The following is a 51,954-nucleotide window of genomic DNA, read 5'->3' as shown; positions in this document are numbered from 1 at the left end:
TGACTGACGCCCCAGACGATCACAATGCCGAGGCCCAGGGTGACGACGAGGGCGGTCGCGACCGCTAGTGCACGCATGGTCATAAGTCGCGGAGCGGGCGTGGACCGTTTCATTCGCAAGTCAACGGGCGGCGGCGCCAGCTCCGGCCGTTGCGCAAGGTGGAGCTGGGCTCGCCGTCGAGGAGAACGGCTTCACTGGTCCTGCTGACGTTCACGGCGGGCACGAAGCTGCGCCGCAGACGGCGGCAGGAACAGTGCCGAGTTCCAGTACGACGGCGCCAGGGGAGGGCCGGATTTGCCGAGGCGCATGCGCGGCCGTGGCGGAACCCAGCCGAACAGGTTCTCCTCGACCTCGACCAGGACCGCGTCATCGTCCTCGGCCTCGGTCACTAGTAGGCGCCAGCGGCCGTCTGGGCCATGGCTGGTGTGCCAGGCGCGCAGGAGCTGTCCTGCGTCGATCCTGTCCGGCGGACCGCCGAACGATTCGGACCGCGTACTCCACTTGCCGTCGAGCAGGGCCGAGATGTTCCACCGGAACGGCGGGCCGTCGCCTTGCGGCGGGCACCACCCCGGAGACGTCATCGAGACCATGACGTCAGTCGAACACATGAGCGATGTTCGCGCAAGGTTGACACTGTACGAGCCTGGGGTGGCCCGCCGACTGCGACGAAGCCCCCGCGACCTGGGAGTCAGGCGCTTCGAAGTGGTTTTCGCGGCCGCGACGATCAAGCGGCGTGGTACAGCTCCTGGTACGCCTCGCGCCCGTGCATCGTCGTCACCATGCACTAGGTCACCGACGCTAGGTTGCGACGCCACCAAGCTGCTCCAGCAAAGCGCGTGCCTCGCGCAGAACAAGGAGTAGCGTCAAAGCGCTGAGAGGGATCATGGAATGTGCGTCAACTATGTGAGCGAATCCGTCGTCTAAATCTCTCGTGAAATCCGCAAGGATACCCCAGGTCCACAGTCGTCCATGAGGTCCGCTCGAATTTATCCTCCACTGAAGTTCGAGCGGATATTCTAGAGGATAAACGGCCCGGCGAGCCATAAACTCCTCTACTGCACCGACGATCGCCGTCATGTTCGTACGCTGAGAATTGTCCGCCGCCGCGGAATTCATCTGATCCCGAGCCTGTCGAACGGCCTCTTCTTGGGGCGTGCCGTGCATTTTCCTTTCGAGTAGACCAAGGATGGCTCGGTAGTTCTTTGTCTCTTCGGCCAACTCGGCGCGTGCCCGCGCGCTTCGAACATCACGGTCCTCGCCGGATAGAATCCAAACTGCGCGACAGGCGCACTCCTGAATTGATCGCAGTATGCCAGCGCAGGTGTAGGGAGAAAGTGTCTTCCAGTCGAGGATCATTCGCCGGAGCGAGTAGAGGTTATCTCCAGCGACCAGAAACCAATGCAGGACAAAAACGGCGACCAGGTCGCCTAGCTCGGAGTCGTCCGCCAGAGGCTTCAAAGACTCCATCCAGCTCTCGTATTCATCGATCGATTCCACGACTAGCGACAGGTAACTCTCCGCGTCGAAGTCCTGTGTGTCCACCGGTAGATGATACCTCGGGGCGCTACCGGTTTAGCTTGTTGCTGGAAGCCTCCATCGGGGCCGTCGGCGGGTCACTGTGCGACTGCTTCCTACCCCGTGCGAGTGAGCTCCGCGTGACGCGCTGCGGCCGGCAGCAAGGAGCCTTTCGGGTGATAAGGCGCCAAGCACAGTGTTGAGCTACTCGTCCACGTGCTTCCGTAGTTCCTCGGCGAGAGACTCTTTTGCCTGCAAAGCCTTGCGTCTTGACGCCTTGATCTTCGCGAGGGCGTCGCTCACGTCGCCCTTGTAGGTACTTGTCACTGCGCCCCAGCCGTCCCAGAGAACCCCCCACAGGTCTGCGACTTCGCGAATATTCGCCTCTGCCTGTTCGTAGATACCCTTTGGTGAAACGAGTTCTAGAACCGCGACCTTCTCTGTAAGGTCTTGGTAGGCAAGGTCAACTTCGTGCTCACTGCTGGTAATTTTCTCTAGGTTATCTGCGCCACGAGCCCGATTGGTGATTGCTGTATGCATCCGCGTGACCGCATGTTCTAGTCGGCTCATGGCGGCCAGGAAATCTGAGTATGCGCGCAACCTTCGATCTCGTAGATCTTTCTTCCGTTCGCGTTCCCAACGCAGGTCCTCGCGGTGTTGCTCGCGTTCCCATCTCCGATCGTCGCGGCGCGCCGCGATCCACTGGCCACCCCATGCCCCGGCGAGAGCGGCTACGGCACTGATCGCACTAACCCAGACATTCACGGTGGCCAGGATATCGGGAAGCGCGGGTAAGGGGGGCGAAATCACCAGGACGACACGGCACCCAGACCGCGCCGGTGGTGTCGCGCGTGAAAACCCGCATTTCGCCAACTCGGTGCTGACAGCCCAGGAGGAGCGCGCTGTGCTCGACGACCGAACGCTCCGCTCCCGCCGGTTCCACCTCCAGCGAGATGATGACGTGAGCCGCGTCTCCGGGACCGGCCGCGTTGCCGAGGGCTGCCTGTGGCCCGACGGCAGCGCGAACGTGCACTGGTCCGGCGAGCACCGGTCCAACGTCTTCTGGCCGTCCATCGAGTCCGCCGAAGCGATCCACGGCCACGGCGGCGCGACACGAATCGTCTGGGACGACTGACTTTTCAGCTCTGCAAGCCATTCCGTCAACTCTGCGAGAACGGGAGGCGCTTGTGTACGAGCTGCGGGTCCCCGCGAACTACTCGTTCGGCCAGCTGACTAACCCGGCGGCCATTTCGGACACCACGATGGTGTCGACGGACTTCGCGGCTCTCCAATCGGGACTGAGCGCCAGCCTCTACATCCCGATCACGCTTCAGGACCCGGCGAACAAGAACTTCGAGATCGTGTGGGCTACTGCGCACACCGGTGCGTCGAACACCATCACGGTTGTGCGCGGGCGCGAAGGATCGACCGCGCGCGCGTGGCCCGCGTCGACGCTATGGGCCTGCGCGCCGACGCTGCGGGATTCGGTGCTGCCGGTCGCGAACGCGGCCGCACTACCAGCCGATCCGCACGTCGGCCTGCGGGCGCTTCAGCTGGACTCGCAGGTCGCCGTCCAGTGGGCGTACCCCGGCGGATGGGAACTGGAGGCCCGTCGGGGCATCCTTGGCCTGGTCAAACGCAACGCTGCGGACTCCGTGACGAACGGCGTTGATTCTCTCTTCGAGACGCTGACCATCGCGGGCATGAAGGCCACGCGGTACTACAAGGCCGTGTGGACGTTCAACACAAACGCCAGCGGAGCCGTCAACCCGCCCAACGGTTCGGCGAACATCCGGCTGAGCGCCGTCGGTGCAGCCGTGACGGCGTCCGACACGTCCATCCGGTCCGTCGGCATCATCAACCAGAGCACGACAAGCCCCGGTGTCGTTGTCGAAGCGATCTTCTCCGTCCCGACCGACGGCACGTACCAGCTGGGCGGCTCTGCCAATTCCGGTGGCACGTCAACCACGCTGAACATCCTCGCCTCCGGCGCGGCTGGCGAAGCCAACGCGGCGAACAAGCGCGCGTTCTGGGTCGAGGACATGGGCCTGAAATAGAAGAAGCCCCCACAAGTATGTGAGGGCTTTTGGGACGAGCAGGGCTACTGCTCGACCGGGGCGTGTTCCGCCTGGCCGAACACCATGTCGTCCAGGTCGTCGAGGCTGTCGGCGGTGTTGCGCAGCTCATCGGCAAACTCGGCGATGCCCCGGAGATCACCGGTCCGCTGCGCGTACTGGAGGCGCTGAAGAGTCTTGCCTACCTCGTAGATCAAGGTAGCGAGCAAGACGTCCTGCATCAGCCTGTCCGCGGATTTCACGTCAGCACCGTATCCCTTCGTCAGAGTTCAAGCAGGTCAAGACCAGGTGCAGCGGTTGCCTGGCGCTTGCACGCGGCAACGATGGTGCGCAGCGCAGGTAGCTCGTCGTCGCGGTAGCGCGGTGAGCGCGCGAACTCGCTGGCCACCTCCTCCAACAGGAGCCGAGTGACCGGCACGGCCGCGTTGCCGCCGTCCGGCAGGGTGAGGGCGGTCCGGGCGCGCACGCGGGCGCATAGCGCGATCTCGTCGGCTAGCGCCCGCTTGCCCTCGCCGGGGCGACCGCTCACCGCACGACCGCACGCGCGAACGCCTGCGCTGCCAGTCGCTGGGCCGCCGCCACGGTGTCGGCCTTCCCGGTTTCGATGATGCGGTCCTCCGGGAAGCACTCGCTGACCCTCCACGTGCACGGGCCGTCGCCGATGACCTCGGCGTAGTAGAGCTCGGCGGTTCCGTCGTAGTCGGCCGAGAACGTCCACACCGGACGGCCGTCTTCCTCGGGGACGTCCTCGACCCACTCGCCGGGCACCTCGTCGGCAGTCTGCATCGCGTCGTTGACCTCCTGCGCCTCAACCTGCATAGCGGCAAGCGCCGTCTTACGGCACTTCTTGCAGAATCCCTTGACCTGACCGGACTCGGCGAGCGCGGTGGCCTTCTTCACGGCCTCGGCGAGGTCGGTGGTCGTCAGCGCGTACACCCAGAACGTCTGGTTCTTCGACAGCGCCGGGCACGCGGTCAACGCGTAGTCGAGGCTGTCGAGCCCTCCCCGGACCTGCTCGTCGAGGCCCTGGATGTGCACGGCGCCACGGGCGTAAACAACGTTGTAGGTACGAGTGCTGGTTTCAGTGATCATCGGTTTGCCTTCCGTTGTGACCTGTCCGGGTCTGTTTCGTTGGTGATCTCAGGATCAGCTCTGCGGGCGCGGTCAGACCAGTGATCTTCGGTTCCGATCGTGTTCCGTGGACCACAACGCTGAACGCGGAAATCGCTGGCACACAAAGTGAAGACCCCACGCTTGCGCGCGGGGTCTTCACAAACGATTTCTCACTCGCCGACCACGAGGTCGGCCAGCTCGGTCAGGCCGCCGAGGGCTTCCCGCAGATCGTCTGCGGCCTCGGGAATGCCGTCCAGGTTGCCAGTGCGACGCGCTTCGGCCAGCTGACGGGCAACTTTGCCGACCTCGTGGATCGAGGAGTCGAGCATGGTGGCATGCCGGGCGCCTTCTTCGGCGCCAAGGGCGGGACCGGCGCCGAAATTGCGGCGCCACTGCGCGATCGACCCGTTCAGCTCGGAGTTCGTGTTCGACATGGCAATTTCCTCCCGTGGTGGGTTGCGGCGGGGGCCGGGGCGGCTCAGTCGTGGTTGCGTGAGCGCACGCCCCGGCCCGGCCCCTGGTGGCCCGAAGGCCACCAGGTCACTTGTCGGCCTTGGCCTTGCCGCCGGTGGGCTCGGCCTTCACCTTGCCCTTGAAGTAGATGACGACCATGCCGTCCGCCTGCACCTCGTGGCTGAGGTTCACGCCCAGGCCGTTGCGTGCGGCTGCCCGCCGAACGGCGGCCTTGACGGCGTCGATGGTCTTCGGGTCGTTGGCGATCGGGTCGAGCGCGAATGCCTTCTGCTCGGTGAAGCTGCGCTGAACGAGTTGCGTGAGCGCGTTCTGCTTGCCACCCCGGGGCGTCGCGGGCATGACGTCGACCTCCTTCGCGCCCGCCGCGAGCTTGTCGAACAGGTCACCGTTGCCGCGCTTGGGCTTCTTGCCCTCAGCCGGAGTAGCGGTAGCCGTGGTCTCGGGGGTCTTCACGTCGGTCGCCTTCGGCTCGGCCGGGGGCGTCGCCTTCGCGCCCGTCGGCTTCGTGGCGGCCGGGGTCTTGCGCGCGGTGGTGGCGTTGGTGGCCATGGTGTTTCTCCCTGTGGTGAGTGGTGGTGGGCCGGTGTGCCCGCCGTTGACACAACCTTCGACTCGACCGCGCGAGCAAGACAAGCGAAGTCGCCCCCCGGATCACTGAGCCATTCGAGCGTTCACAGACAGGAGTCCGATGATCCCGATCCCGTGCCCGAACGCCGGCGGATGCCGATGAGTGACCGCTACGTCGAGTACATGCCCATCGAGGACATCCAAGCCGCGACCCGCAATCCGAAGGAACACGACACCGCCGGCATCTCCCGATCCATCGGCCACTTTGGACTCGCCGAGCTGCCGCTGGTCGACGAGCGCACCGGTCGCCTGGTTGCCGGACACGGCCGCTACCTTCAGCTGCGCGCGTGGGCCGAGGAAGGCCGCGCCGCACCCGAAGGCGTGCAGGTCGACGACGACGGCCGATGGCTCATGCCCGTCATCCGAGGATGGGCGTCGCGGTCGGACGACGACGCCGAGGCGTACCTGATCGCCTCGAACCAGCTCACCGTCAAAGGCGGCTGGGACGACCGGATGCTCGCCGAAGTCCTGCACGACCTCGGCGAAGCCCAGATGCTCGACCTGACCGGCTACGAAGCCGACGACCTCGCCGCGCTGGAAGACGCGCTCACCGCCGAAGACGACGACGGCGAGCCCGGCGAAGGGGACCCGCCGGACAAGGGTGAAGCCCTGCGGCTGGCCGGGCTGACCGTCGGCGAACCGGCCTTCGACACCGCCACCGGGCAGGTCTGGACGCTCGGGCGGCACAGCCTGGTTGTGGCCGACGTCCACACTGGCTGGCCACTATGGACGCCACTGCTGGGCGAGGGGGACCTGCTGTGGCCGTACCCGACGATGCTCGCGCCGTTCGCGCAGAAGGCCGAGGAGCACCGCGTGGTCATGGTGCAGCCGCTGCCGTATCTGGCCGGGTGGCTGCTGACGAAGTGGAAGCGGATCACCGGACAAGACCCGGTGCTGTCCACTCCGGTCGACGCGGGGAGGGCGGCATGACGACGATCTGGAAGTACGCGCTGGAGATCGCCGACCGGCAGACCCTGCGGATGCCTGCGGGCGCGCGGCTGCTGACCGCGCAGCTCCAGCACGGGCACCTGACCCTATGGGCCGAGGTCGACCCGGCCGCCGATCCGGAAGACCGGACCGTCGCGATCGTCGGCACCGGCAACCCGATGCCCACCGGCGAGGCCGACTACGTGGCCACCGCACAGGCGTGGATCGGGCACCTGGTCTGGCACGTGTTCGAGGTGCGACCGTGACCGCCGGCTCCGGCATCATCGCGACCGGCGGCGGCGCGTTCGACCGCAGCGACACCCCGATCTACTTCGCAGCCGGGGAATCCTCGGCCTACCCGCGTCACCTGCTGCTCGCGGTCAACGACTTGTACCATCGCAGCCAGGAACTGCGGATGGTGCGCCTGCTCGACGAAGGCCACATGATCCTGCTGGACTCCGGCATCTTTAACCTGACCAACGAGCACAAGCGCGCCACCGGCTGCTCGATGGATGAGGCCCTGGCCCTGCCGCCGGACGAGATCACCGGGTTCGACCGGCTCTTCGACCGGTACGTCGAACTGGCCACAAAGTACGAAGACCGCCTCTGGGGCTACATCGAACTCGACCAGGGCGGCCGGGAGAACAAGATCCGCACCCGCGCCCGGCTGCACGACCTCGGCCTGAACCCGATCCCGGTCTACCACCCGTTCAACGACGGCTGGGACTACTTCGACGACCTCGCCGCCGGGTACGACCGGCTGTGCTTCGGCAACGTCGTGCAGGCCAACCACCCCACCCGGGTCCGGTTGCTGCACACGATGTGGGAACGCCGCCGGCAGTACCCGCACCTGTGGGTCCACGTCCTCGGCCTGTCCGCCTGCGAGTGGTGCCTGCCCTGCCCGCCGGACTCCTGCGACTCCAGCTCGTGGCTGAACAGCCTGCGCTACCCGGCCGTGCGGACCGAGTCCGCCGCGCTGCGGCGCCTCGGCGAGCTGGGGCACCGGTTCCTCTACAGCGAGACCGCCAACCGCGATGTCGCCTGCCAGATGCACGCCGACGCCATGACCCACACCCTCGCGGTCTGGCGCGCACTCCAGGACCGGCACGCCGACTTCGGCGAGATCCCGCACCCGCCCCGCGACGACCGTGAAGGCGAGCTGATGCCCTCGTGACCACCACCGTGTGGACCACCGTCACCCTGCCCGGCTTCCACCACTGGCCCGCTGCGACCGGGCGCCGGTCCTATCTGGCCGACCGGCACCGCCACCTCTTCCGCATCACCGCACACGTCGCCGTCGCCCACGACGACCGGTATGTGGAGTTCCATGACCTCCAGGACATCGTCCGCGCCTGGTGGGGCACGGGGCCGCGCGAGTGCGGCTCGGCCAGCTGCGAAGACCTCGCCCGCGACCTGTGGATCGTCCTGGAGGAGGGCTACCAGCTGGAGCCCACCCAGGTCGACGTGTCCGAGGACGGCGAGTCCGGCGCGACCGTGACGGGGGTGTCCTGAATGGCCAGCACTGTCACGATCAGCCACAACTTCGAGACCGCGCACCGGCTGCCGCACCTGCCCGGCAAGTGCACGTCCCTGCACGGGCATTCCTGGTGGGCCGGAATCACTGTCACCGCGCCCAACATCGACGAGACCGGCGTGGTCGTGGAGTTCGGCCCGCTGAAGAAGGCCCTGCGAGGCTGGATCGACGAGCATTTCGACCATGGCGTTCTGCTCGGCCCGGAGGATCCGCTCGTCCCGCTGCTGCGTGAGCACGGTTGCAAGGTGACCGAGGTCGCTGGGTGGCCGACCGTGGAGAACGTGGCCGCCCACCTTGCCGACGTGGCGGCCGGTCTGCTGGCCGAGCTCGAGCACGTACCCGGAGCCCAGGTCACCGCGGTCGAGGTGCGCGAGACCCACGTCAACCGGGCCGGGTGGTCCGCGTGACCGCGACCGCGACCGCCCCCGCCACATCGGACACCCTGGTGGCCTCCGAAGTCTTCGGGCCGACCGCGCAGGGTGAAGGCCCATCCGCCGGCCACCGGGCAAGCTTCATCCGGCTCGGCGGCTGCAACCTCGCTTGCGGCTGGTGCGACACCGCCTACACCTGGGACAGCACGCGGTTCGACCTGCGCGCCGAGCTGTCGCGCAAGCCGGTCGGCGAGATCGTCGACCGCGCACTCGCCGGTGATCCCGCGCTCGTCGTGATCTCCGGCGGCGAACCGCTGCTGCACCAGCACCAGCCCGGATGGACACGGCTGCTGCGGGACCTCCGGCGAGCCGGAGTGGACATCGAGATCGAGACCAACGGCACCGTCACACCTACGGCCGCGACCCTGGAACCGGACCTCGCAGTCCGGTTCAACGTCTCGCCGAAGCTCGCGCACTCCGGCGACCCGTACGAACGCCGCATTCAGCCCGACGCCCTGGCCGCGCTGGACCGCTGCGGCCGCACGATCTTCAAGTTCGTGTGCGCGACCCCGGCCGATGTGGACGAAGCCGCCGAGCTGGTCACCCGTCACGAGCTGGTCCGGCCCGTGTGGATCTCCCCGGAGGGAACCAGCGTCGAGACCATCGCCCAACACACCAAGCTCATCGCCGACCGCGTGATCGAGCACGGCTTCAACCTCGGCACCCGCGTACACGTGCTGGCCTGGGGAAACGAGAGGGGCCGATGAGCACCGACCTGACCGCCGGCATCCGCGCGTGGCTGACCGAACGCGGCCTGGACCCGGACGAGCCGAACCTGCGTGACACCCCCGCACGGGTGGCCCGCACCTGGGCCGAGCTAACCGTCGGCTACGACCAGGACCCGGCTGACGTCCTGGAGCGCACGTTCCCGGTCGACCGGTCCGACGGCGTGATCGCCGTGACCGGCGTGCCGTTCACCTCGATGTGCGCCCACCACCTCATGCCCTTCACTGGCACCGCGACGATCGCGTACCTGCCGGTCGCCGGGGCGCCGGTGGCCGGGTTGTCGAAGCTTCCCCGGCTGCTCGACGTCTTCGCCCACCGGCTCCAGGCCCAGGAACAGCTGACCCACCAGGTCACCGAAGCCCTCGACGCCCACCTCAAGACCGAGGGCTCGGCGTGCATCGTGCGGGCCGAGCACGGCTGCATGACCCAGCGCGGCATCCGCAAGCCCGGCGCGGCGATGGTCACCACCGCCGTGACCGGCCGTTTCGCCACCGATCCCGAGCTGCGGGCGCAGCTGTGGGACCTGCACCGGGGAGGCTGATCCACATGGGCCGACGCGGCGTCCCGCCCAAACCCACCGCCCTGCGGATCATCGAAGGCGACCGCCACACCGAGCGCTACAACCACCACGAGCCCATCCCGCGCGCCGGGCGTCCGGAGTGTCCGGACGATGTGGCCGACGCGGTGCGGGAGGTCTGGGACTACACCGTCGGCGAGCTGGCCGCGATGGGCATCGCGCACGCCTGCGACCGCGACACCCTGCTCTGCTACTGCGAAGCCGTCGTCGCCCACCGCCGTGCCTCGGCGCTCGTGGCGAAGACCGGCGTCCTGCAGAAGGGCCTTCACGGCGGCTTCGTGCGGAACCCCGCCTTGGTCATCCAGCGCGACTCCGCCCACGTGATCAGGGCATTCGCGCAGGAGTTCGGATTGACCCCGTCGGCGCGGACCCGGATCGAGCAGAGGGACGGGGCCGGCCGTGGCGACGAAGGCAACCCGTTCGCAGGCACCGGCTAAGCGTCCGCCGAGCCGGGCGACGCTCGCCCGGCTGCACATCTCACCCGAGGTCGGCTGGTACCTGCACTCCCGGGGTATCCCGCTGCCGGACTGCCCGCCCGCGATCAAGACCCCCGAAGGCGGCGCGCGGCGCGGCGCGCGGTTCGACCCGGGCCGGGTGGACCGCGTGCTCGACGTCTTCGCCCGGCTCCGGCACACGCAAGGCAAGTGGGCTGGACAGCCGCTGCGCCCGGACCCCTGGCAGGTGGCCTACATCCTGGCACCGGTCTTCGGGTGGGTGTACCGCAACGAGGACGGCGACTGGGTCCGCGTCTCGCGCCGCGTGTACGTCGACGTACCTCGCAAGAACGGCAAGACGACGTTGTCCGGCGGGTTCGCCACCTACCTCACGTGCGCCGACCACGAGCAGGGCGCGCAGGTCTACGCCGTCGCGTCCGGGCGGGATCAGGCGCGGTACTGCTTCGATCCGGTCCGGCAGCTCGCGCAGAAGAGCCCAGCGCTCGCCCCGTACGTGAAGGCGCTCGCGCAGCGGATCATCCACCAGCCCAGCGGCTCCTACTTCGCCGTCGTGTCCAAGCTGGCCGACGTGCTACACGGCGCCAACGTCTACGGCGCCATCATCGACGAACTGCACGTCCACAAGACCCCCGACCTAGTCGAGGCCGTGGAGACCGGCACCGGCTCGCGGTCTCAGCCGCTGGTGTTCACCATCACCACCGCAGACGACGGCCGGTCCGAGACGATCTACGCCCGCCGCCGCCACTACGTCGAGCAGATCGCCCGAGGCGCGCTCCGGGACACCTCGATGTACGGGGTGATCTGGGCAGCCGACTCCGAGGACGACCCGTTCATCGAAGCCACGTGGAAGAAGGCGAACCCGGGTTTTGGCGTGTCGCCGTCGCGGGCGTACCTCGAGAACGCCGCCAACGAGGCACGCAACTCGCCGGCCGACCTGGCGAAGTTCCTGCGCCTGCACTTGGGCATCCGGACCCGGCAGCAGACCCGCTACCTGGAACTGGACGCCTGGGACCGCAACGCGTCCATCGTGGACGAACGCGCACTGGCCGGGCGCATCGCCTACGGCGGGCTCGACCTCGCTTCCACCAGCGACTTGTGTGCGCTGTGCTGGTGCTTTCCCGACGGTGAGGGCGGGCACGACCTGCTGTGGCGGCTGTGGTGCCCGGAAGGCGCGCTCGAAGCCATCGACCGGCGCACCGCCGGGCAGGCCCGGGTGTGGGCCGACCGCGGCCTGCTGGTCGCCACGCCCGGCGACGTCGCCGACTACGACTACATCCGCACACAGATCAACCTCGACCGCGAGCGCTTCGCCGTCCGAGAGATCGCCTACGACCCGTGGAACTCCAGCCAGCTCGTGTCTGACCTGCTCGGCGACGGCGCGCCGCTGGTGAAGATGCGCCAGGGCTTCGGGTCGATGTCCGCGCCGACCAAGGAGTTTCAACGGCTCGCCCTGGAGGGCACTGCCGAGGTTCCCCGGCTGCGCCACGGCGGCAACCCGGCGATCCGCTGGCAGGTCGACAACCTCGCCGTCGAGATGGACGCCGCCGGAAACGTCAAGCCCAGCAAGCGAAACTCCGGCGACAAGATTGACGGCGTCGTCGCCATGATCATGGCTCTCGACCGCGCCGTGCACTACACCCCGCCCCGCCGCTCGGTCTACGACGACGGCGACCTCGAAATCGTGTGAACGGGGGCGAGGTCATTGGAACTGGCCATCTTCACCCTCGCGGTCATCCTGCTGACGGTGTCGCTGCTGTGGCACGCGTTCGAGGAAATCCGGGGCCGGAGGCTGGCCACCCGGCGGCGCGTCGTGGTGTCGCTCGTGGACGACCAGGCCGTCACCGGCATCCTGTGGCGCCGCCATCGCCGCCTGCTGGTCCTCCGGTCCGCCTCGCTGGTCCAGCCCGGCCGCGAGGCGGTCGCCATGGACGGCGACGTCGTGATCGAGCGCGACCGGATCAACTGGGTCCAGATCGTGGGGTCCGGCTGATGCCCTTCGTGATCTCCCAAGGCGTCCTGGAAGCGGTGCACCAGTACCAGACCGCCACCATCGCCACCGGCGGAGCGGTTGTCCTCGGCGATGGGCTCGCGCAGGACTACGCGACGATCTGGCGGACTCAGCCGCAGGTGCGGACCGTTGTCTCTTTCCTGGCGCGCAATATCGCCCAGCTCGGCATCCACGTGTACCGACGGCTGTCCGATGTGGACCGGGAGCGGCTGGCCGACCACCCCCTGATGACGCTGCTGTCCCGGCCGAACCCGTTCACCACCCGCTACCGACTCATCGAGGCACTGGTGTCGGACCTGGCGATCTACGACAACGCGATCCTCGCCAAGACCGGCACGGCGGTCCCGGCGCTGGTCCGGCTCGATCCGCGCTACGTCACGCCGATCTCCTCGAACCAGTTCACGGTGGAGACCTACCGGTACCGGGGCACCACCGGCTACCGCGACATCCCGGCCGCGCAGGTCGTGCACTTCCGGGGCTACAACCCCGAGGACAACCGGTGGGGCTGCTCGCCGATGGAGACGCTGCGGCGCATCCTGGCCGAGGAGTACCAGGCCAGCCAGTACCGCGAACAGCTCTGGCGCAACGGCGCCCGGCTCATGGGCTACCTCAAACGCCCCGTGGACGCCCCGGAGTGGGGCAGCAGTGCCCGCGAACGGTTCCGCCGCTCGTGGCAGGAGCAGTACACCGGCACCGGCGGGCGGGCCGGCGGGACCCCGATCCTCGAAGACGGCATGGACTTCATCCCGGCATCAGTGACGCCGGAGGCTGCGCAGTACATCGAGGCACGCAAGCTCACCCGCGAAGAAGTCGCCTCCGCGTTCCACATTCCGCTGCCCATGGTGGGAATCCTGGATCACGCGACCTACAGCAACATTACCGAGCAGCACAAAAACCTGTACCAGGACACCCTCGGCCCCTGGCTGACCATGATCACCGAGGAGCTGCACCTGCAGCTCGTCCCGGACTTCCCGGACGCGACGGACGTCTACCTCGAATTCAACCTCGCCGAGAAGCTGCGCGGGTCCTTCGAGGAACAGGCCGCCCAGCTCCAGACCGCGACCGGTGCGCCGTGGATGACCCGCAACGAGGCCCGCGCCCGCGTGAACCTGCCCCAGATCGAGGGCGGCGACGAGCTGGTCACCCCGCTGAATGTCCTGACCGGCGGCCAAGCCTCGCCGACCGACACCACTCCCGAGCCGAAGACCGTGCTCGCCACCGCCACGAGACTCCTGGAGGGCGTCACGCGATGAGGAAGAAGACGTGCCCGGTCTGGATCAAGGCCGCGGGCGAACAGGACGGCACCGAAGACGGGGTGTTCGAGGCCATCGTGGCCGCGTACAACGTGGACTCGGTCGGCGACAAGATCGTCCCCGGCGCGTTCGCTGACACCCTCGCCGAGTGGAAAGCCTCCGGCGACCCGATTCCCGTGCTGTGGTCGCACATGTCGCACGACCCCGAGTACCACATCGGTTACGTCGAAGACGCCGAGGAACGCGACGAGGGCCTGTGGGTCCGTGCCCGCATCGACCTCGACGAGCCGAAGGCCAGCAAGGTCTACAAGCTCCTCAAGGGCCGACGGGTCCGGCAGTTCTCCTTCGCCTACGACATTCAAGAGGGCGGCTGGATCGAGAAGACCGACGACGAGGACGGCAGCGACGGCTACTACGAGCTGCGCAAGCTCAAGATCTACGAGGTCGGCCCGACGCTGATCGGCGCCAACCAGGACACCGAGCTGCTGACCGTGAAGAACCCGCCCGCCGACACACCGCCCCGCCCGGCGCCCAAAACCGGGACTGCGGCCGGGACCTCGGTGAAGGCGGGCCGCACCCTCTCGGCGAAGAACGAGACGGCGCTGCGCGATGCCCTGGCGAAGATCGCCGAGGGCACCGACGCCATCGAGACCGTGCTGTCCAGCCTGGACAGTGGCGACGAGGACAAGTCCGCCGGCCCCGCGAGCACGCCGCCCGCGCCGCTGTCCGAAGCCAAGTCCACGGCCGCCAGCACCGCCCTGCTGCGGGCGTCGCTGGCCCTGCTGGACGCCGAGTCGCAACCGCTCACCGCCTGACCTATCCGATCTGCCTGACGTACCACGGCCACGCCCCGGCCCCGCCACGCGTTCGCCTCCCCGGCGAGTGCGCGCGCCCGGCAAGGGAACCGCCCCTCTTCGTCTGCGCACGCGCACGAACTGAGGAACCCCCTTGAGCGACAAGATCGCCCAGCTCGCTGACGAGCTGCGCAAGCACCTGAACGACGCGAAGAACATCGCGGCCAAGGCCGACGACGAGAACCGCGACTTCACCGACGACGAACGCGCCGCCGTCACCGCCGCCATGGCCAAGGCCCAGGACGCGAAGAAGGCACTCGACGCTGCCAAGGCCGACGGTGCCGTCCGCGACGCGATCAAGGATCTCGGCGACGCTGTCGGCCTCGTCGACGCCGAGGCCGAGAAGAAGAACCGCCAGGAACAGGCTGGCCGCGACGGCTACAAGGCCGGCACTCGCGCCAGCATCGGCGAAACCTTCATCACCTCCGAGCAGTACAAGGACCTGCTCGCCTCCGCCCCGAACGGCATGTTCGCCAAGGACATGCGGGTCCAGTCCCGCCCCGTCGGGTACAAGGACCTGGTCACCGGGCTCTCACCCACCTCGGGCGGCGCGTTCCGCACCGAGGACTACCGCGGCCTGCTGGTCGGGCCGGACCGCTTCTTCCGCCCGCTGACCTTGCGCCAGCTCGTCACCGGCGGCACCACCACCTCCGACCAGATCGAGTACGCCCGCGTCACCGGCTGGAACAACGCCGCCAAGCCAGTCCCGGAGGCCGTCACGGCCGCCGCCGTGGGCTCCGGCGACCCGGCCGTCACCCTCGCCCAGGCCGGAGTGAAGCCGGAGTCCGGGTTCTCCACGGTCCGGGTCACCACCCCGGTCCGGACCATCGCGCACTGGATCCCGGTCACCAAGCGAGCCTTGAGCGACGCCGCGCAGGTCCGCACGCTGATCGACAACTTCCTCGAGGTCGGCCTGGAAGAGGAGCTTGAGGACCAGATGATCGCCGGTACCGGCACCGGCGAGGACTTCGAGGGCCTGGCCAATGTGTCCGGTACCCAGACTCAGGCCGCCGTTCCGGACCCGGCTGGGAAGCCCGCGGGGTTCGGCCGGCTGCTGGCGGTCCGCCGCGCCAAGACGAAGGTCCGCGTGGTCGGGCGGTCTGTGGCCAACGGCGTTGTCATCCACCCGAACGACCTGGAAGCCCTGGACGAGATCAGCGACAACCAGGGCCGATTCTACTTCGGCGGCCCTTCCGGCGCGAACGGCACCGCACCCCTGTGGGGCCTGCCGGTCATCGAGTCTGAGGCGGCCACCCCGGGAACCGCGTGGGTCGGCGACTTCCGCAAGGCCATCCTGTGGGACCGCGAGCAGTCCTCCTTGACGGTCACCGACTCGCACGCGGATTTCTTCGTGCGAAACCTGGTGGCGATCCTCGCGGAGATGCGCGCCGCGTTCGGTGTCATCCAGCCGTCCGCGTTCTGCAAGGTCACCCTCGTCTGATGCGTGGCGACGTCGGCTGTCCCGTCTGCGGAAGCTCCGACTTCTCCTGCGGGATGGCCACGTCCACCACCGGCGTCGACGAACGAATCGAGGAGGCCCCCGCCATGGCGGAAGTGCGCGAGTACCGCGTGACCGTGAACGGTCACCAGACGATCATGAACCTGTCCGCAGCGGACGCCGAGCGCCTCGGCGGTGTGCCTGTCGAGCCCGAGCAGAAGCGCGTGGATGCACACACGAAGGTCCGCACCGCTCGGAACAAGAGTGGCGCGCAATCAGAGTCGGGGCCTCAGGCGAAGTAGATCGCGCGGTCCTCGAACGGTAGAAGGTCGCCCTCGTTCATGGCTCCCACCTCGATTCTCAGTTCCCACATGAGGTGATTCGCAATTAACACGGCCTCGTCTGTTCGAAAATCATGGTGCTTGATGCCGTCAAGCTCCGCCACGAGGGCTTCGAGCAGGGCGCGGACCGCGTTACCGCTGAGAACCTGTGATTTGAGGGATAAGTGTTGCAGTGATCCCGCCAGTGTGTCGATGCCCGGCGACAAGCGATCCGACGGAGGCAATTTCGGATTAGACGGACGTGCTTGTCGGCAATTCGTGACCGAAATAGCGGTCATGGCTGCGTCGAGTGCCGGTACCAAATCAAGGTAGAAATCAACTCGCCGGTTATATAGTTCCTTCTCTTGTTCCAGGGTTTTCGAATGTGTCAACTCGACCCGCAGACGCTTCGAGGTCAACAGCCCGGCCAGCCACGAAGCGGCCATCGAAAAAACACCGGCGACGAGCGCGGTCACCAGTACGAACCACCACGGCGCAGAAGTCATGCACGATCCTAGCGAGTCGAGGGGGAGCGCGATGCCCCTTCCGCCGTTGGCTGACCCGGCCGCGCTCGCCCGGTGGGCAGGCCGCGACGCGACCGACCCGGCCGTGACCGACGCGCTCGCGTCAGCCTCGGCCCGGTTCCGCGGCGCGGTTCGGCACCCCGTGTCGCTTGTGGCCGATGACGAAATCTGGCTCGACGGGCACGGCGGCACCGTGCTGTTCCTCCCGGCCGCGCCAGTGCTCGCCGTGACCACGGTCGAGATCCACGGGCAGTCCGTCACCGACTTCACCTGGTCCCGCCTGGGCGTCCTGCGCCGCCGGACCTGCTGGCCAGACGAACTGGACGCCGTCCGCGTCGTCTACACCCATGGGCACGATCCGATTCCCGACGACGTCGCCGACGCCGTCCTTACAGAGGCTCGCTACCTGCTGACCGTCCAGCCGGGCGTGTCCGCGATGACCGTCGGCGGCGAGTCGGTCACCTACGCCACCCCGGACGCCGAGATGCCGCTGTCCTGGACGACGGCGGTCGAGGCGCACCGGCTCAACCACGGAGACCAGACGTGATCTTCGGCGACACGGTCACCCTCGTCCGGCCCCAGGTCACCCAGGACCGCTACGGCTCCGACACCCTGGACTACGCCGCCGGAACCCGCACCGTCGTGGCCGGGGTGTGCGTGCAGCCGCGCTCGTCCACGGAGGCCACCGGCGACGCCCGGGACATGGTCACCACCGGGTGGCGGATCTACACCCCGGCCGGAATGGACCTCGACCTGGAGCCCACCGACCGCGTGGAGTGGGCCGGCAGGACCTGCGAAGTCATCGGGGAAGTCGCCCGCTGGCCGCACCCGATCCGATCCGGCGCTGTCCACCACTGCGAAGTCGACATCCAGAAAGTGAGCGGCTGATGCCCCGCCTCCAGCTCTCCGACCGCGACTGGCGCCGCATCGTGCAGCTCCCGTCGGTCCGCAGGCGCCTGCGGCTGGTCGCCGACCAGATCGCCGCGCGCACCCGCGCCAACCTCACCGCCGCCGAATCCGACGCCACCGTCACCGTCGAAGAAGGTGTCCGGCCGAAGGGCCGCGCCTACGCCCGTGTCGTCCACACGGACCCCTACGGCGAGTACGGCACCGAGAACGTTCCCCGGCACCGCGCCCTTGGCCGCGCCGCCGGCAGCAGCAAGTAGAGGAGCACACTGTGGCCAAAGTGATCGTCGCGTTCAGCCGCGACCACACGAAGATCGGCAAGACCATCGACGTCGACGACGACGCGGCGGCCGTCATGGTCAACGAGGGCCGCGCCCGCTACGCCGAGGACGAACCCGGCGACAAGGCCACGGCCCGCAAGAGCCCCACCAAGACCACCACGTCGACGTGATCGACGCCGAGGCGCTCGTGGTGGCCTGGCTCACCGCGCGCCTCGGCGGAGTCCGCGTGGTGGCCGAGCTGCCCGCCCGGTTCGAGCAGGCCCTACCCGTCGTCCAGGTCACCTGCCTGCCCGGCCCGAAGCTCGCCCGTCCCTGGAACGACCCGGTTCCGCTGCTCTGGCGCCCGCGCGTCGACCTCGACACCTACGCCGCAACCCGGGCCGCCGCGACCGACCTCGCGTCCATTGTGTCCGCGCACCTGCACGCGCTGATCGGACAGGGCAATGAGTGGGGCCACGTCACCGACGTCGCCGAACCCGCCGGCCCCTCATGGCGCCCGGACTACAACCCCTCGGTCCGCCGCAGCGGACTGACCGCCGAACTCACCATCCGGGCTGCGTAGCCCGACCACGTCCTGATCCGCACCCCCGCTCGCTCACCCGGGGCTCCGCACCTCAAGGGAGAAACACCCCGTGGCACAGAACTCTGCCCTGGCGCGCCTGGGCGTGACCGGGGCGCTCTACGTCGGCCCCCTGGGCACGACCGCCCCGAGCGCGACGGCGATGGAGGCGTGGAACGCCGCCATGCGCGATCTCGGCTACATCTCCGACGACGGGATCGTCGAAGGCCGCGACGAGGACAAGGAGGAGTTCACTCCTTGGCAGTCCGCGACGCCGATCCGGTCGGAGATCACCAAGTCCACCCAGACCTATCAGGCCACGTTGTGGGAGTCGAAGTTCGACACCATCAGCCTGTACTACCGCGTCGGGCTGGAGGGCATGACCCAGACCGGCACCGGCAAGGACGCCGTGGTGTCCTTTGTGGAGGAAGGGAAGCCTGCCCGGGATCTGCGATGCTTCGGCATCGATGTCATCGACGGCATCTACCACCGCCGGATCTTCCTGCCCATGGCCGAAGTGTCCGAACGCGGCGAGGTCACCTACAAGTCTGACACGCTGATCGGGTACGACGTGACGATTACCGCCTACCCGGGCTCGGACGGTTACTCCGCCCTGCGGGTCTACAAGGAAGGCTGGGAACTGCCGGCCGCCAGCGGCTCGTAAGCCGCCCTCGATCGGGGGGCCGATGTGGACAAGTGGTGAGCGGTCCACATCGGCCCCCTTCTTCCTGCGCTCACCCACGCTCACCGAACGGAGAACACCGCCTTGTCCACCATCGACATGGACGCAATCCTCGCCCAGCGCGAGGAAGCCACCGGCAGTGCCGACCACTTCACCTTCACCTTCAAGGCCCAGGAGTGGTCCTGCACCGACCCGATCACCGCCGAAGACGACTGGAAAGACGGTCTGCTCGACATGCAGACCGACGTCGAGGTCGCCGAGTACTACCTCGGCGAAGACCAGTACGTCAAGTTCGTGGAGGCCGGTGGCCGCGCCGGGTACGTCATCCTCGCCATCAACCAGTACATGCAGAAAATGAAGCAGGACAACGACGAAGGCCGCCCTACACGGCGCTCGACCTCCTCGGTGAAGCGCCGGAAGCGATAGAAGCCGCCCTCTGTGCGACCTACGCCCCACGCAACCCGATCGCCGAATTTTGGCGCGGGGACATCAGCCTGCGGCACCTGCGCGTGCTCATCGAGCACCTACCGCCGACCTCGGCGTTTCACCGCACGGTGCACGGGCACGCCTGGACCGACGTCGAATACCTGCTGGCCATTGTGGCCGACCGGCTCGCGGAGAACACGATGGTCACCGGACGCGGCGCCGGGATGAAGGGCCTGCGCCGCCCGCGCCCGCTCTCGCGCCCCGGCGAGCAGGACAAGGACCGCATCGGCGACCGCGGCGACGCCGACGCCGCCGACGTGATCGCCTACCTCGACCAGTACAAGCCCCACCCCGCCGTCGCGTAACTCACCTGCCCGCGCGGCCTCGTTCCACGGGAGCCGGGGTGAGTAGTCGTGGTGAACTCCGGCGAGGTCGTCTGGATCGACACCCTGCCCTCGGCGCGCGGCTGGGGCGCGGAACTGGCCAAGCAGGCCGCCGGAGCCGGAACCCGCGCCGGAGCGCAGATCAGCCGGGAACTGGAGCGTTCGGCCGGAGACGCCGGCCGCCGCGCCGGTACCGCGCTGGGCACCGGGATCGAGGCTGCGAAGGAGAACGTCAAGAAGGTCGCGGGCGAGCTGGAGACCGCCCGCAACCGTGAGGCCGACGCGGCGGGCAAGGTCCGCGTCGCCGAAGCGCGCCTCCAGGAGGTCCGCGCTGCGGGCAATTCCAAGGCCAGCGCGCTGGCCGCCGCCGAAGAACGGCTCGCGACCGCTCAGCGGAGCTTGACCACGGCGCAGGAACGCACCGCCTCGACCTCCGACCGGTTCGAGCAGGCCCAGCGCAACGCCGCCGAGGCCACCGACACGGTCACGGTCTCGGTGGACAAGGCCGAAAGGCGCTCGGCTGGGTTCGGCTCCTCGCTGGCTGACACCGCCCGCCAGGCCGGAAGCTTCGCGTTCGGCCTGACCGCGATCGGCAACGCGGCGTCGATCGCCATGGACACGCTGGAGAACGCGCGGCTGGGTGACAAGCTCGCCGCCCAGCTCGGCGCGCCTGCCGACATGGCCGCCGACCTCGGCCGGGTCGCCGGCACCCTGTACGCGCAGGCATACGGCGACTCCCTCGACCAGATCAACGAAGCCATCCGTGGCGTCATCCAATCCGGACTGGTCATGGAGGACGCCTCCAACGACCAGCTCGCTGGCATTACCGCCAAGGTCCTGAACCTGGCCACCGCGTTCGATGTGGACCTCGGCGGTACCACCGAAGCCATCGGGCAGCTGATGAAGACCGGCCTCGCTCGTGACGCGAACGAGGCGCTCGACGTGCTCACGCGCGGATTTCAGCAGGGCGCCGACCGGTCCCACGACCTGCTCGACACGATGACCGAATATTCGGTGCAGTTCCAGAAGTTCGGCCTGGACGCCTCGATGGCCACCGGGCTCCTGGTGCAGGGAATGCAGGCAGGAGCACGGAATTCCGACCTGGTCGCCGACGCGATCAAGGAGTTCAGCATCCGGGCGGTCGACGGAAGCAAGCTGACCGCACAGGGATTCCAGGCCATCGGCCTCAACGCGGCCGACATGGCCGCCACGATCGCACGTGGCGGACCACAAGCCACACAGGCGCTGGACCTGGTGCTCGACAAGCTGCGCGCGATGCCCGACCCGGTCGCCCGGTCACAGGCCGCGGTCGCCCTGTTCGGCACGCAAGCCGAAGACCTGGGGCAGGCGTTATTCGCGCTGGACCCGAGCAAGGCCGTGGCCGCGCTCGGCGACGTCGGCGGCGCAGCCGACCGCATGGGCGCCACACTCAACGACTCGGCCGGGCAAAGGCTGGTCGCGTTTCAGCGAACCCTCGAAACCGGGCTGGTCAACTTCTTCGGCGGCGTGCTGCTGCCCGCGCTGGGCGACGCCGTGCAGTGGGTACGCGAAAACGCCGACTGGCTCGCGCCAATGGCCGTCACCATCGGCGCATTCGCCACCGGATACGCCGCCGTGTCGGGGGCGATCAAGCTCTACGAGCTGGCCACCAAGGGCGCGGCGGCGGCGCAGTGGCTGCTCAACGCGGCCATGGACGCCAACCCAGTCGGGCTGATCGTCGGCGCGATCGCGGCCGTGGTCGCGGCGTTCGTGTACTTCTGGAACACCAGCGCGGGTTTCCGCGATTTCTGGATCGGCCTGTGGGGCGTGATCCAGAATGCCGCGCAGTGGGCCTGGGTCAACATCCTCCAGCCTGCGTTCGCGGGAATCGTTGCGGCGCTGCGGTTTGTCGGCCAGATCGCTTCATGGCTGTGGTCAAACGTCCTCTCGCCGGTGTTCTCGTTCATCGGCCAGGCGGCGGGAATTCTCGCCGCGATCGTCGCGACTGTCCTTATCGGACCGATGGTGGTCGGGTTCCGCCTGGTCGCGTCGATCGCGTCGTGGCTGTGGACGAACGCGATCCAGCCCGCGTTCTCGGCGATCGGGTCGTTCCTCGGCTGGATCTGGTCCACGCTGCTCAAGCCGTACTTCGACGGCTGGGCGCTGGCCCTTCGCCTCGTCGGCGACGCCGCGATCTGGCTCTACGACCACGGGATCAAGCCGGTCTTCGACGCCATCGGCAGCGCCCTGTCAGCTGCCTACAACAACGTCGTGAAGCCGGTGCTCGGCTGGTTCGGCGATCGACTCGCCGACGTGCGCGACGGGTTCGAAAAGCTGCGCGACGTCACGAAGAACGTGTTCGAGACGATCGCCGACTTCCTGAAGAAGCCGATTCAGCTCGTGATCGACATCATCTGGAACAACGGCCTGCGCAAGGTCTACAACACCGCCGCCAGCCTGATCCCCGGCGTCGACGAGCTGCCCGAACTCAAGCTCGCGCGCGGCGGGGTCCTGCCCGGCTACGCACCCGGGCGTGACAGCGTCCGGGCGCTGCTCTCGCCCGGCGAAGCGGTGCTCGTGCCCGAGCTGGTGCGCGCCATCGGCCCGTCCGCGATCCTGGCGGCCAACTCCGCCGCCATGGCCGGACGTCCCGCCGCCGCTGCCAGCGGCGGACTGGTCGCGCGGTTCGCGACGGGCGGCATCGTCGGCGCGGCGCCGGCCTCGGCCGCCGTGGCGACCACGGCAACGGCGGCCGATCCGGCCGCGTCCACCGGGGCCACCGACGCGCTGAACGCGGCATCGGCGGCCCTGGCCGACACGGTCACCACCGTCCTGCTGCCTGCGCTGGAGCTGCTGGAGCTGCACACCGGCACCCTGCTGCCCGCCGCCGACCTGGCCCTGACCACGAGCCTGCTGAGCGTTCAGGGCGCGGCCGTCGCCGTGTGGCTGTCGGTATCGGCTGCCGTGGCGGCCGGGGTAGCGATGATCGTCGCGCGGCAAGCCCAGCTCCAGTCCACGATGGCCGGTTCCTGGTCGCTGCTGGCGGCCGTGGTCCAGGCGTCGGTGACCGCGCAGAACAGTTCTCTGTCCGGCCTGGTGGCCGGGCTGGCGGCAGTGCGTGCGGCGGTGAGCCTGACTGCCGGGTGGGTGCAGGGCCGGTTCGCCGAGATGCCCGGCTACGCCGGGAATCCGGTGCGCTGGATTCTGCAGTGGCCGCTCAACGGGCTCGTCGCGGCGTGGAACAAGCTGAACGCCGACTTCGGGCTGAACCATCCGATCGGGCCGGTCCCGATCGGGTTCGCCACCGGCGGCCCGGTCTCCGGCCCGGGCACCGCCACGTCGGACTCGATCCTCGCGCGGCTCTCGCGTGGGGAGTTCGTGGTCCGGGCGGCCATCGCGAAGCGGATCGTGCCGTTCCTGGACGCCCTCAACGGCGGCCAGGCCGAGGCGCTGCGCGCGGCCGGGTACGCCCGGGGCGGGCTGGTCGCCGACACCGGCAGCCAGGCCGACGCCGCCCTCGCTCGCGGCCTGACGTTCGCCCGCGCCCAGGCTGGCAAACCGTACGTGTGGGGTGCCTCCGGCCCGGCGGGGTACGACTGCTCCGGGCTGATCTCGGCAGTGACGAACGTGCTGCGCGGGGATTCCCCGTACCGGCGCCTCGGCGTCGCGGCAAGCCAGCCGTGGCCGGGCTTCGCACCGGGACTCGGCTCGGCGTTCGCCACCGGCTACAACTCCCACCACACGGCCGGGACGCTGGCCGGGGTCAACCTGGAGGCCCAGACCTTCAACGTGCCGGTCAAGGTCGGTCCGGGCGCGTCCGGCGCGGACTCCCCGCAGTTCACGTCGCACGCGTTCCTGCCGGTCGTGGGCGGGTCCTTTGTGTCCGGCGGAGCCGGCGGACTGGACCCGGCCGCGCTGGTGAGCCCGTACTTCGCCGAGGCGCTGCGCCAGGCCGAGGACGCCGTCCGGCTCTTCCCGGGCAACGTCGCGGCCCTCGACGGCGCCGGGGTCGCGCGCACCGCGATCGAGGGTGCCCGCGACTACGGCGTGACGCAGCTGGGGCAGCTGTTCGCCAGCACCGCTACCGCCAGCGGTTCGCCCGAAGTCGTGGCGGCCGTGCGCGCGGTCGCCGGACGCTACGGCTGGGGCTCCGGCCCGCAATGGGATGCGCTGTCGTGGCTGATCAGCCACGAGTCCGGCTGGAACCCGGCCGCGGCGAACCCGACCAGCTCGGCGCGCGGGCTGTTCCAGCAGATGGAGAGCATCTACGGTCCGGTTTCGGCTTTCCCGGCAGGGCAGGCGGAATGGGGCCTGTCCTACATCGCCAGCCGCTACCACGACCCGCTCGGCGCGAAGAGCTTCTGGCAGGCCCATCACTGGTACGACCAGGGCGGATGGCTCCAGCCCGGGTTCACCCCGGTCTACAACGGCACCGGTAAGCCCGAGCTCGTCCTGCCGCACGACACCGCGCAAGACGTCCTCGGCTCCCTGCGCGGGAGCGACGAGCCTGTCCGACTCGTCGGCGAGCTGTCCATCAGCGACGACGGGCTGAGGGCCTTTGTGGATGGCCGGATCGAGACCAGCGAGCACGCCACCGGTACCGCCATCGCGCGCGGCGTCCGCATCTAGAAGGCGGTGGTGACATGTCGTGGGCCAGCGAAACCTACGGCCGCACCCCGTACGCCGCCGGAGTCGGCCCGGAGGCCGCGACCCTGCCGGGACAGCAGGAGCTGCCTCCGCCGATCCCCGGCGGCACCACGAAGTGGACGTACGCGGGAAACCCGTCGCTGGCGTACGCGTCACGGCCGTGGGCGGGGAGCATTTTCCCGCTGCCGTACCCCGGCGGCGGGATCTCGCTCCTGCCCGTGCCCGAGGCCGGCGTCATGCGGGTCACCGCCTGGTGGCCCAACGCCGCCGTCGTCCAGCTGATCCGCCAGCACCCGGACGGGACACTGTGGCCGGTGCGCGGCGGCAACCCGCTGTGGGTGCCGAGCCCGACCCGGTACAACTTCGCCACCAACCCCGGCCTCGAGGCCGGGCTCAACGGCTACGTCCCCGGCGACGGCAACCCCGTCCTCGGCCGCGTCACCAGCACGGCGGCCCCGCGCGGCGGGGCATACCTGACGGCCACCATCGCGGCGGCTGGGCCGGTCGGGCTGACCGTGCCCACCACGGTCCCCGGCGCCGCACTGGTCACGATCGGGCTGGACCTGCGGTTCTCCGCGCGGCCCACGTCGGTGACGGTCCAGATCACCTGGACCGACGCCGGAGGCGTTCCCTTGACCACCGCGAGCGCAGCGCTCACCGCCGACCAGGTCAACGCCTCGGTCGCGCAGTTCTCCCGGCAGGTCGTCACACTCGTGCCTCCGCCGGGCGCGGTGACCCCGACAATGAAAGTCATCGCCGCCGGGATGCCGGCGGCCGGGGTGATGGCCCTCGACGGGGTCACCGTCGAGACTCAGCCGACGTCCGGCGGTTACTTCGACGGCAGCGACTACGGCGGGACCTGGGTCGGTACTCCCGGGCTCTCGGAATCCACGCTGGCGCCGCTGCTGATCATTGACGACGGCGAATGCCCGCTCGACGTGCCCGTGCGGTACCAGGTGGTCAACCCGGCCCCGATGGGCGGGGCCATGACCAGCCAGTCCGCGACCCTGCTGAGCCTGGGCCGGACCTGGCTGACCCACCCCGCCTGCGCAACCCGCCCGGTCACCGTCCAGGTGGGCGCGGTCCCGACTCGCACCCGGGAAGCCAACCGCGGCATCTTCTACCCGGTCGGCGCGTCCTACCCGATCATCGTGTCCTCGGCGCAGCGCCGGGCCGCGACCGGCGACCTGTCCATCGGCGCGCTGTCCTTCGCCGAACGAGACGCGCTGCTGGCAATGTTCGCCGACCTGCAGCCGGTCTACCTGCGCACTCCGGCCGAGTTCGGCTATGGCACTGGCCTGTGGCTGGCCCTCGGCGACCTCACCGAAGACCCGGGCAACCGGCGCGCCTACCAGCAGACCCGCATCCTCAGCGCCCCGTTCCACGAGGTGCAGCCACCCAGCGAACTGACCGCGTGATCGGGGGCGCCGATGTGGCCACTGTCCACCGGGGCTCGGATCGCGCTCGCGCAGTCGCACTCGATGCAGGCACGAGCCACTGTGTACAGCCCCACCTACGGCGTGCTGGAACTGCCGATCTCCGGCGGTTCCGTCGATGTCGACGCCACCAGCAAGACCCGCCGCAGCGCGACCCTGGCCGCCGACCCACGCTGGTGGCCCCGCTCGCCGGCCGACCTGCTGGCCCCCTACGGCTCGACCTGCCAAATCGACTACGGCATCGTGCTGACATCGGGCAACACCGAGTGGGTGCCGCTGATGTACGGCAGCCTCGACGAGGCGTCGCGCACCCGGCCGGTCTCCAGCTCCGGCGACCTGACGGTGAAGGTGGTCGACCCGGCCGCCCGGGTCGCCGAAGACCGGCTCGACGTCCCCGCCCAGACCATCGCCAACGCCACCGCCGTCGGAGAAATCGCGCGCCTGGTCCGCGAAACGCTCGGCGTACAGGTCGAGGCAGCCGACCAGACCGGGTCCGGGCTCGTCGCGTCGGTCATCGTCATCGAACGCGAGCGCTGGGACGCGGTCGAAAAGCTGGCCGACTTCCTGGGCGCGGAAGCGTTCTTCGACCAGGCAGGCCGCCTCGTCGTCCGGCCACAGCCGACGCTGAACCAGGCGCCAGTGTGGACGGTACGCACCGGCAACGGCGGGAACCTGCTGACCGCGAAAGACAAGCTGTCCCGCGAGCTGGTCTACAACCGCGTCGTCGCCAGCGGACAGCGCACCGACGGCGTCCCGGCCGTGTACGCCACAGCCACCGACACCACCAGCTTCGCCTTCTACGGCGGACCGTTCGGCAAGAAGCCCCGCTTCTACACCAGCGAGCTGCTGACCACCGTCGCGCAGTGCCAGACCACAGCGGACGCGCTTCTCGCGCGGGTGCGCGGAACCGCCGCGCAGATCGAGATCGAAACCCTGGTCAACCCGGCCCTCGACACCGGCGACGTCATCACCGCCCAGGACACCCGGGCCGGAGAGACCCACCACCTCATCGACCGCCTGTCCATCCCGCTCACGCCGGATGGCACCCAGTCCATCACGACCCGATCCGAGGACCTGCCGGCCGAAACCTGACCCGGGGAAGGGGAGTGCAATGCGGATCGCCGACGCCGTCGCCCGCGTGGTCGAGCAGGCGCTGACCGCCCGCCGCAAGACCGGCACCGTCACCGGCGTGTCCGGAAACCAGGTCATCGTGACCGTCCAAGGTGGCTCGCTCACCCTGCCGCGCCTGGCCAGCTACACCCCGACCACCGGCGACATCGTCCACATCGACGCCACCGTGCCCGGGGCATGGCTGGTGCTCGGAAAATCCGCCTGACAGAAGGAGAAAGCATGGCACCGACCCTCGCCGAAAGCGCCGAACTGGCCAGCTTCCCACCGTTCATGCGCCGAGTGCAGGCCGCCGTGTCCACTGCGGCGAAGGATGTCGGGTCCGAAGCCCAGGACCCGAACAACCCCTCCCGGACCCAGCTGCGGCGTGCGCTGGCGACCAACGTGTTCGCCGACCCGGTCAACTACGGCTCTCGCTTCGCCTGGGCCGTGGCCACCAACCCGGTGATCACCATGGACTCGACCGACGGGGACATCCAGTACACCGTGAACTCCGTCTGGGACACCATCGCCGGAGCCCCGCCGCTCCCGTCGTAGACCGCGCAGGCCGCGCCCGCCGACACGGGAGGGGGCGGCTCGTGGTGCAGCTGGCCGCCGACGGGGCACCACCGGTCGGTCCGTCCTGGCTGGCCGTCACGCTCGCGGTGTTCGCCGCCCTGGTCACTGCCGTCACCGCGGTCATGCCGGCGGCGGTGGAGAAGATCAAGCAACGCGCCAGCTCCACGACGGCCAGCACCGCCGCACCGTCGCCGGGACACCAGACGGACAAGGCGCTGGACATGATCGAAGAGTCCATGCGCGACCTGCGCCGCCAGCGCGACGAGGCCGAACGCGAAACAACCCGCCTGCACGAGCTGCTGGCCGCCCGCGAGACCGAGCTGAGACGGCGGGGGTGGCGCGGGGAATGAACATCAGCGAGCCCGACCCGGCACCGGGCATGGACGAGCTCCGGCGCGGCGTCCACGAAGCAGTCGAAGAAGCTCCCCGGCAGGCACGCCAGGCCGCGCGCGACGAAGTCCGCCGGGCCTGGAAGTGGGCCGTGTTCGCCAGTGTCGCGGTGTCCCTGCTCGTCGGGCTCGCCACTGGCGTCGGGGTGCTCAACCTCTACGGGCGCGCCGCCACCACCGACGCGGCCGTGGCCGCGCTGCGGCAGCAGGCCGAGCAGTCCAAGGCCCAGGGCGAGCAGGCCAACGCCGAACTCGTCCAGCGTGGACAGGCACCCATCCCGATCCCGCAGCCGGGCACCGGATCCGACACGGAAGTCCTGGTGGCCGCCGCAACCGCCCGAGTGCTGGCCAACCTGCCCGCCGGACGGGCACCGACTGCCGCCGAGCTGGGCGCGGCCCTCGCGCAGTACCTCGCCGCCAACCCTGTCATTCCGCCGACACCTACGCAGCAGCAGCTCGCCGCCGCGCTCGCTGCATACCTGGCCGTCAACCCCGTGCCCGCTGGACCGCCGGGTGTCTCTGGTGCTCCCGGACCCCCCGGGCAAGACGGCCAGCCCGGCGAGACCGGCCCACCCGGACCCGGCGGTCCACAAGGGCCCCCGCCTACGCAAGACCAGATCGAAGCCGCTTTCGCCGCTTACCTCGTCGAGCACCCCGACGCGCTGTGCCCGCGCGGCGGTCAGCTGACGCAACTGCGTCTCCAGCTGGCCGACGGCGGGACCGCCGACACCTGGCTGTGCGCCGTCGCCACGGCTCCGCCGCCGACCACTCCACCCACAACGGTGCCGCCTCCGTCGAGCGATCCCGAGGTCCCGCCCGCGCCGACCGGATAGCACTAGGAACCCGAGGTGATCCGATGGCCCTGGTCATCGATCTCTACAAGAAGTACAACCCCGTCGCGAACTGGGCGGCTCTGCGCGGCGCTGTAGACGCCGCGTACATCAAGTACACCGACGGCACCGGCCCTGCCCAGATTCCCGCGGACGACTACGTCGCCGGATGCCGCGCCACCGGCATCCCATACGGCGGGTACCACTTCGCCCAGCCCGGCGACCCGGCCGCGCAGGCCCGCGCGTTCCTCGGCCAGTACCGGCGCCTCGGCGGCCAGCTCGCGCCCGCGCTCGACCTGGAGACCGCCGGCATCCCGTACGCCGCGCGGCCCGCGTTCGCGAGGACCTTCCTGGAGACCGTCCGCCAGGAGTACCCGCTCGTCGTCCTGTACGCCTCGGCGTCGTGGCTGGCCAGCCTCCGGCCGGACACCTGGCCTTACGACTGGGACCGCACGTGGTGTGCCGCCTACGGCCCCAACGACGGCGCCCGGCATGCGATCACCAGCTACAGCGGTCGCGTCGACCTGCACCAGTACACCAGCCGAGGCCGCGTCCCCGGGGTGTCCGGGTCCGTCGACCTCGACCACACCGACAACCTCTCTGCCCTGCTCCTGACCGGCGCAGGCAGCGGAGACGAGCCTGAGGAGGACGCCATGCCCGCGATTCCGCACGACTACCAGGGGACCGGCCGCGACGCCAGCGGCAAGCTCCTCGAACGCTGCCACGTGTTCACCGTGCCGGTCGGCTCGGTCAGCACGGTCGTCGAACGCGCCTGGCTGTCCTTCAAATGCGCGATCGGGCCGGCCGAGTCCGTCCGGCTCATGGCCATCTCCAGCGGAGCGAAGGCCGGGTACCCGATCGACAAGACCTGGACGAACGTCGCCGCCGACGCGTCCCGCTCATACATCGAGGCGCCCAGCGGCGTCGACCAGTTCACCGCCTTTGTGAAGAGCGAGTTCCCGTACGGCCTGTGCGTGGAGACCAAGGCGAAGAAGAGCTGATGTCGACCAGCACCGGGCGCCCGCGTCCGATCCTCGAGGCGATCCGTACCGGCTCGTGGCGCACGCTGGCGGGCACGCTCATCACCGCCGCCGTGTCCTTCGGCGTCCTCAACGCCCAGCAGGCCACTGTGGCCGGCAACCTGGTCGCCGCGCTCGCCACAGTGCTGACCGCGACCACATCCGTGCTATCGCAGCTGCACGTGTTGGCCAACGCCGAGCCGCTGGTGACGCCCGTAAGCGACCCGCGCAACGACAACGGAGATCGGCTGACATCCAGCGACGGCGTGTACCCAATCGACGGCTCGCCCGGGGAAATCTAGCCTCGGCGCGTGACCGTGTAGCGAACACCTAGTCCCCGGCTCCGTCTTCGGCGGAGCCGGGGCTCTTCGTCGTCGAGGGGCAGAGTTCCGCTACAGCGCACCTTTTACCGCGTCTTTGGCCACCCCCAGCTCGTTGAGCAGCCCAAGTAAACCTTTGAGCGCTTCGTGCATCTGACCGACGACGTTGTAGAAGGCCGTCACCTCTTGCGAGCCCATGCCGGTGGTCGCGACCCCGACCATGGCTGTCATCTCGTCGAACAGGATCTCGAACTCCGTGAGCCGGTCGTCGCCCTCTAGGCAGACCTTGTTGGCGTACGTGTCGAGCGTCGACTTGATCTCTTCGGGTGTCACGACGATCCGGTAACGACCTGCCTCGCCACCGCGTATCCGGCCCACCACAGGGCAAACCACCGGGTTGACCCTCGTCGGGATCGTTCGCGGTTCTCCAGGTTGATGACTTCGACTGCCAGTTCGACCTCGCTCTTTCCATGCTTGTAGAAAGCTGGTCCACGGACTACGAAATGGTCCGCTGGGTCGCCTATCAGGATTTCGTCACCGTAAGACGGCACAGCTGGCAAGCGAAGCTTCGTCAGGTACTTCCCAAGGTCTCCATTCTTCTCGGCCTCATAGAGCCTTACGTTCAGCATGCCCGAAGCCTGCTCTCGTCGAAATTGACGACGACCGGACAGTGGTCCGTACACTGGCCCACTTCGGTTGGGTCAACGACCCGATAAGTGGTAACCGCGTCGGCAGGCAAGTCGTGCGTGACGTAGACGCGATCGATCCGGCGAGGCTCATTGGTGTCGGTTTCGTGGTGCCCGGTGGTTGCCTGCCACTTCGCGTCGAGGAGCCGGGCGCAGTCCTGGAACCGACCGTGGCGCTCAAGACGAATTGCTGCGTCACGATCGACGTTGCCGTCCCGGTCGTAGTGGTAAGAATGGGATTGGTCCCACTCCTTCCCCGCGTACGGGTCCGGGTCGTAGTCCGCATCGGCGCCGATGCCTTGCCAGTCGCCGCCGACGATGCCCGGGATGCCGTCGCTGCGGTTGAAGGCTCGCATGACGAGCCCGGCGTCCTTCCAACCGCCGGACATCCCGGGATCACAATGGCTGAAGTGTGCCGAGCCGACACGTACTTTCCTTCCGCCCACGGTGAAAACGGCGGCGATCAAGCCGTGTGAGTTGCCGTAGATGTGGCTGTCGTACCGCATCAACGTGTTCGGGACGACGTCGATACCCGGGCGCCACAGCAGACCCGTGTGATGTCGGGTGGGACTGATCGCCACGGCCGGGACAAAGCTCGTGTCGCACACCATCCCAAGAGCGGTGGCGAGGCTGAGTAGCGCACGAGATGCCTCGTTGCGCCTCGTTGCGGGACCTTCGATGTTCTTGTCTCGGCCGGATGAAACTAGCTCCTGCACTGCAAGGAAGTCCGGGTTCTGCTTGCGCAGCAACATGGTGAGCTGTCCGTACCGGGCAGCTTCCCGCGGTTCCTTGCCGTCAAAATTGAGGAGGTTGGCGGTGACGAAAGTGAAGATGGTGACGTCTCCCTGCTGTGATTCCCTGTTCCTTTGGCCGTCACGCGACGCCAGCGATAAGCTGGCTCGCTGCGTGCCAGCCGGCCCACGCCGCCAAGCCCACGAAAGCGAGCAGACCCAGCAAGATCCAGACGTGGCCGAATCCGCGTGGTCCAGGAGCGCTCATCGCTTCGACGACTTCCGTCGCGGCGCTCCGATGCGCTGCATCCAATGCATCGCGGTGTTGCTGGTGACGCCCACCTTGGCGCCTGCCCTTATGAGGTTCAGTCCGCGCGCGTACCACTCGATGACCTCCCATGCGGCCCGAGGACTCGGATGCTTCGGCGGCAGGAAGAGGCCGGAGGACTTGAGGGGAGGAACGTTCATCGTCCAGTCCGCGTCCTCCGGAAGTCCGTGAACCCGTTGGCAGGCGGTGATCACGCTACCGACGGTCTGCATGTTCCGGGTGTACGTCATCGTGAATCAGCGTTGGCGGGCGCGACCTCCAGCCAGCAGGAGACCATCCGGTGGTCGGACAGTTCATTCTCGCCCGGTTTCGGCACGTGCACCTTGTAGGAGTTCGCAATGAGTCTGACCGGCGCGCGCTTGCTGACCATGATGCGGTCGATCCGCAGGCCGGAGCCACCGTCCACCCACTGGTTCACGGTTACGGTGAAGTCGTTCGCTTTCTCGCCGGCGTCCCACCAGCCGTGTTCCAGGAAGCTGTCGATCGGATCTGTGTAGACACGCCAAGCCCCGTGCTGACTGCGGACACCTTTCTGGCTGCGCTTCTGCGCCTGGCCCTGTTCGTCGCAGCGCTTCCCCCAGTTGGCGGGAATGCTTTCCCCCGGATGAGAGCTGGTGGCGTTGAAGTCGCCGCCGATGATCGCCGCGTGTTGCGCCATCTGACCGTCCTGAGAGGATTGCTGATCAAACAAGGTCGCGCCACAAGACCCGTTCCAGTGCAACGATTTAAGCTGAATGTCGTGACCGTTGATCCGTGCTGTCAGGGAGTTTGCGAGACTGCGCCGCTGGGTCTCGTCGTACCAGCGGAGAGGCCGGACGTAGCGAGGATCGATGAACAGGCCAGGTACGTTCACCGAACCTTGCACCTTCGAGATGAACGCCTCGTAACGAGCCTTCGGGTAAGTGTTGCCAGCCTCGTCTTCGTCGTACCCCCATAACGACGCGAGGATTTCCTTCGCGCCGAATAGCGGCTCGGACTGAAAAACTGATTCGGTGTAGTAGGTGCACTCGGAGAGGAATAAGACGTGGGGTGGCGTGTCCAAATTGGACAAAATTGCGTGAAGTTTTTCGTGGTCGTGTCTGCGGGTGTGACGATCGTAGCCGCCTCGCTTAAGGTTAAGCGCAACGACATGAAGCTTGACAGGTTGGAACATCGAGTGGTCTTCCTGTTCGTCATCTCCTGGTATACGTGGGCACGGATGGCGCGTACGCAATGCCAGGAGGCGTAACAAGGCGAGGCTCGGCGGGGGCGACTTCATCTGGCGATGCCGACAGTGCGCTGACGTGATTTTGAACCCGCGGTTTCCCGTCGGGGGCACGTCGAGGCGCGGACGCTGGCGAACCCCATCGAACCGTTACGGATTCTCGGGGCGGATTCCGGCATTGCGCCGGAACCCGCCCCGGGTCTGGCTACCTTGCCAGTCGGTGTCGCGCGTACGCCTTCGCGGCGCGGCTCAGCCCCACTGATCCAGGAAACGGCGAGGTGACGCCTCGGTAGCTCCACAGGCCAGCCACGTAGCACGCGAACGAGGTCACGGCCTCGTCGCGGCCGGTGGACCAGCTGGGCATGGCCGAGGCCCACTGCTCTGCGTCGGCTGGCTCGTGTCCGGCGGCGATCAACCGGATCGCCAAGAACGCAACGTCAACCCACGCTGCGCCTGCCGCCGGCCTGCCCCAGTCGATTACCCGCGCCGACCCCGCCACGTCGTTGATGAGGAACTGGTGCTCGTGGAGATCCGTGTGGAGCAGAGCAGTCCCGTCCACCAGCTCGGCGGCCCGTGTGCTCCACTTCGTCATCTCCTCGACGTTCCAGCCGACCAGATGGTCCGGCTCGACCTCGATCAGCTTTGCCCACCAGTCTGACGACGTCCAACGGTCGCTCAGCGACGGAACCGCGCCAGCCGGACGCTGCCCGATTTCGTTCACCGTCGTCGCGACGACCTCGAGGTCCGGTGACCCCGGCGTGAAGTCGGCAGGCCGTCCCTCGACGTACTCGAACCCGACTACGAACCATTCCGGCTCGATGTCTGCGCTGAACCTCGTGGAAGGCGCGATGCGGGGCGCCAGCTCGCCAGCGTTGGCTTCGTTACGCAGCCAGCGCATCCGCGGACTGACGCCCATGACGCCCTTGAGGAACACGTCGCCCGCATCGCCACGAACGACGAGCGCCAGGTTGCAGTTCTGCCCCTCGGCGACGTCCCTGACCACGGTTACGTCACCGAGCTGGCCACGAACCGCATCCTGGACAGCTTCGGGCAAGGCATCCCAACCGAACCGCTCGATCACGCGGTAACCGTATCTGTCCGCACGGGGTGGTGGTGACACCCGGTGTTCCCTCCGGAGTGGGTACACCCCTGCTGGCACTGGGAGCACTTCACTGATGCGTCCCACAGCTCCAAGTCGACGGCGAAACCGGCGTCGCGGATCGCGCGCACCGAGCGATCCACGTTCTCCTGCGGCTCCAGGTCGTTCGGAGTGACACCGATCGGCGTCGGGTCGTGGTGGAGGAAGTAGCCGGCGACTCGCTGGCAGAACGCGGCGTACTCCTTCGTGTAGAGAATGAACGCGTGCCACCCGATGTCGACCGTGCTGCTTGGTGAAAGCGGCTCGGTCGACTTGGCGCAAGCCGCCAGGAACGCGATCGCCTGGTCGACGATACGGGTCGCCCATTCGGTTGTTGTGGCCTGCTCTCGGACGATCCGCCGCACGAGCTGTCCGAAAAGCTCGTCGGACACCAGATCCTGACTCCGCCGTGGGGTTGCAAAAGCGTCAAGCATATTTCTCCCTCTTTCCTTTTTGATGCATGCATATCTCGAAAACTATTTGCCATTCAGTTGTTCGTCGGTAGATTACCTGCCGGAATTCTCCAACTCTTCGGCTCGGTCGATGAGGCGGTCCCTGAGGGTCCCCAGATCACGCGCGAGACTCCGAATTACCGGCGCATAGCGCTCTGTTGCGACCAGAAGATCCGTTGAGAGATGTTTCAGGCGTTTCACCACGCCGTCCACTTCGGTCAGTAGCTCCTGATCTTGCACTTGGTTCCGTTCCTTGCGTTGGCGTTGCTGGCGTGAACCAGAGAGTGGTCGGGTTCGGTCGCTCGGAGGGTTTTGGTGGCACCGGCTGTGGCACGCGCTTCGGCAGTCGACTCAAGCTTGGCGGATTTTTCAGTGGCGACAGGGTTACTCGCGGCTTCGGGGATGGCCAGCATTGAGGATCCGGGCAGTAGTTCGCTCCTTCCGGCGCAGGTCCAAGCGCGCAGAGGATTCCGCAGGCCGAGACCGCGTAGGTCTGCTTCCGCGTCCGGAGCCACCGGATCCGATTGGGGACCATGCGATGAAGTACGTCCTCATGGAGAACGCCCGGCCACGCATGATCCGTACCATAGCCGCCTCTATCGGTCATCAGTCCTGGAATGGCGACCGCAGGCTGAGGCCGAGCCGCAGTTCGCGCGTGGTCACCATCGCGATGAGATCACCCGGCCCTATTAGCGCCCGCGCCGGTGCACCCGGCTCGCCGTCATTCGGTAGTTCCAACAATGCGGTGATGACGTCTGCGACCGTGCCAGTCTCTTGCCAGAGTGGGTCGGCGACACTTCGTTCCTCGTAGTAGTCGACTGCCCTCCAGCGAGCGGCCACCGCGCACGTCATGTGGGTGATCTGAATTTCCTCGACCACAGTTAACCGCCGACGCAGAAGGAGCATGATCTCGGAGTTCGGCGGCGATACGTCCTTAAAATCGCCACCGATGGCCCGCGCTAGCGCTTCGACGTGCGGGCGTTCCTCATCGGAGATAGGTCCCATGCTCAGCTCCACTTGGTTCGTACACAGCGGCCCCGGAGGGGAATTCAGGATCCGCGGCCCCGGGGCCGCTGTGTTCAAGCCTCGGTCGTCGTGGGCGCGAGGGGCACCGTCGGGGTACTCACGACGACCGAGACGTCCTACTGGCGGTTTTTGGTCTGCGCGGCGATCCACGAACGGGCAGCTTCGGAGAGCTTTTCCGCGATGATGCCGGGGCTGTTCCACCAGTTGCCTTCGGGCGCCTTCACGACGGCGATGACCGGTCGGCGCCCCGTTTGCATCGGCACCTGCGGCCACGGGTCGCTGAAGACCAGAACACGCCTGTCGGCGTTGGCGACACGACCACGCTGCACCGCGATCCAGTCCTCGCCGAGCGTCCAGGTGAAAGTGTGGCCGGAGATGAAGGCCGCGGTGCGGACACGGCTTTGGTAGGGGTGCGTCAGGCCCGGCGGCAGTTCTTCGTCACTGACCCCGCGCAGGCCGTCGGCGCGGCCCGGTGTCTCCTGGACGGTTTCCATGATCTGAGCTTCTTCCGTGATCAATGGAGGAACAACACGTCGGGCTTGTGGCCCTCTACCTGCGAATACAAGTCCGACTTGTATCCCCTGCACGAGGCGTGGTTGCGCGGCTACACTCCCGGTACGTCTTATTGGGGAGTCGACGTGATGAAAGTGCTACGCCACTGCCAGCGCTGCGAGGCGGGCCCAGAGCTCCTGGCGGGCTCCGTAGTGTGCCGCACTTGTCAACTGGAGATTGACGTCCTGGGTGTTCCTGAACACGCCGAAGACTTTTGGCAGCGTCCTGCGCTGCGTGCGGCGTTGGAGAGCCAGCACTTCGGGCAAGTACTACGCGCTTACCGCCTGGCGCAGGTTCCGCAGGTCTCCCAGATCAAGATCAGTCACTGGCTGGAGATGACCCAAGCGAACGTCAGTCTTCTGGAGCGCAAGGTCAAGTCCCCACCTTCGGACCTGCGCAAGTTGCGACGATGGGCCGCCACAATCCGCATACCGGTCGACTTGTGGTGGTTCGCCCCCGCTCACTCATCGGACTACTCGGACACATCGCCAGGTCCAGCTAACCTGGATAATGTGCATCGCCGTGACATGCTGAAGCTGACCGGGGCCGCGCTCGTGACCGGCTCTGGCCTCCTAAGTGATCCCCCATGGAAGCGTCTCTCCGACACAATGGCCGGCGAACGCCGTGCCGACTCCTCTACGGTCGCGATGGCCGAGCAGAAGACGCGAGAGTTTTTCCGCTCCGAGGAGACTCAACCTGCGCGAGCGCTCGCTGCTGAGCTGCGGAGTCACCACGAGGGGCTACGCAGGATGATCGACACGACGACTGACGACTCGCTTCGCCGACGGCTGATTTCTGCTGCGGGTGAGACCGCTGCGCTTGCTGGATGGACCTTGTTCGATCTCGCACGCCCGAGGCAGGCAATCAAGGTCTACGAGAACGCGCTCCGTGCGGCTCGCGAGGCAGATGATCAGCCGCTTGTTGCGTGCATTCTGGGCTACTGGAGTTACCTGCTCAGCAGTTCGGGCGATGCATCAGGTGCGGTCCGGATGCTGACCGATGCCAGCCAGCAGGTCCGTGGATCGGACGCGGCGACCCAGGCGTGGATTCTGGCCCGGCTTGCCGAGGAAGAGGCGGCCGTCGAGAACGTGCCGGCCGCACTGCGGTCGCTGGATCAAGCCGTCGTCGTCTTTGACTACGCTTCAGCAGACAGCGCCCGTCCGTGGACGTCGTTTTTTACCGCCAATCGGTTGGGGAGTCTGGCCGTGTCAACTTACGGCCGGGTACACCATCGCGAAACCGACCAGCTAGCCGCCACACTGCTCGGCTCGCTTTCGCCGACTGAGAACAAGGTGCGCGCGCTGGTTTTGGCAGACCTTGCGACCTCGGCCGCCCGGGGTGGCGACTTTGACCGGGTGGAAGCTCTGAGCTCCGATTCAGCTCCTCTGGCCACCCGAACCGAAGCGACCCTCGCGATCGACCGGCTGTGGGAGGTCGTCGAGTTGCTGCCGGAGAACCGCGGGTCGGCGGGCCAGACTCGCCGACAGCTCACCGAACGGCTCGTCGTTGGCTCGGCGAGCTAGCTCCGAGTCTCCTCGACCAGCCAGTTCAGGTACTCCGCACTGCCGCCTTCAATCGGAGTCGCTACTACTTCGGGGAGATCGTATGTATGCAGGTCCTTGATCTTGTCCGTCAGTGCCGGGACGCGGTCCGCAGTCGTCTTGACCTCGATTCGCCATTCCTGGTCGGTCTGGACTGCACCCTCCCACCGATACACGCTGGTCACCGGTCCGACGATCTGCGCACAGGCACCGAGCTTCAAATCGATCACCTTTGCCGCCAGGTCGCGGGCCTTCTCCTCGGAGTCGGTAGTTGACGTCACGATCACGTGTTCAGACGACATAGCCCCAGGCTACCGACTCGCGCGCGGAGTTATCCATCTGACCTCTGACGATGTAACGGTGGAACTTTCGCCACGACGCATCAACCGCCGTTCGCCTTCCTCCCCCCTCGGCGGACGGTAAGGAGCCCCCGGTGCCGATGGTGCCGGGGGCTCCGTCCTTTAGCCTGGTCAGGAGCATCTCATGCTGTGCAAGCGACGTCTCCTGTGAGCCCGCTCCAGTGGGCAACGGTCCGGTCTCGGGCGTCTCTGACGGCGACTGACTGGAAGTCGACGGGTGTCTTCGTCGCGGAGCTGCGCAAGGCTTCGCAGGCCAACACCGCGGCTTGGTCGCCCTTGGCAAGCTCGGACCGCGCGATGACGCCACGCCCATCTAGATCGACGCTTGTGATCTTCGTGAACCACGGCTGACCGGCTTGGTCGGTCCGGAACGTCGCCCGCAGCGCATCTGCGGGACTGGGGGCCGCCGCGGTCGCCGGGACGGAGCTGGACGTTGCCGCACTCGGCTGAGTCGTTGAGGGGGTAAGCGAGGCCGGGCTTGACGGTTGGGCTGGTGTCGAGGACGGCGGCGACGGCGGTGGGCTGGCCGCTGTGTTGTCGTCGGTCTTGCGGGTGTTCGCGCCGATGATCCCCAGGGCCACGATGACCAGAACCACGACGGCTCCGACGATCCACGGCCAGCGTCGACGGCGACGCTTCCCCCTGCCTTCGTCCGGCATTTCGGTAGCCAACATTCCTCCTGTCCGGTTCGGCCCATGCGAGCCTGTTGCCCGATCAGCGTGCCTTTCGGGCCTGGTCATGGTCAACGCAGCCTGCTGCGCCACGTCTGTAGATCATGCTTGTGGTCCATTAGCAGGTGGGTGGTGATGAGGTCGGCGAGGTAGACCCGCCGGCAGAACGTGCAGGAAGCCGCCGTACGGAACCCGTCCGGCGTTCGTGGGGTAGCCCGGCCGCGCCTGCGGGCGTCCTGTTCGGCTCGAACCCGGACGCCGAGGTTGTCCAGGGCGGCGGCCAGGTCCCGCAGCTCCTCGTCCGGCAGCTCGGCGACGCTGCCCTCGAGCGCGGCGACGTCCGCCGCCGGGGCCGTCACGACTGCCCACCGGTGCAGGTGTGCAGCGGGACCTCTGGCCATAGGCCGACCTCCAGGTCGGCACGGTCTCCGCAGGTCCGGCAGACCCGGATGACCACCGGCAGGTCACCCTCGGCGGGCAGCGTCGTCGCCCCGCCCAGAGCGGCGGCAAGAACCCGCTCGATGTCAGCCGGGCGGATTCCGAGCCTGAACAGGCCGGCGGATGCGAAGTCGAGGTCACCGACGAGGCCGAGCCCAGTCGTGGTGACCGTCCTGCAGCTCAGGCACAAGCCCGAAAGGCCGGTGACCTGGTCTCGGCTTCGCGGCAGCCGGTAGAAGCGCTCGCCGATGTCCGCCCGGCGACGGCGGTCACGGTTGAGCCAGAAGCCGTGGCGACCGAGCCAGTGCCTGAGCGGGGTGACCTTCGTCCTCGGCCGCTCGGACTCCGGCGGCGACGCATCGGCGGAGAGCGTCAGGCCGTGGACATCGGCCAGCTCCGTGACCAGCCGCATGACCAGCTCGGCGATTCCGCGCCGTCGATGCTCGCGGTGAACCCAGACCATGCCGAGAACGAGGTGCTTGGCGCCGGTGCGGGTCAACCGAAGCTCGCGGAGCCCCGGTGTCGCCCGGTACACCTCCTTCACAAACTCCTCGACGTCGACACCGATGACCTCGTAGGGATCGTCCACGAGCAGCATCAGCGACCGCCCGTTGTCCCAGCGCATCCACAGTTGCCGACCATTGCCGCCGACGACCGTGCCCTGCGCGCCGGTCGGAACCGGGTCCGGGTCGTTCGGCAGCGGCTTGGTCACACGCACGCGCGTGCCGTACGGCAACGGGCAGTCGAGCACGGTTCTGCGCAGGAACGCGCGGGATTCGTCGTCCACCGCGGATCACCGCCCTTCCGGTTGTGACCTGTCGTGGAGCCGGCCGAACGGCAACGTCCACGTCTCTTCGTTGACCTTGACCTTGAGTCCGCCGTCGAGGGCGAAGCAGACGCGGCGAACGTCGTCGCCGCCGAGGTGGGTGAGCAGGACGTGCAGCTCGTCGCCGTCGACGACGGCCATGCGGGTCATCGGGTCGAGCTCGACGTCGAGCCCATGTCGAACCAGTGTCCGAACCGCGGCGGCGCGGTTCATATCGTGGCCGAGCGCGTAGGTCTCGACTTCGGCCTTGAGGTCGTCGCCGAGTTCCTGGCGGATCTCGCCGCCGATCGGCGGCCGACCCTTGCCTCGCTTCTCCTGCCCTGGCTCGTCCGGGCCGCCGCGAAGACCCGGGAAGATGTGGACGCGGGCGCTCACGCGTCCAACCCTCTGGCTGCCAGGCGGCGCACGGAGTCCGCCAGCATCTCGGCATCGACGTCGGACTCCTGATGCACGACGTTCCAGCCGAAATCCTTCTTGGCCAGGTATCCGACTTCGACTTCGTAGTAGTCGCGGCCGTTGAGCTTGACGATGATTTTGCGGATCTTCGTCCGGCCTGTTGGGCCGAACATGAACATCAGGCCGTCGTCCATGGTGACGAGATTGCGGGCCTGGATTTCGCCCAGCAGTGCAGCGCCGATCTGCTGGCGGATGATGTCCGGGTCCGCGTCGGCGTAGCGGCGTTCGCCGATCGATATCAGTTCCTCGTGCACGGTGTCAGTTCCTTCCTGCGCCTGTCCGGGCCGGTGCGTCCTGTGCGGACACCGCGCGCCCGCCGGGGATGTCCGGTGGGCGGCGGAACCCGCACGGGTCGGTCAGGACAGCTGCCGCAGGTGGCCGTCCTTGTCATAGTCGAAGATGTGCTCAACTTTGAACTGTGCGGCGAAGAACACGAGGTACCCGTGGACGGTCATCAGCTTGAAGTCATTGGTAAGTCCGAGGATCCACATCTCCGGGCCTGGGTCGTTCCAGAACTGCGGCGTGTCCCCGTTGCTCTGGAACGCGCTGACGGGCGTGGGGCGCCGCCGCTGTTTCCGGCAGATGTGGGGACAGGTCGCCAGGGCGTAGCGGGCGCACGTCTCGTGCATGGGCGGGAAGCCGAAGGTGCGGAGATGGACGCTCTGGCTGTCGCCGATGAAGGCGATCCAGTGGTCGAGTTCCTGGCCGCACGCGCCGCACAGTCCGCTTTGGGCTGCCTCGATGATGCGTTCGTTGTTGACCGAGGTGAAGTCCGCGCGTGTCGTGCCATTAGGCTGGTCGTACTCGTTCGCCCACGGGATCGGCAGCGGTCCGTTCCTGTGCAACGGTCGCTGCGCGAGCGCGGGGGGCATATCGGCCTTCATCGTTGGTGCCTTTCAATTCCTGTCCGGGTTGCCCACAGTCCATCGTGGACACCGCGCGCCCGGCTCCGCTTGAGGGAGCCGGGCGACGGAATCAACGCCGACCGGTGGCGAGCTGATCGCGAAGTATCCGAAGGGAAACCCCGTGTCTTTCTTGGAAGAAGTCCCATCCGTTGCGGTTGGGTTTGACCTCGGGGTTCACGGTCTTGACGATCTCGGTTGCCGCTCCGCTCGGGCTGCGGAACCGGGTTCCGGTGCAGGGGCCGGAGGTAACCTCGATGACGTTGCTGGGCCAGTGGAAGTTTGCCTCGATGAAGGTGCCGTGGTACCTGGCGTACACCGGGACGACGACGCTCGACGATCCGGTTGGGGGTGAGTCGAGCGGGGCCCTGGACGAGGCTCCCGACTCCGCCACGGGTTTGTCGGCCCCGGGGACCTGCGCACGGAAGTCGTTCAGTAGTCGCAGCAGGGTCTCGTCGTTCGAGATGTCCCAAGCGTTGGCCAGCAGTCGGATCTGCGAGTAGACATCGTCCGATAGAATGATCGTTTTCATCACCACAGTCCCTTCGTTTTGCCGCCCGCCTTCCGGGCCCGACCGCTAATCCGCGCGACGTTGACAGACTTCCTTTGCGTAGTGCCAAAAAGGATGTCGATGGCGCACGTCAAGTGGGCGGGACAGGTGTGGATTCCGTCGGAGCCGTCCCGGAAGTAGAAGACGACGTACCTGGCGGCCTCCGCGCATGCCGCCTCCGTGGCCTCGTCCTGAGGGGGGACTGCGCACGTCATTCCGGGACCTGCCCGTCAATGACACCGCGCCGCCGCAGCGCCTCGGCGAACGCTGCGCCGGAGGGCGTGAACTGCTGCCGGCGGATCTCTATCGGCCAGCGAGTCAGGCCATCCTTGAGCAGCCGCGTTCCGATCCCGCGTCGCTGCCGGTCTGGTCGCACCCAGATCGTGACTGCGCCGGCCTCCTCGTAGGGAGGAAGATCTTGCGGATAGTGGTTGAGGATCCCGGTTAGAACGCCGTCGATGTCACGCATGAGAAGGCAGTCGACATAGGCACCAGGACGGGACTGATTGGAGACGTCACCGCGAAAATAGCTGATTCCCGGCGGTCCGACCGGCGGGTACTGCGCAGCCTGCGCAGGCCACGAGAACACCACCAGGCCGCGAAGCAGTCGCGCCAGTCCGCCCTCGCCGGTCACTGGAGATCACCGGCCAGCGCGACGAAGTCCATGTGCCAGGACGGACGACAGGACTGGTTCTCATCGCTGTGGGCGCATTCCAGGTCGTCGAGGTCGACGCGCCAAGTACCGGCGTTCTCGTCCCGGCGGAAGCCTGGTTGCCCCTCCAGTTCGGCGATGTGCAGCTCGCACATGAAGCTGTACGTCCCGCTGTGGACCGGCGCGACGTTGTCCGCGAAGGAGCGGAACAGGTCGGCGAACGCCTGCCGGGGCACGGCGCGGAACTCGAAACGGAGCCCGTTGGTTTCCGTGGCGTCCTCGAAGCTGCCACGGACTGTGCAGCGGCCGTTTCCGCGATCGGTGACGGCCCCGGACAGCGTCATGTCGTCGACCTCGAACGCGTACAGCTCGGGGTGCACCACGTTGGACTGCTCGGCCATCAGAAGTCCCCCTCGCGGAAGTTGTGGACGGAGAGGTTGCCGCGCTTGATCCGGAACTTCACATGCCGAAGGAAGATTGCTGCCTCGTCCGGCAGGCTGGTGTCATCGCCTGCCTGGTCCGGGGCGCCCAGGAACACGGCAGTCCCGTAGTACTGCTGGTGGAGGTCACCGTTGAAGGCGAACACGAGTGCTGTGGCGTAGTCGTTCGCCATCGGCAGATGGGCGTCCATGTCCACCCACATCGTGGCGCGTCGGCCGTCCGGTCCGAGGCGCACCGCTTCGGCGGTGTCGCAGTTGATCATGGCGTGCAGTGTGTCCAGCAAGTCCATCGTGGACGCTGGCACGTACTTCTCCTCGATCTCACCGTCTGGGGTGACGACGAGGGCTCGCAGGTCTGTCACTGCTGGACCTCCTCGACCTGCCACGCCCATCCGAACCCCAGTTCGTAAAGGCCGTCGTCGTCTGGCTGGACCACCTCGGATGGCTCGAACTGCTTGGCGGCGGTGAACAGCAGCACGTAGCCGTCGGCTGTCCACATGCACGGGTGGAACTTGGCGTCGCGTCCGGCGATCAGGTTGGTCCAGGCCACGACCTCTTCGGCGACCTCGCGAGTGAAGCGTGGTACGACGTACTTTCCCGCAGTCGTGGCAAGAATTGCTTCGAAACGTGGATCGAGATGCGATCCTGCAGTTTCTATATAGACTGTTTTGCGCGCACTGATGGCAGTCTTCTGATCGGAAGTCATTAGGTGTCCGGGTCCTGTTCTGCTTGTATGGGTTAGAGAGGTCCCTCGTCGTTCAGTTCTGTTTCGCTGTGGCCACGATCACGGCTGACCCATGCAAGATGGCCGGGCGAAGTCGCGTACGCGAGCACGTGTCGAAGCGGGAACGAAGAGGGCTGTCCGGGTCCTCGCACCCCACAGGTTGGGGTACCCAGCAATCCTAGGTGGCCGGTGCGACGCCGGACAATAACGGTGACCCGAAATCCGAAGGCCCAGGTGGTCAGGTGATTGGGCCTTGAACGTGGGACAGCCCCCGGCGCGAACGCCGGGGGCTGTCTTGTCGGTAACCCATACAAATGACCCGGACAGGTGCATTGAAAGCGTTCCGACGCCTGACACTCTAGCGTGTTCGTCGGCCGCTGCGTAGTCCGGCTCCGGGTGAGTGACCTCTCAACAACCTGTCGGCGTCCGATCGAGTGGCCGGAATCGCTTTAGGATTTGTTGTCTGGCTCGTGTGAGTAATCGGTGTTAACGATGGGTCCGGCGGATCGCGTAGCACGTGATCCGCCGGACCCTCGCGGGAACTACGAGAATCGACCGAGATGTTCCGTCGACCTGTCCGGGTCTGGGTATGCAATCCCGGCCGATGCCCCACCGGCTCTCGCGGTTCCCTTCACTCCGTCCGTCGGGGCGGACGGAGCGGCCTTCAGCGGTGCTCGCAGCGCCGCAGTACTTCATCCACTGCGGCATCGAAGATCAGCGCCGGCACCAGGCAAAGACAGGCGTAGCCCGGGGCTCCCCACCACCACGCGTCCGTCGACGCCGCGGCGGTCACCTCCCCGACACCGACCAGCAATAGGGCCGTCGCGCAGAACAGCCGCATGTGCCAGGGCTGGCGGCGGTGGTCCTCGGCTGGATCGTGGGCGCTCATCGTGGCCTGGTGGGCCGATGGGAGCAGCAGCGGCGTTCACGGGCCTGCTGGGGGTTGTAGATCACCGTGCCACATGCGGGGCATGGCCAACCTTCCAGCTTGGCGCCGAGATGGACGGTGGCGCCTGCCGGCAGTTCGTCGACCTCGACACCGTCGAGCCGGGCAGCAGGCACCCTCTCGCCGGTCACAGGCTTCGCCGACCAGATCACGTCGCCGTCGTCGGCCATGCCCTCGAACTCGCAGGTGCAGGGAATCGACCGGCCGTCGTCAAGGAGGAGCCGGACTCCTCGCGGCTTCCGCAGTCTCACGAGCAGCAGCACGTACGTCCGTGCCCACATCGCCCATGGCCAGTCCAGCAGCGTCGCGGTCATGCCGCCACAGCCTTTCGGCCTGTCCTGCTCTGCCCGGCCCGTGTGGACGATCCGCTCGAGCGGGCTCTGGGTGTGCGCCTCGACGGCGCCGCAGCAGCGGCCTGACGCTCCAAAACCTCGCGATCGGTCCTCTCCGCGACGTAGCTGCGAGGGATGCGTACGCCTTTGGCGACGTACCCGGCCGGGTACTGGGCGCGGGGATTCAGCTTGACGTAGCTGACGACCCGGCCGCGCCGCAAGACGATGTGATATCGCTTGCGGATCACGTAGCCGCATCGGGAGCACACGAACCTGCGCTCGTGTGTCGCGTCTGGATCGTTGTACGCCTCCAGGAGAGCAACGTCGTCCTCGTGCGGCATGTCGTGGCGCTTCCGGCACGCGGCGAACGCGGGATTGTCGCGCAGGTAGTCGTCCGGGTCGGTGATCTCGTCGGTTTCGTCGGTGGCTGGCATGACGTCCAATCAGGCTTGTGCAGGTGCTTACTTCCGGCGGCGGGGCTTGCGGGCCCGGCCGCCACCGGGGTCGGGGGCCGGTTGCTGCTGGATGCGGTCCCACGACGGATCGTCCATCGCCAGCCATACCTCCTTGACCCACCGCTCGTACGCCTCGTGGGGAACGACGCCGCGGGTTCCCAGCTCGGGCCAGCCGTGTTCGCGCGCCCACTCGCGGACCAGGCGACGGGCAAGCCCGAAGGCTTGCCCTGTCCGGCGACTGTGAGGCCGGGGCGGGTCAATCCACCACTTCTGACCTTTCGCCGGGACCGGAATGATCGCTTCGAGCGGCCCGTGCCCTCGGCCATCCGACCGGTCCGGGACGGGCTCCTCCCCGTCCTCTTCGACGATGCGTTTCGCCGCCCGGGTCCACTCGGCCATCATCGCGTCGAAGCGGGCTGCGTCCTCCGGCGGCAGCCAGCGGGTGTAGGTCTTGCGGCCGAGTGCAAAGGTTCGCTTCCGCAGACCGGCGGTCCACTCACGAAACTGCGCGTCGAACTGCTCGGCGTTGGCGTCGCACAGGTCGATCACAAACCGCTTGCTGCCAACGTCGAAGAACCTGCTGGTCGTGGCTTCCTGGGAACCGTCCAGGTCGTCCACGACAGTGATGATGGTCTGGATCTTTTGGGCCATAGCCCGGCCGCCTCCCTACGTCCCGGTCTCGCGCCGCCTGCGGAGCGGCCTGATCTCCACCACGTTTTCCTCATCACCGTTTTCCGCTGCGGCGCGGTTCACCGCATCGGCGACGGTGCCGGAATCAGCGCGGTCTTCGTCGTACTGCCGGCGAATCTCGCCGGGAATTCGTCCACGAGCGCTCACTGGCAAACCGCGCAGCCGCGCCCATTCGCGAATCGTCGCGGCGTCGTACTCCTCTTCGGCAGGGACGCTCGGCCGCCTGCCCTTGCCACTCGTGCAGTGGCGACGGTGGATGCGCAGTACCTGATGGACGTGGCGTTCGCTACCTGCAGCATCGAGGTCCACCCGATACAGCGTCGCGCGCCTACCCTCCGTCGAACTTCGCTCGTTACCGCATCCCTCGTCATCCATGACCACGATCAGCGCAACATGGCCCATCTGAACCAACTCATCCTGTCCGGGTCGATCACCGGTATGCACCCCCTCTAGTGCATCCGGCCCCCTTTAGGGGGTACGTCCGGATTCAACCTCTACTTATTTGACGCTGCAACCGACATACGTGAGTGACCCCAAATGGAGTATAAAAAGGACTGTCGAAATCGGAGAGTGACGACGCGCGGGGGCCAGGTGATCCGTCTGACCCCCACGCGCTCCGGCAAGCCGGTTATACCTCGAATGGGCTAGTTGCTATTGCCGTCATCGCGAGTTTGATCTTTACCCGTTCGGCGGTATGGCTACGCGGCCGCCAAGTCCATCTCTCCCGCATCGCGGAACCGGATTGCGATGGCCTTGGGGTCGAACCCGACCCCGCGACGGGTTGGGTTCACTGTCACCTCCATCAGCGTGTCCAGGATGAAGCGCTTACTGCTGAGGGGTTGGGCCTCCCAGACCAGAGTCAGGTCGTCGACCCCAACGAGGGATGTCAGGGGCGATTCGACGACGCATGACGACAGGGCGCGTTCGATCTCGGCCAGGCGTGCCTGGCCGGTCCTGGTCCCACTGATCAGCTGGTTTCGATCGATGAAGCCGAGCGCGCGATCCTTCGCGAGCCCGTCGAGGTTGACCCGAATGCTGTCAGCCTCGACGAGCAGGGCTTCGGTGTCCACTTCGTCCTGCTCGGGGGCCTGGTAGATGAAGCCCTGTACGAACCGCGGATCAGTGCCGATGCGGTTGAGCAGGTTGGCTTGGACGTATGTGTCGAGTGCGGCCGCGTTCCGGGAGAGGTGAGCCTCGACCCGGCAAATGTACCGTGGTGCGCGGCTTCCCTTATTCACTTGGCACGCCGTTCCGTCGCAGTGGATGCCACACAGGTACAGGCCGGACCCGAGCCACTTCGGGGCGGCACCCACGCCGGGCTCAAGGGTGTTCCGCGCTGGATCGGTCAGCACACGCACGACGGCGTCGTGTGTTGCCTTCGCGAGGATGGGCCTGCCGGGCAGTTGCCCAACGGGCTGGCCCTTGTAGATCGAGATGCCGGCGTTGCGAGGCCGGAGCAGGATGCTCCGGAGCAGCTCCGACGACCATGGGACGCCACTGACCGTCGGCACATCACCGGCCTGCAACTCGGCGACCAGCGCGCGCAGGCTCCAAAGCTTCCGGGTCTTCTGGTTGAACTGGATGACGCGCTTCGCGCAGTGGCGGATGACCTCGACCTCGGCAGGGATCTGGGTCACCCCGTCCGGCTCGAAACCGAATGCGCGCCGCCCTCCGTGCCACTCACCGGCCTTGGCCTGTCGTTCCCGCGCCTGAGTAACACGGCGCGAGGTCGCTCGACTGGCGGCGTTCGCGAACGACACCATGTTCCGCGCAAGGGTGATCTCAGCATCCGTTCCGCCGTCGGTGAACGTCAGCGACCCCGAGAGCGACCGAGCGTTGACCTTCTTCTCTTCGGCGATGTCGATGAAGTCTTCGAGGTCTCGGGGATCCCGCATGGTCCGGTCCAGGTCTTCCGACAGCAGGGCGCTCGCACGTCCGGCCTGCAGGTCGTCCAGCATCTCCCGGAAACCCGGGCGTACGACTCGTAGGACGGTGCTTCCATCCAGAAGAGTGACTTTGCGGCGCTTAAACGCCGAGGCGTTCTGGGCCTTGCCGTTCTTTCGATTGACGTCGTTCTCGATGATGACTTTGAAGACGCCCCACCCCAATCGCTCCGCCAGCTTGCGCAGCTTCTGCTCGCGACTGTTGAACGTCTTGCCGTTGCCATGCTCGTCGAGGTCGTCGGGGCGCAGGTCCGACAACCGCAGGTAGATGATGCATTGTGTGGTTGAAATGACTGTCCGGGTCATACCTCGGACAGTCACAAACCCTTTGTGTCATAAACAAGTTTTCGGCAAGACGACCTTGGCGGTCCACTTCGCGCACGAGATCGCCGACCGCTTCCCGGGCGGGCAGGTCTACCTCAACCTGCGCGGCTATGGGCCCGGCGAGCCGGTCGAGCCGTCGGCGGCGTTGGAGTCGATGCTGACCGCGCTCGGCGTGCCGTGCGAGGCCATCCCCGGCGACCTCGACGGCCGCGCGGCGAGCTGGCGGACGCACAGCGCGGGACGGCGGCTGCTGGTCCTGCTCGACAACGCCAACCGCACCGAGCAGGTGCGCCCGCTGCTGCCGGGCCCGGGCTGCCTCGTCGTCATCACGAGCCGCTGGCAGCTGCGCGGGCTGGTCGCGACGCACGGCGCGCGGCGGATCGCGCTGGCGGAGCTGGGTGAGGAGGACGCCGTCGAGCTGCTCGCCTCCACGATCGGCCGCGACCGCGTCGCGCGCGATCACGCTGCCACCGAGCGGTTCGTGCGCTACTGCGGCGGGCTGCCGCTGGCGATCCGGATCCTGGCCGTGCGGGTGGCGCAGTTCCCCGACCTGGCGCTCGACGAGTTCGTCGACTCGCTGGACACTGACCTGCTCGGCTCGTTCGACCTCGCCGACGGCGAAGGCACCAACATCCGGTCGGTGTTTTCGTACTCCTACCAGGCACTGGAGCCGTCGACGGCCAGGTTGCTGCGGCTGCTCGGGCTGCCCACGGGCGTCGACTTCACCGCGTCGGCGGCGGCCGCGGTCGCCGGTCTGGACCTCGCGGCGATCCGGCCGAAGCTGGAGACGCTGGCCGCCGCGCACCTGCTCGCCCAGCCGCGGCCCGGGCGCTACCAGTTCCACGACCTCATCCGCGCCTACGCGGGCGAAGTCGCTTCGCAGGTCGACACGGCGTCGCAGCGCGACGCGGCTTTGGACCGGCTGCTGGACTGGTACCTGGCGTCGGCGCTGAACGCGTCACGGCGGATGCGGCCGGAGCGCTACTACCGGCTGCTGGAGCTGGACGACCTCGTCGGCGGCCTGTCGTTCGCCGGATACCACGACGCTTTGGACTGGTTCGGCGAGGAGTACGGCAACCTGATCGCCGCGGTGCACCTGGCGCGGCGCCGGCGGGACGACGTCTGCTGGAAGCTCGCGTGGCTGCTGCAAAGCTACTTCGTGACGCGCTCGAGGCTCGACGACTGGCGTTCGGTGTTCGCGGTGGCGCTCGAAGCCGCGCGGGCGAGCGGACACCGGCCGGGCGAGGCGGGCATCCTGAGCGGGCTCGGCGTGGTCAACGGCGTCGCGCGCGAGTACGACGATTCGCGGCGCTACCTGGAGCAGGTGCTCGCGATCCAGCGAGAGCTCGGCGCCCGCGAGGGCGAGGCGCGGGCGCAGTACAACCTGGCGATGGCGGCGCACAACCTCGACGACTACGCCTGGGCGTACGAGCACGGGATGCAGGCGCTGGAGATCGTGCGTTCGCTGGGGCTGGGGGCGTTCGAAGCGAGCGTGCTGCGGGCACTGGGCGACATCTGCACGTCGATGGGCGACCACGACCAGGCGCTGCGGCTGGCGGACGCGGCGCTGGCGATCCTGGGGCCGGACGGCGAGCCGGTGGACACGCGGTTCACCCTGCACACGCGCGGGCTGGCGCTGGTGGGGCTGGGCCGCGTGGCGGAGGGGATCGCGGTCATCCGCGAGTCGGTCTCGATGTTCTTCGAGATGGGCGAGCCGTACGAGGCGGCGGATGTCCTGGCCCAGCTGGGCGCGATCCACCTGCGCCAGGGAGATCGGGCGCTGGCGAGGGAATGCTGGGTCCGGTCGGTGCGGCTGCTGACGGAGCTGGGGCACCCGGACGCCGACGACGTGCGCGCCAAGCTGGCGGCGCTGGTGGGTTCGGGGAGTTGAGGGCTGGGCGGACCGTCCGCGTGCCGACCCCCAGCGACAGCACGCAGGCCGGTCCGGCCCGCGCGTCCACTCAAGCCGATGGCGCTCACTGTCCACTCACTGTCTCGTTGGCGGGGTGACGCCGAGCAGGTCGGCCAGGGTCTCGGCGTTGCGAGGCGCCTCGACTTTGACGTCGTTGTCGAAGTAGACGTGGACGTCGCGCTTTCCGCCGTCGTGCCAGGTCCGGATCTTGTCGGCCCAGGTGCGCAAGGCCTGGTCGGAGTAGCCGCTGACGTACAGCTCCTCGTCGCCGTGGAGGCGGACGTAGGCGAAGTCGGCGGTCTGGTCTTCCAGGAACGGCCACTTGCCGGCGGTGTCGGCGGTCACCAGGGCGATGCGGTGCTTCCGGAGCAGCTCCGTGGCCGCGGGTTCGGCGAAGGAGGGGTGCCGGACTTCCAGCGCGTGCTGCAAGGGCTTTCGCGGTCCGGGTTCGAGGTAGGCGGCGCCCTTGAGCTTGTCGTCGTGCTTCGCGGCGAGCTGGGCGGCGTCGGTCGTCGTGCGGGGCAGGAGGGCGAAGAAGTTCGTGAGCCGGTCGGGGTCGAATCTGAGCCGGGGCGGCAGCTGCCAGAGGAACGGACCCAGTTTCGCGCCGAGGGCGAGGACACCGGACGCGTAGAAGTTCGCGAGCGCGGTTTCGACGTCCCGGAGCTGCTTCATGTGGGTGATGAAGCGGCCGCCTTTGACCGCGAAGAGGAAGTTCTCCGGGGTCTCGTCGAACCAGGCGCGGTACCGCTCGGGGCGCTGCAGGGAGTAGAAGGAGCCGTTGATCTCGACGGCGTTCATCCGCCGCGAGAGGTGTTCGAGCTCTCGCCGCTGCGGTAGGCCGGGTGGGTAGAACACTCCGCGCCAGGGCGGGTAGCGCCAGCCTGAGGTGCCGATCCGGATCTCGGCGATTGGTCTCACCGCCTTTCCGCGGTGGGTGGTTCCCGGTTTGGGGGTTGTCCAAACTCGGCTGTGGGACTGGTGGGCTGGGGAGTGGGACGGGTGGCCTGATTTTGGGGTCGGGCGTCTTAGGGGGCCTTTGTGGTGTTTGCTCATGGGGCTCCTGGGGTTCGCGTGGGGCGGTTCTGTTGGTTGGGTGGCTCGCTCCTTTCTGTTTTTTGGCCCGCTTCTGGCCCTTCTCGAAAAAGCTGTCCTCGCCGGACGGGCAGGCTCTGGGATGGCCCTGGTGATGCGCCCCGGGTCTGGTGCAGGTCTCGTTGCCTGTCACCGAGCCCGGGCAGGCTCGAAGGATTGATCGTAGCGCGACGCTCGGTGGCCGGCC

General features: G+C 67.6%; 72 protein-coding genes (1 of these 72 only partly in view). 35 read left to right on the top strand and 37 right to left on the bottom strand.

Going from position 1 to position 51,954, the window contains the following annotated elements; translation table 11 throughout:
• From ACZ7OH_RS12775 to ACZ7OH_RS12760, 4 genes are all read right to left on the bottom strand, one after another.
• Window positions 1-77 carry the start of a hypothetical protein gene (locus ACZ7OH_RS12775; protein ID WP_470280955.1) on the bottom strand. The gene continues 643 nt to the left of window position 1, outside the view, so only the first 77 of its 720 coding nucleotides appear in the window; it begins with the start codon at window positions 75-77; the stop codon falls past the left edge of the window.
• A gap of 114 nt (window positions 78-191) precedes the next feature.
• Window positions 192-590, bottom strand: a complete 399-nt coding sequence (locus ACZ7OH_RS12770) for a hypothetical protein (protein WP_470280954.1) — start codon at window positions 588-590, stop codon at window positions 192-194.
• Between the two features lie 208 nt (window positions 591-798).
• Window positions 799-1,542 carry a hypothetical protein gene (locus tag ACZ7OH_RS12765; protein WP_470280953.1) on the bottom strand — a complete coding sequence of 248 codons (744 nt, stop codon included), beginning with the start codon at window positions 1,540-1,542 and terminating at the stop codon, window positions 799-801.
• Window positions 1,543-1,719: 177 nt separating this feature from the next.
• Complete coding sequence (locus tag ACZ7OH_RS12760) at window positions 1,720-2,280, bottom strand: hypothetical protein (protein ID WP_470280952.1); 561 nt, start codon at window positions 2,278-2,280, stop codon at window positions 1,720-1,722.
• A 139-nt stretch (window positions 2,281-2,419) separates the two neighbouring features.
• On the opposite strand from ACZ7OH_RS12760, the gene ACZ7OH_RS12755 reads away from it, so the two are divergent.
• Both ACZ7OH_RS12755 and ACZ7OH_RS12750 read left to right on the top strand, forming a co-directional pair.
• On the top strand, window positions 2,420-2,650 hold the full coding sequence (locus tag ACZ7OH_RS12755) for a hypothetical protein (protein WP_470280951.1): 231 nt from the start codon (window positions 2,420-2,422) through the stop codon (window positions 2,648-2,650).
• A 52-nt stretch (window positions 2,651-2,702) separates the two neighbouring features.
• The gene (locus ACZ7OH_RS12750; RefSeq protein WP_470280950.1) at window positions 2,703-3,572 is read left to right on the top strand and encodes a hypothetical protein; all 870 of its coding nucleotides are present in this window, start codon (window positions 2,703-2,705) and stop codon (window positions 3,570-3,572) included.
• Window positions 3,573-3,616: 44 nt separating this feature from the next.
• Here the strand turns inward: ACZ7OH_RS12750 and ACZ7OH_RS12745 are convergent, their stop codons facing one another.
• The 5 genes from ACZ7OH_RS12745 to ACZ7OH_RS12725 form a co-directional block, all read right to left on the bottom strand.
• On the bottom strand, window positions 3,617-3,832 hold the full coding sequence (locus tag ACZ7OH_RS12745; RefSeq protein ID WP_470280949.1) for a hypothetical protein: 216 nt from the start codon (window positions 3,830-3,832) through the stop codon (window positions 3,617-3,619).
• A 20-nt stretch (window positions 3,833-3,852) separates the two neighbouring features.
• Window positions 3,853-4,119, bottom strand: coding sequence for a hypothetical protein (locus tag ACZ7OH_RS12740; RefSeq protein WP_470280948.1), 267 nt, complete (start codon window positions 4,117-4,119; stop codon window positions 3,853-3,855).
• Window positions 4,116-4,682 (bottom strand): hypothetical protein, encoded by a 567-nt coding sequence (locus tag ACZ7OH_RS12735; RefSeq protein WP_470280947.1) that lies wholly within the window; start codon window positions 4,680-4,682, stop codon window positions 4,116-4,118. The genes ACZ7OH_RS12740 and ACZ7OH_RS12735 overlap by 4 nt, the downstream gene beginning before the upstream one ends.
• 191 nt (window positions 4,683-4,873) lie before the next feature.
• Window positions 4,874-5,137: a hypothetical protein gene (locus ACZ7OH_RS12730; RefSeq protein WP_470280946.1), complete on the bottom strand. Its 264-nt coding sequence runs from the start codon at window positions 5,135-5,137 to the stop codon at window positions 4,874-4,876.
• A gap of 106 nt (window positions 5,138-5,243) precedes the next feature.
• Window positions 5,244-5,726, bottom strand: a complete 483-nt coding sequence (locus ACZ7OH_RS12725) for a hypothetical protein (RefSeq protein ID WP_470280945.1) — start codon at window positions 5,724-5,726, stop codon at window positions 5,244-5,246.
• A gap of 177 nt (window positions 5,727-5,903) precedes the next feature.
• On the opposite strand from ACZ7OH_RS12725, the gene ACZ7OH_RS12720 reads away from it, so the two are divergent.
• From ACZ7OH_RS12720 to ACZ7OH_RS12655, 14 genes are all read left to right on the top strand, one after another.
• Window positions 5,904-6,734: a ParB N-terminal domain-containing protein gene (locus ACZ7OH_RS12720; protein ID WP_470280944.1), complete on the top strand. Its 831-nt coding sequence runs from the start codon at window positions 5,904-5,906 to the stop codon at window positions 6,732-6,734.
• A complete protein-coding gene (locus ACZ7OH_RS12715; RefSeq protein ID WP_470280943.1) occupies window positions 6,731-6,997 on the top strand; it encodes a DUF7352 domain-containing protein in 267 nt (88 codons plus the stop codon). Before ACZ7OH_RS12720 ends, ACZ7OH_RS12715 begins: the two co-directional genes overlap by 4 nt.
• Window positions 6,994-7,905 (top strand): hypothetical protein, encoded by a 912-nt coding sequence (locus ACZ7OH_RS12710; protein WP_470280942.1) that lies wholly within the window; start codon window positions 6,994-6,996, stop codon window positions 7,903-7,905. The genes ACZ7OH_RS12715 and ACZ7OH_RS12710 overlap by 4 nt, the downstream gene beginning before the upstream one ends.
• Entirely contained in the window at window positions 7,902-8,243 is a 342-nt protein-coding gene (locus ACZ7OH_RS12705; protein WP_470280941.1) for a hypothetical protein, read from the top strand. The genes ACZ7OH_RS12710 and ACZ7OH_RS12705 overlap by 4 nt, the downstream gene beginning before the upstream one ends.
• Entirely contained in the window at window positions 8,244-8,672 is a 429-nt protein-coding gene (locus ACZ7OH_RS12700; protein WP_470280940.1) for a 6-pyruvoyl trahydropterin synthase family protein, read from the top strand.
• Window positions 8,669-9,403 carry a 7-carboxy-7-deazaguanine synthase QueE gene (locus tag ACZ7OH_RS12695; protein ID WP_470280939.1) on the top strand — a complete coding sequence of 245 codons (735 nt, stop codon included), beginning with the start codon at window positions 8,669-8,671 and terminating at the stop codon, window positions 9,401-9,403. Before ACZ7OH_RS12700 ends, ACZ7OH_RS12695 begins: the two co-directional genes overlap by 4 nt.
• Entirely contained in the window at window positions 9,400-9,963 is a 564-nt protein-coding gene (folE, locus tag ACZ7OH_RS12690) for a GTP cyclohydrolase I (RefSeq protein ID WP_470280938.1), read from the top strand. Before ACZ7OH_RS12695 ends, folE begins: the two co-directional genes overlap by 4 nt.
• Window positions 9,964-9,968: 5 nt before the next feature.
• A complete protein-coding gene (locus ACZ7OH_RS12685; RefSeq protein ID WP_103344073.1) occupies window positions 9,969-10,436 on the top strand; it encodes a phage terminase small subunit P27 family in 468 nt (155 codons plus the stop codon).
• A complete protein-coding gene (locus ACZ7OH_RS12680) occupies window positions 10,399-12,141 on the top strand; it encodes a terminase large subunit (RefSeq protein ID WP_470280937.1) in 1,743 nt (580 codons plus the stop codon). The genes ACZ7OH_RS12685 and ACZ7OH_RS12680 overlap by 38 nt, the downstream gene beginning before the upstream one ends.
• 15 nt (window positions 12,142-12,156) lie before the next feature.
• A complete protein-coding gene (locus ACZ7OH_RS12675) occupies window positions 12,157-12,444 on the top strand; it encodes a hypothetical protein (RefSeq protein WP_470280936.1) in 288 nt (95 codons plus the stop codon).
• Entirely contained in the window at window positions 12,444-13,715 is a 1,272-nt protein-coding gene (locus tag ACZ7OH_RS12670; RefSeq protein ID WP_470280935.1) for a phage portal protein, read from the top strand. The genes ACZ7OH_RS12675 and ACZ7OH_RS12670 overlap by 1 nt, the downstream gene beginning before the upstream one ends.
• The gene (locus tag ACZ7OH_RS12665) at window positions 13,712-14,530 is read left to right on the top strand and encodes an HK97 family phage prohead protease (protein ID WP_470280934.1); all 819 of its coding nucleotides are present in this window, start codon (window positions 13,712-13,714) and stop codon (window positions 14,528-14,530) included. Before ACZ7OH_RS12670 ends, ACZ7OH_RS12665 begins: the two co-directional genes overlap by 4 nt.
• A 133-nt stretch (window positions 14,531-14,663) precedes the next feature.
• Window positions 14,664-16,010 carry a phage major capsid protein gene (locus ACZ7OH_RS12660; RefSeq protein WP_470280933.1) on the top strand — a complete coding sequence of 449 codons (1,347 nt, stop codon included), beginning with the start codon at window positions 14,664-14,666 and terminating at the stop codon, window positions 16,008-16,010.
• Window positions 16,010-16,309, top strand: coding sequence for a hypothetical protein (locus ACZ7OH_RS12655; RefSeq protein WP_470280932.1), 300 nt, complete (start codon window positions 16,010-16,012; stop codon window positions 16,307-16,309). The genes ACZ7OH_RS12660 and ACZ7OH_RS12655 overlap by 1 nt, the downstream gene beginning before the upstream one ends.
• Here the strand turns inward: ACZ7OH_RS12655 and ACZ7OH_RS12650 are convergent.
• Window positions 16,297-16,833 carry a hypothetical protein gene (locus tag ACZ7OH_RS12650; RefSeq protein WP_470280931.1) on the bottom strand — a complete coding sequence of 179 codons (537 nt, stop codon included), beginning with the start codon at window positions 16,831-16,833 and terminating at the stop codon, window positions 16,297-16,299. The two genes, ACZ7OH_RS12655 and ACZ7OH_RS12650, sit on opposite strands and share 13 nt — an antisense overlap.
• A 31-nt stretch (window positions 16,834-16,864) precedes the next feature.
• Here ACZ7OH_RS12650 and ACZ7OH_RS12645 point away from each other — a divergent pair, with 31 nt between their 5' ends.
• The 17 genes from ACZ7OH_RS12645 to ACZ7OH_RS12565 all read left to right on the top strand — a co-directional run bounded on the left by ACZ7OH_RS12645 (window position 16,865) and on the right by ACZ7OH_RS12565 (window position 30,376).
• Window positions 16,865-17,398, top strand: a complete 534-nt coding sequence (locus ACZ7OH_RS12645) for a hypothetical protein (RefSeq protein ID WP_470280930.1) — start codon at window positions 16,865-16,867, stop codon at window positions 17,396-17,398.
• Window positions 17,395-17,739: a head-tail adaptor protein gene (locus ACZ7OH_RS12640; protein ID WP_470280929.1), complete on the top strand. Its 345-nt coding sequence runs from the start codon at window positions 17,395-17,397 to the stop codon at window positions 17,737-17,739. Before ACZ7OH_RS12645 ends, ACZ7OH_RS12640 begins: the two co-directional genes overlap by 4 nt.
• Complete coding sequence (locus ACZ7OH_RS12635; protein WP_470280928.1) at window positions 17,739-18,017, top strand: hypothetical protein; 279 nt, start codon at window positions 17,739-17,741, stop codon at window positions 18,015-18,017. Before ACZ7OH_RS12640 ends, ACZ7OH_RS12635 begins: the two co-directional genes overlap by 1 nt.
• Window positions 18,018-18,028: 11 nt before the next feature.
• Window positions 18,029-18,208, top strand: coding sequence for a hypothetical protein (locus tag ACZ7OH_RS12630; RefSeq protein WP_470280927.1), 180 nt, complete (start codon window positions 18,029-18,031; stop codon window positions 18,206-18,208).
• Complete coding sequence (locus ACZ7OH_RS12625) at window positions 18,205-18,600, top strand: phage tail termination protein (protein ID WP_470280926.1); 396 nt, start codon at window positions 18,205-18,207, stop codon at window positions 18,598-18,600. Before ACZ7OH_RS12630 ends, ACZ7OH_RS12625 begins: the two co-directional genes overlap by 4 nt.
• Window positions 18,601-18,670: 70 nt before the next feature.
• On the top strand, window positions 18,671-19,261 hold the full coding sequence (locus ACZ7OH_RS12620; protein WP_470280925.1) for a phage tail tube protein: 591 nt from the start codon (window positions 18,671-18,673) through the stop codon (window positions 19,259-19,261).
• A 102-nt stretch (window positions 19,262-19,363) separates the two neighbouring features.
• Window positions 19,364-19,705 (top strand): hypothetical protein, encoded by a 342-nt coding sequence (locus ACZ7OH_RS12615; RefSeq protein WP_470280924.1) that lies wholly within the window; start codon window positions 19,364-19,366, stop codon window positions 19,703-19,705.
• An 83-nt stretch (window positions 19,706-19,788) separates the two neighbouring features.
• The gene (locus tag ACZ7OH_RS12610) at window positions 19,789-20,070 is read left to right on the top strand and encodes a hypothetical protein (protein ID WP_470280923.1); all 282 of its coding nucleotides are present in this window, start codon (window positions 19,789-19,791) and stop codon (window positions 20,068-20,070) included.
• A gap of 48 nt (window positions 20,071-20,118) precedes the next feature.
• A complete protein-coding gene (locus tag ACZ7OH_RS12605; protein ID WP_470280922.1) occupies window positions 20,119-24,696 on the top strand; it encodes an aggregation-promoting factor C-terminal-like domain-containing protein in 4,578 nt (1,525 codons plus the stop codon).
• A 14-nt stretch (window positions 24,697-24,710) separates the two neighbouring features.
• On the top strand, window positions 24,711-26,132 hold the full coding sequence (locus ACZ7OH_RS12600; RefSeq protein ID WP_470280921.1) for a hypothetical protein: 1,422 nt from the start codon (window positions 24,711-24,713) through the stop codon (window positions 26,130-26,132).
• A gap of 12 nt (window positions 26,133-26,144) precedes the next feature.
• Window positions 26,145-27,242: a DUF5047 domain-containing protein gene (locus ACZ7OH_RS12595; RefSeq protein WP_470280920.1), complete on the top strand. Its 1,098-nt coding sequence runs from the start codon at window positions 26,145-26,147 to the stop codon at window positions 27,240-27,242.
• A 19-nt stretch (window positions 27,243-27,261) separates the two neighbouring features.
• Window positions 27,262-27,486: a hypothetical protein gene (locus tag ACZ7OH_RS12590; protein ID WP_470280919.1), complete on the top strand. Its 225-nt coding sequence runs from the start codon at window positions 27,262-27,264 to the stop codon at window positions 27,484-27,486.
• Between the two features lie 14 nt (window positions 27,487-27,500).
• Window positions 27,501-27,815: a hypothetical protein gene (locus tag ACZ7OH_RS12585; protein ID WP_470280918.1), complete on the top strand. Its 315-nt coding sequence runs from the start codon at window positions 27,501-27,503 to the stop codon at window positions 27,813-27,815.
• A gap of 41 nt (window positions 27,816-27,856) precedes the next feature.
• Window positions 27,857-28,186 (top strand): hypothetical protein, encoded by a 330-nt coding sequence (locus tag ACZ7OH_RS12580; protein WP_470280917.1) that lies wholly within the window; start codon window positions 27,857-27,859, stop codon window positions 28,184-28,186.
• Window positions 28,183-29,058 (top strand): hypothetical protein, encoded by an 876-nt coding sequence (locus tag ACZ7OH_RS12575; RefSeq protein WP_470280916.1) that lies wholly within the window; start codon window positions 28,183-28,185, stop codon window positions 29,056-29,058. Before ACZ7OH_RS12580 ends, ACZ7OH_RS12575 begins: the two co-directional genes overlap by 4 nt.
• 23 nt (window positions 29,059-29,081) lie before the next feature.
• Window positions 29,082-30,056 carry a glycoside hydrolase family 25 protein gene (locus ACZ7OH_RS12570; protein ID WP_470280915.1) on the top strand — a complete coding sequence of 325 codons (975 nt, stop codon included), beginning with the start codon at window positions 29,082-29,084 and terminating at the stop codon, window positions 30,054-30,056.
• A complete protein-coding gene (locus ACZ7OH_RS12565) occupies window positions 30,056-30,376 on the top strand; it encodes a hypothetical protein (protein ID WP_470280914.1) in 321 nt (106 codons plus the stop codon). The genes ACZ7OH_RS12570 and ACZ7OH_RS12565 overlap by 1 nt, the downstream gene beginning before the upstream one ends.
• A gap of 90 nt (window positions 30,377-30,466) precedes the next feature.
• Here the strand turns inward: ACZ7OH_RS12565 and ACZ7OH_RS12560 are convergent, their stop codons facing one another.
• The 9 genes from ACZ7OH_RS12560 to ACZ7OH_RS12520 all read right to left on the bottom strand — a co-directional run bounded on the left by ACZ7OH_RS12560 (window position 30,467) and on the right by ACZ7OH_RS12520 (window position 36,453).
• On the bottom strand, window positions 30,467-30,727 hold the full coding sequence (locus ACZ7OH_RS12560) for a hypothetical protein (protein WP_470280913.1): 261 nt from the start codon (window positions 30,725-30,727) through the stop codon (window positions 30,467-30,469).
• Window positions 30,724-31,023, bottom strand: coding sequence for a hypothetical protein (locus ACZ7OH_RS12555; RefSeq protein ID WP_470280912.1), 300 nt, complete (start codon window positions 31,021-31,023; stop codon window positions 30,724-30,726). The genes ACZ7OH_RS12560 and ACZ7OH_RS12555 overlap by 4 nt, the downstream gene beginning before the upstream one ends.
• The gene (locus tag ACZ7OH_RS12550; protein WP_470280911.1) at window positions 31,017-31,832 is read right to left on the bottom strand and encodes a hypothetical protein; all 816 of its coding nucleotides are present in this window, start codon (window positions 31,830-31,832) and stop codon (window positions 31,017-31,019) included. The genes ACZ7OH_RS12555 and ACZ7OH_RS12550 overlap by 7 nt, the downstream gene beginning before the upstream one ends.
• 243 nt (window positions 31,833-32,075) lie before the next feature.
• Entirely contained in the window at window positions 32,076-32,351 is a 276-nt protein-coding gene (locus ACZ7OH_RS12545) for a hypothetical protein (RefSeq protein ID WP_470280910.1), read from the bottom strand.
• Between the two features lie 14 nt (window positions 32,352-32,365).
• On the bottom strand, window positions 32,366-33,292 hold the full coding sequence (locus ACZ7OH_RS12540) for an endonuclease/exonuclease/phosphatase family protein (RefSeq protein WP_470280909.1): 927 nt from the start codon (window positions 33,290-33,292) through the stop codon (window positions 32,366-32,368).
• A 256-nt stretch (window positions 33,293-33,548) separates the two neighbouring features.
• Complete coding sequence (locus ACZ7OH_RS12535; RefSeq protein WP_470280908.1) at window positions 33,549-34,424, bottom strand: hypothetical protein; 876 nt, start codon at window positions 34,422-34,424, stop codon at window positions 33,549-33,551.
• Window positions 34,421-34,873: a glycine-rich domain-containing protein gene (locus ACZ7OH_RS12530; RefSeq protein WP_470280907.1), complete on the bottom strand. Its 453-nt coding sequence runs from the start codon at window positions 34,871-34,873 to the stop codon at window positions 34,421-34,423. Before ACZ7OH_RS12530 ends, ACZ7OH_RS12535 begins: the two co-directional genes overlap by 4 nt.
• Before the next feature lie 666 nt (window positions 34,874-35,539).
• Window positions 35,540-35,938 (bottom strand): hypothetical protein, encoded by a 399-nt coding sequence (locus tag ACZ7OH_RS12525; protein WP_470280906.1) that lies wholly within the window; start codon window positions 35,936-35,938, stop codon window positions 35,540-35,542.
• Between the two features lie 137 nt (window positions 35,939-36,075).
• On the bottom strand, window positions 36,076-36,453 hold the full coding sequence (locus ACZ7OH_RS12520; protein ID WP_470280905.1) for a hypothetical protein: 378 nt from the start codon (window positions 36,451-36,453) through the stop codon (window positions 36,076-36,078).
• 144 nt (window positions 36,454-36,597) lie between these two features.
• Here ACZ7OH_RS12520 and ACZ7OH_RS12515 point away from each other — a divergent pair, with 144 nt between their 5' ends.
• Window positions 36,598-38,034 (top strand): hypothetical protein, encoded by a 1,437-nt coding sequence (locus tag ACZ7OH_RS12515; RefSeq protein WP_470280904.1) that lies wholly within the window; start codon window positions 36,598-36,600, stop codon window positions 38,032-38,034.
• On the opposite strand, the gene cutA is transcribed toward ACZ7OH_RS12515, so the two are convergent.
• The 17 genes from cutA to ACZ7OH_RS12430 form a co-directional block, all read right to left on the bottom strand.
• Window positions 38,031-38,354 (bottom strand): divalent-cation tolerance protein CutA, encoded by a 324-nt coding sequence (gene cutA / locus ACZ7OH_RS12510; RefSeq protein ID WP_470280903.1) that lies wholly within the window; start codon window positions 38,352-38,354, stop codon window positions 38,031-38,033. The two genes, ACZ7OH_RS12515 and cutA, sit on opposite strands and share 4 nt — an antisense overlap.
• Before the next feature lie 799 nt (window positions 38,355-39,153).
• Window positions 39,154-39,441: a hypothetical protein gene (locus ACZ7OH_RS12505; protein WP_470280902.1), complete on the bottom strand. Its 288-nt coding sequence runs from the start codon at window positions 39,439-39,441 to the stop codon at window positions 39,154-39,156.
• Complete coding sequence (locus tag ACZ7OH_RS12500) at window positions 39,438-40,307, bottom strand: GNAT family N-acetyltransferase (protein WP_470280901.1); 870 nt, start codon at window positions 40,305-40,307, stop codon at window positions 39,438-39,440. The genes ACZ7OH_RS12505 and ACZ7OH_RS12500 overlap by 4 nt, the downstream gene beginning before the upstream one ends.
• A gap of 6 nt (window positions 40,308-40,313) precedes the next feature.
• Window positions 40,314-40,721, bottom strand: a complete 408-nt coding sequence (locus ACZ7OH_RS12495; RefSeq protein WP_470280900.1) for a hypothetical protein — start codon at window positions 40,719-40,721, stop codon at window positions 40,314-40,316.
• The gene (locus ACZ7OH_RS12490) at window positions 40,718-41,056 is read right to left on the bottom strand and encodes a hypothetical protein (RefSeq protein WP_470280899.1); all 339 of its coding nucleotides are present in this window, start codon (window positions 41,054-41,056) and stop codon (window positions 40,718-40,720) included. Before ACZ7OH_RS12490 ends, ACZ7OH_RS12495 begins: the two co-directional genes overlap by 4 nt.
• 102 nt (window positions 41,057-41,158) lie before the next feature.
• Window positions 41,159-41,686, bottom strand: coding sequence for a hypothetical protein (locus tag ACZ7OH_RS12485; protein WP_470280898.1), 528 nt, complete (start codon window positions 41,684-41,686; stop codon window positions 41,159-41,161).
• Between the two features lie 91 nt (window positions 41,687-41,777).
• A complete protein-coding gene (locus tag ACZ7OH_RS12480) occupies window positions 41,778-42,236 on the bottom strand; it encodes a hypothetical protein (RefSeq protein ID WP_470280897.1) in 459 nt (152 codons plus the stop codon).
• Between the two features lie 229 nt (window positions 42,237-42,465).
• Entirely contained in the window at window positions 42,466-42,888 is a 423-nt protein-coding gene (locus ACZ7OH_RS12475; protein ID WP_470280896.1) for a GNAT family N-acetyltransferase, read from the bottom strand.
• A complete protein-coding gene (locus tag ACZ7OH_RS12470) occupies window positions 42,885-43,307 on the bottom strand; it encodes a hypothetical protein (RefSeq protein ID WP_470280895.1) in 423 nt (140 codons plus the stop codon). Before ACZ7OH_RS12470 ends, ACZ7OH_RS12475 begins: the two co-directional genes overlap by 4 nt.
• Window positions 43,307-43,708: a DUF3846 domain-containing protein gene (locus ACZ7OH_RS12465; protein WP_470280894.1), complete on the bottom strand. Its 402-nt coding sequence runs from the start codon at window positions 43,706-43,708 to the stop codon at window positions 43,307-43,309. Before ACZ7OH_RS12465 ends, ACZ7OH_RS12470 begins: the two co-directional genes overlap by 1 nt.
• Window positions 43,705-44,052: a hypothetical protein gene (locus ACZ7OH_RS12460; protein ID WP_470280893.1), complete on the bottom strand. Its 348-nt coding sequence runs from the start codon at window positions 44,050-44,052 to the stop codon at window positions 43,705-43,707. Before ACZ7OH_RS12460 ends, ACZ7OH_RS12465 begins: the two co-directional genes overlap by 4 nt.
• Before the next feature lie 682 nt (window positions 44,053-44,734).
• Window positions 44,735-44,959: a hypothetical protein gene (locus ACZ7OH_RS12455; protein ID WP_470280892.1), complete on the bottom strand. Its 225-nt coding sequence runs from the start codon at window positions 44,957-44,959 to the stop codon at window positions 44,735-44,737.
• Window positions 44,956-45,330 (bottom strand): hypothetical protein, encoded by a 375-nt coding sequence (locus ACZ7OH_RS12450; protein WP_470280891.1) that lies wholly within the window; start codon window positions 45,328-45,330, stop codon window positions 44,956-44,958. The genes ACZ7OH_RS12455 and ACZ7OH_RS12450 overlap by 4 nt, the downstream gene beginning before the upstream one ends.
• Window positions 45,327-45,782, bottom strand: a complete 456-nt coding sequence (locus ACZ7OH_RS12445; RefSeq protein WP_470280890.1) for a hypothetical protein — start codon at window positions 45,780-45,782, stop codon at window positions 45,327-45,329. Before ACZ7OH_RS12445 ends, ACZ7OH_RS12450 begins: the two co-directional genes overlap by 4 nt.
• A 27-nt stretch (window positions 45,783-45,809) precedes the next feature.
• Complete coding sequence (locus ACZ7OH_RS12440; protein ID WP_470280889.1) at window positions 45,810-46,454, bottom strand: Lsr2 dimerization domain-containing protein; 645 nt, start codon at window positions 46,452-46,454, stop codon at window positions 45,810-45,812.
• Window positions 46,455-46,469: 15 nt separating this feature from the next.
• Window positions 46,470-46,802, bottom strand: a complete 333-nt coding sequence (locus tag ACZ7OH_RS12435) for an Lsr2 family DNA-binding protein (protein ID WP_470280888.1) — start codon at window positions 46,800-46,802, stop codon at window positions 46,470-46,472.
• A gap of 389 nt (window positions 46,803-47,191) precedes the next feature.
• On the bottom strand, window positions 47,192-48,742 hold the full coding sequence (locus tag ACZ7OH_RS12430; RefSeq protein ID WP_470280887.1) for a recombinase family protein: 1,551 nt from the start codon (window positions 48,740-48,742) through the stop codon (window positions 47,192-47,194).
• 55 nt (window positions 48,743-48,797) lie between these two features.
• Between ACZ7OH_RS12430 and ACZ7OH_RS12425 the strand changes: the two genes are divergently transcribed.
• Window positions 48,798-50,651, top strand: coding sequence for a tetratricopeptide repeat protein (locus tag ACZ7OH_RS12425; RefSeq protein WP_470280886.1), 1,854 nt, complete (start codon window positions 48,798-48,800; stop codon window positions 50,649-50,651).
• 96 nt (window positions 50,652-50,747) lie between these two features.
• Here ACZ7OH_RS12425 and ACZ7OH_RS12420 read toward each other — a convergent pair whose 3' ends face one another.
• Window positions 50,748-51,593 carry a DUF72 domain-containing protein gene (locus ACZ7OH_RS12420; RefSeq protein ID WP_470280885.1) on the bottom strand — a complete coding sequence of 282 codons (846 nt, stop codon included), beginning with the start codon at window positions 51,591-51,593 and terminating at the stop codon, window positions 50,748-50,750.
• Window positions 51,594-51,954 lie beyond the last annotated feature (361 nt).

This window comes from Amycolatopsis sp. NPDC114478 (genome assembly GCF_055633805.1).
Note: the sequence above shows the minus strand (reverse complement) of the source record. Positions and strands in the feature narration are given on the sequence as shown.

What these genes read in the sequence shown, in the direction of transcription:
- ACZ7OH_RS12770 (WP_470280954.1), bottom strand. Translation starts at nt 590, where the DNA reads ATGGTCTCGATGACGTCTCCGGGGTGGTGCCCGCCGCAAGGCGACGGC.
- ACZ7OH_RS12735 (WP_470280947.1), bottom strand. Translation starts at nt 4,682, where the DNA reads ATGATCACTGAAACCAGCACTCGTACCTACAACGTTGTTTACGCCCGT.
- ACZ7OH_RS12730 (WP_470280946.1), bottom strand. Translation starts at nt 5,137, where the DNA reads ATGTCGAACACGAACTCCGAGCTGAACGGGTCGATCGCGCAGTGGCGC.
- ACZ7OH_RS12725 (WP_470280945.1), bottom strand. Translation starts at nt 5,726, where the DNA reads ATGGCCACCAACGCCACCACCGCGCGCAAGACCCCGGCCGCCACGAAG.
- ACZ7OH_RS12720 (WP_470280944.1), top strand. Translation starts at nt 5,904, where the DNA reads ATGAGTGACCGCTACGTCGAGTACATGCCCATCGAGGACATCCAAGCC.
- ACZ7OH_RS12715 (WP_470280943.1), top strand. Translation starts at nt 6,731, where the DNA reads ATGACGACGATCTGGAAGTACGCGCTGGAGATCGCCGACCGGCAGACC.
- ACZ7OH_RS12700 (WP_470280940.1), top strand. Translation starts at nt 8,244, where the DNA reads ATGGCCAGCACTGTCACGATCAGCCACAACTTCGAGACCGCGCACCGG.
- folE (WP_470280938.1), top strand. Translation starts at nt 9,400, where the DNA reads ATGAGCACCGACCTGACCGCCGGCATCCGCGCGTGGCTGACCGAACGC.
- ACZ7OH_RS12685 (WP_103344073.1), top strand. Translation starts at nt 9,969, where the DNA reads ATGGGCCGACGCGGCGTCCCGCCCAAACCCACCGCCCTGCGGATCATC.
- ACZ7OH_RS12670 (WP_470280935.1), top strand. Translation starts at nt 12,444, where the DNA reads ATGCCCTTCGTGATCTCCCAAGGCGTCCTGGAAGCGGTGCACCAGTAC.
- ACZ7OH_RS12665 (WP_470280934.1), top strand. Translation starts at nt 13,712, where the DNA reads ATGAGGAAGAAGACGTGCCCGGTCTGGATCAAGGCCGCGGGCGAACAG.
- ACZ7OH_RS12655 (WP_470280932.1), top strand. Translation starts at nt 16,010, where the DNA reads ATGCGTGGCGACGTCGGCTGTCCCGTCTGCGGAAGCTCCGACTTCTCC.
- ACZ7OH_RS12650 (WP_470280931.1), bottom strand. Translation starts at nt 16,833, where the DNA reads ATGACTTCTGCGCCGTGGTGGTTCGTACTGGTGACCGCGCTCGTCGCC.
- ACZ7OH_RS12645 (WP_470280930.1), top strand. Translation starts at nt 16,865, where the DNA reads ATGCCCCTTCCGCCGTTGGCTGACCCGGCCGCGCTCGCCCGGTGGGCA.
- ACZ7OH_RS12635 (WP_470280928.1), top strand. Translation starts at nt 17,739, where the DNA reads ATGCCCCGCCTCCAGCTCTCCGACCGCGACTGGCGCCGCATCGTGCAG.
- ACZ7OH_RS12600 (WP_470280921.1), top strand. Translation starts at nt 24,711, where the DNA reads ATGTCGTGGGCCAGCGAAACCTACGGCCGCACCCCGTACGCCGCCGGA.
- ACZ7OH_RS12595 (WP_470280920.1), top strand. Translation starts at nt 26,145, where the DNA reads ATGTGGCCACTGTCCACCGGGGCTCGGATCGCGCTCGCGCAGTCGCAC.
- ACZ7OH_RS12590 (WP_470280919.1), top strand. Translation starts at nt 27,262, where the DNA reads ATGCGGATCGCCGACGCCGTCGCCCGCGTGGTCGAGCAGGCGCTGACC.
- ACZ7OH_RS12585 (WP_470280918.1), top strand. Translation starts at nt 27,501, where the DNA reads ATGGCACCGACCCTCGCCGAAAGCGCCGAACTGGCCAGCTTCCCACCG.
- ACZ7OH_RS12575 (WP_470280916.1), top strand. Translation starts at nt 28,183, where the DNA reads ATGAACATCAGCGAGCCCGACCCGGCACCGGGCATGGACGAGCTCCGG.
- ACZ7OH_RS12570 (WP_470280915.1), top strand. Translation starts at nt 29,082, where the DNA reads ATGGCCCTGGTCATCGATCTCTACAAGAAGTACAACCCCGTCGCGAAC.
- ACZ7OH_RS12565 (WP_470280914.1), top strand. Translation starts at nt 30,056, where the DNA reads ATGTCGACCAGCACCGGGCGCCCGCGTCCGATCCTCGAGGCGATCCGT.
- ACZ7OH_RS12555 (WP_470280912.1), bottom strand. Translation starts at nt 31,023, where the DNA reads ATGCTGAACGTAAGGCTCTATGAGGCCGAGAAGAATGGAGACCTTGGG.
- ACZ7OH_RS12550 (WP_470280911.1), bottom strand. Translation starts at nt 31,832, where the DNA reads ATGTTGCTGCGCAAGCAGAACCCGGACTTCCTTGCAGTGCAGGAGCTA.
- ACZ7OH_RS12545 (WP_470280910.1), bottom strand. Translation starts at nt 32,351, where the DNA reads ATGCAGACCGTCGGTAGCGTGATCACCGCCTGCCAACGGGTTCACGGA.
- ACZ7OH_RS12540 (WP_470280909.1), bottom strand. Translation starts at nt 33,292, where the DNA reads ATGTTCCAACCTGTCAAGCTTCATGTCGTTGCGCTTAACCTTAAGCGA.
- ACZ7OH_RS12525 (WP_470280906.1), bottom strand. Translation starts at nt 35,938, where the DNA reads ATGGGACCTATCTCCGATGAGGAACGCCCGCACGTCGAAGCGCTAGCG.
- ACZ7OH_RS12520 (WP_470280905.1), bottom strand. Translation starts at nt 36,453, where the DNA reads ATGGAAACCGTCCAGGAGACACCGGGCCGCGCCGACGGCCTGCGCGGG.
- cutA (WP_470280903.1), bottom strand. Translation starts at nt 38,354, where the DNA reads ATGTCGTCTGAACACGTGATCGTGACGTCAACTACCGACTCCGAGGAG.
- ACZ7OH_RS12485 (WP_470280898.1), bottom strand. Translation starts at nt 41,686, where the DNA reads ATGAAGGCCGATATGCCCCCCGCGCTCGCGCAGCGACCGTTGCACAGG.
- ACZ7OH_RS12480 (WP_470280897.1), bottom strand. Translation starts at nt 42,236, where the DNA reads ATGAAAACGATCATTCTATCGGACGATGTCTACTCGCAGATCCGACTG.
- ACZ7OH_RS12470 (WP_470280895.1), bottom strand. Translation starts at nt 43,307, where the DNA reads ATGGCCGAGCAGTCCAACGTGGTGCACCCCGAGCTGTACGCGTTCGAG.
- ACZ7OH_RS12460 (WP_470280893.1), bottom strand. Translation starts at nt 44,052, where the DNA reads ATGACTTCCGATCAGAAGACTGCCATCAGTGCGCGCAAAACAGTCTAT.
- ACZ7OH_RS12455 (WP_470280892.1), bottom strand. Translation starts at nt 44,959, where the DNA reads ATGAGCGCCCACGATCCAGCCGAGGACCACCGCCGCCAGCCCTGGCAC.
- ACZ7OH_RS12450 (WP_470280891.1), bottom strand. Translation starts at nt 45,330, where the DNA reads ATGACCGCGACGCTGCTGGACTGGCCATGGGCGATGTGGGCACGGACG.
- ACZ7OH_RS12445 (WP_470280890.1), bottom strand. Translation starts at nt 45,782, where the DNA reads ATGCCAGCCACCGACGAAACCGACGAGATCACCGACCCGGACGACTAC.
- ACZ7OH_RS12440 (WP_470280889.1), bottom strand. Translation starts at nt 46,454, where the DNA reads ATGGCCCAAAAGATCCAGACCATCATCACTGTCGTGGACGACCTGGAC.
- ACZ7OH_RS12430 (WP_470280887.1), bottom strand. Translation starts at nt 48,742, where the DNA reads ATGACCCGGACAGTCATTTCAACCACACAATGCATCATCTACCTGCGG.